The sequence below is a fragment of the Variovorax sp. 350MFTsu5.1 genome (assembly GCF_048302515.1).
GTDB classification, from domain to species: Bacteria; Pseudomonadota; Gammaproteobacteria; order Burkholderiales; family Burkholderiaceae_C; genus Variovorax; species Variovorax guangxiensis.
The window spans coordinates 2,378,358-2,433,925 of the sequence record NZ_CP157620.1; the positions used below are offsets into that span (position 1 = coordinate 2,378,358).

Here is a 55,568-nt window from a genome sequence, read left to right on the forward strand (position 1 = left end):
GGGTTCTTCCAAGACGGCGGGTTGAGCGCTGGCTATCTTCATCCGCTCTCAGGCAAAAGGATCAAAGGAGCCATCAGGATGAACGACGAAGAAAAGACGCCAGGCCGGCCGCTGAAGGACTGCGTGGCGGTGGTGACCGGCGCGAGCCGCGGCGCAGGGCGCGGCATCGCGATCGAACTGGGCGCTGCCGGCGCCACCGTGTACGTCACCGGCCGCAGCACGCGCGAGCGGCCCGCCGACACCTACGGCCAGTTGCTGGCCCTCTCCGACATGGCGACGGTGCCCGGCAGCATCGACGACACGGCGGACGAGGTCTCGCGCATGGGCGGGCGCGGCATCGCGGTGCGCTGCGACCACACGAAGGAAGAGGAGGTCTCCGCGCTCTTCGCCCGGGTCGAGCGCGAGGCCGGCCGAATCGACCTGCTGGTGAACAACGCCTGGGGCGGCCACGAGACCTTCACCGGCGTGTTCGAGGCGCCGTTCTGGGAACACCCGCTGTCGAACTGGGACTCGATGTTCGACCGCGGCGTGCGCAACCACCTGCTGGCCAGCCGCTGCGCCGCGCCGCTGATGGTGCGGGCGAAGAAGGGCCTGATCGTCACCACCACTTTCTGGGACCGAGGCCACTACATGCGCGGCAGCCTCTTCTACGACCTGGCCAAGGCATCGATGACGCGGCTGGCCTTCGGCATGGCGCAGGACCTGAAGCCGCACGGCGTGGCCTCGGTGGCGGTGTCGCCCGGCTGGATGCGCACCGAGTTCGTGCTGGCCGGCCACAAGACCGACGAGGCCCACTGGCAGCAGCGCCCCGAACTGTCGCGCACCGAGTCGCCGCGCTACGTGGGGCGGGCCATCGCGGCGCTGGCCGGCGACCCGATGGTGATGGACAGGAGCGGCGAGGTGCTGCGCGTGGGCGACCTGGCGCGCGAATACAGTTTCACCGACATCGATGGCAGGCAGGTTCCGCCTTTCGAGATGTAGCAGGCCAGGGACGGCGGCCGAAGCAGGCAAATGCTGACAGGTGCAGGCGGCCGCGCGGTGAGGAAATCTCGTTCATCGTTTGTTCTTCCGGAGGCGATCCATGGCGACCCAGACATCCCCGGCCCGGCCACAGCTCAAGCCCGCCATCGAACTGGCCAGGGCCAACCCGGTGCGCTTTCCCAACGAGAGCGCCGAATACCGCGAGGCCCGCACGGCGCTCCTGGCCGAGGAGATCGAACTGCGCCGCCACCTGGAGCGCGTGGCGCAGCAGCGGCGCGAGCTGCCGCCCGGCGGCGTGGTGCCGCAGGACTATCTCTTCGAAGGCAGGGAAGGGCCGGTGCGGCTTTCCGGGCTCTTCGGCGGGCACGGCACGCTCATCACCTACAACTGGATGTTCGGCCCGAAGCGCGAGCGCCCGTGCCCGATGTGCACGTCGCTGTTGAGCGCCTACGACGGCGAGATGCCCGACATCCTGCAGCGCGTGGCTTTCGCGGTGATCGCGACTTCGCCCATCGCCCGGATGACGGCCTTTGCCGCCGAGCGCGGCTGGCGCTACCTGCCGCTGTATTCGTCGGCGGGCAACACCTTCAACCGCGACTATGCGGGCGAGACGCCCGACAGCGGCGACAACCCTGCGTTCAACGTGTTCCGGCGCGAGAGCGACGGAACCATCCGTCATTTCTGGGCCGGCGAAATGGGCGCCGGAGCTTCAGACCCGGGGCAGGACCCCCGCGGCGCGCCCGATCCGATGCCGATCTGGAACCTGTTCGACATGACGCCCGAGGGCCGAGGGGCGGACTGGTATCCGAAGCTGGCCTACTGAGCGGCCGGGGCGAGCCCGCGTACATCGATGCGGAAGCGCAGCTCCGGCGTGCCGCCAAGCGCGGGCAGCTTGACGAATTCTTCCACCAGCACGCCGCCGTTGGCGCGGATCACCTGCTGCGAGGCGATGTTGGCGAGGTCGGTCGTGATTTCCACCTGGTCGAGGCCCCTGGCGCGCGCCTCGGGCAGCAGGGCGCGCAGCGCGGCCTTGGCGTAGCCCTTGCCGCTTTTCCACGGCACCACGGCGTAGCCGATGTGGCCGAGGCAGTAGGCGGGCAGGGAGTTGGTGCCCGGCTGCCAGCGCAGCTGGATGCTGCCGCAGAACTCGCCGTCCCACATCCAGCGCCGGAAGCCCGGCAGGCGCGGCACGGTGCCGCCATCGGGCAGCGAGACGGGCGGGCCCTTGGCTTCCGGGTCGACGAGGCTGGCCAGAAAGCGCGCGGGGTCGATGCGGATCTGGGCAAGCTCTTCCAGGCCGGCCTCGGGCCGGAGGTTGTTGGGCGACCAGCCGCGCTCCAGCGCCGCAATGTAGCTGGGGAGATGTTCCCGCGAGGGCCAGACGAGCTGCAAGGGCGAGGCGGAGAAATCGGAAAGGGCGGTCATGCCGCCGATGGTAGGCGAAGGCCCCGGTGTGGCAGAAAACGCAACGCAGTTGCATTGGATTCATATAATGCAATCCTGTTGCATATATGGAGCCAATCCCCATGGCCGACCGCCTCCCCGTTACCGTGCTCTCCGGCTTCCTCGGCGCCGGCAAGACCACGCTGCTGAACCACATCCTCCACAACCGCGAAGGCCGGCGCGTTGCGGTCATCGTCAACGACATGAGCGAGGTCAACATCGACGCGGCGCTGGTGCGCAATGGGGGTGCCGAGCTCTCGCGCACCGACGAGAAGCTGGTGGAAATGAGCAACGGCTGCATCTGCTGCACGTTGCGCGAGGACCTGCTCGTCGAGGTGCGGCGCCTGGCGAAGGAAAAGCGTTTCGACCAGCTGGTGATCGAGTCCACCGGCATTTCCGAACCCCTGCCGGTGGCCGAGACCTTCACCTTCGCCGGGGAGGACGGCAAGAGCCTGTCGGACGTGGCGCGGCTCGACACCATGGTGACGGTGGTCGACGCCTTCAACTTCCTGCGCGACTACGGCTCGCCCGACAGCCTGGGCCAGCGCGGGCAGTCGCTGGGCGACGAAGACACGCGCACGGTGGTCGACCTGCTGATCGAGCAGATCGAGTTCTGCGACGTGCTGGTGGTCAACAAGACCGACCTCGTCACGCCCGAGGAGCGCGAGCGGCTGATGGCGATATTGCGCAGCCTGAATCCGCGTGCGCGCATCGAGGTGTCGGAGTTCGGCCGCGTGGCGCTCGACCGCGTGCTCGACACCGGCCTCTTCGACTTCGAGCAGGCCGAGCGGGCGCCCGGCTGGCTGGCCGAGCTGCGCGGCGAGCATGTGCCCGAGAGCGAGGAATACGGCATCCGCAGCTTCGTCTACCGCTCGCGGCTGCCGTTTCACCCGATGCGCTTCTGGAAGCTGGTGCAGAGCGAGTGGGAGGGCGTGGTGCGCTCCAAGGGCTTCTTCTGGCTCGCCAGCCGCGCCACGCGCGCGGGTTCGTGGTCGCAGGCCGGCGGGGCCTGCCGCTACGGCGTGGCGGGCTTCTGGTGGGCGGCGGTGCCGCGCGAGCACTGGCCGACCGATCCGGATGCGCTGGAGCTCATCCGCAAGAACTGGGACCCTGCCACCGGCGATGCCCGCCAGGAGCTGGTGCTGATCGGCATCGGCATGGACGAAGAGGCGCTGCGCGCCCGGCTGGACGCCTGCCTGCTCACCGAAGACGAGATGCGCTTCGGCGCCTCGTGGTGGCAGAACTTCCCGGATCCGTTCCCGTCCTGGAACGTCTGAGGCGCGCTATCTGGCGCAGTCGCCGCAGGTGCCGTGGAGGGTCAATGCGGTGTGGCGCGTATCGATGCCCTGCTTGCGCAGCGCTCGCCCCAACCGGCCCATCACCTTCGGTAGCTCCGGGTCGGAAGGCAGCGCCAGCACCTTGTGGCACTGGTCGCATTCGAAGGTGTTGCCCGACTCGGCCTCCACGTGGCGCGAGAAGCGGTTGACGCGGTCGGCGCCCACGCGGCGGTCGCACAGGCCGGCCTCGACCAGCCGGTCGAGCACGCGGTAGACCGTCACCCGATCGGGCGCCTCGCCGGTGGCGGCGGTGTAGGCGGCTGCCACTTCCTCGTGCGTCAGGGGTTGCGAGCTGTGCTCCAGGAGCTCGAGCACGGTCTGGGCGGCGCGCGTCACGCGCAGGCCGTTCTTGCGCAGCAGCGTTTCGCTGTCGAACGGGGCGGCGCGCGGGGGCTTCGGGTGCGAGGTCGGGGTCTTCATGAGGTCTTCTTGCGAAACGCCATTGTGTTGCATCCCGGGGCGGCGTGGACAGCGGGCGGCCGAATCGCCCGCCTGGCATGCCAGATAATCGCCGCCATCGTCGAGACAGACAGACCACCGGGCGGCACGAACAGCATGGACACAGAGCGGGGCGGCGACGTACTCAGCCACGTGCTTGCGACATACAGGTCCGAAAGAGCCGTGACCGCGCGCTTCTCGCTGTCGGCCCCCTGGTCACTGCACTCCACCGGCGTGGCCGGCCCGCTGATCCGCATGTGCACCGGGGCGCCGTACTGGATCGCGGTGGACGGCGCAGAGCCGGTGCAGGTGGCGCCGCACGACATCGCGATGCTGCCGCAGGGCGGGGCGCATACCGTGTCGTCCGCGCCGGGGCTGGAGCCGGTGCCTTTCCGCTCGCTGATCGAGGCGCACTCGGTCGGCCGGCATGGCGACCACCCCATCGTCTTCTCGCACGGCGGAGGCGGCCCGGCCACCGAGCTCTTCTCGCTGCACCTGTGGATGCCCGCGCAGGGGCTGGGCTCCATCATCGGCAGCCTGCCGCCGCTGATCGTGCTGCGGCAGGCGCAGATTCCCACCACCGCCTCGCTCGCGCAGGCCATGGAAACGCTGGTGAACGAGACCATCACCCAGCGCCCGGGCTGGCAGCTGTCGGCGGCGCGCATGGCCGACCTGCTGCTGGTACACATCCTCTGTGAGCACCTCTATGCCCAGCCGCAGGCGCAGGAGCACGGCGAAAAGTTCGGCAGCCTGCGCGGACTGGACGACGAGAGCATCGCCCGCGCGATCTCGCTGATGCACGAGCGGCCCGGGCATCCGTGGTCGGTGGCCTCGCTGGCGCAGGCCAGCTACCTGTCGCGCACCGTCTTCAGCGAGCGCTTCCGCGCGCTGGTGGGCGTGACGCCCATGCACTACCTGGGCTCCTACCGCATGACGCTGGCCGCCGAGAAACTCAAGAACCGGCAGCTGAGCCTGCACCAGGTGGCCGAGGCGGTCGGCTATGCGTCGGAAAAGGCCTTCTCGCGCGCGTTCCAGCGCTGGACGGGCATGACGCCGAGCGCCTACGTGCGCCGGGCCGAAACGGACTGAACCCACTGCCCCGTACGCCCGGTGCCCAAATCCGGCCTGCCGGAGGTTGAAGCCGCCACCCGCCAGCCGAACAATCGGCGCATGGCCACCACCTCACGCAAGAGAGTCGTTCCCGAAGTCCGCAACCCCGCGCTCGAGCTGTCGCTGGTGAAGCCCATCGCCACCGGCGACAACGCCCAGCGCGCTGCCACCGCGCGCGACACCGACGGCGAGCCGCTCACCGCCTTCGAGGGCGCGAGCAACCCCTACCTGGAGCACCAGCGCAACGACCTGCTGCTGAGCCTGCAGCACATGCGCAGCGAAGGCCACGACGAGATGGTCTTCATGTGCATCACCCACTGCAAGGAGCTGAGCTTCAAGGCCATTCACTACGAGCTGGTCAACATGCAGGCGCGCATCCGGGCCGACGACGTGGCCGGCGCGCTGCAGCTGGTGCCGCGCGTGCGGGCGCTGCTCGAATTCCTCGGCAAGACCTGGGATGTGCTCTCGACCATCACGCCGCACGAGTTCAACCAGTTCCGCAACACGCTGGGTGTCGCCTCGGGCCAGCAGTCGTACATGTACCGGCACGTGGAATTCATCCTCGGCAACAAGTCGGTGCCGCTGGCACGCGCGCATGCCAACAACCCCGACGTGTGGCCCTACATGGAGCGCGCGCTGAATTCGCCGAGCCTGTACGACGACGTGCTGGCGCTGCTGCACCGCCGCGACATCGCCGTGCCGCCCGAGGCACTGTCGCGCGACTGGTCGGCGCCCTATGTGCCCAACCCGGGCGTGGAGGCCGCGTGGCTCTGGGTGTACGGCGACCCGACGCCCGAGAACGAGCTTTACCGCCTCGGCGAGGCGCTGATGGACATCGCCGACGTGTTCTCGCAATACCGCTGGCGGCACTTCGTGTCGGTCGAGCGCATCCTGGGCTTCAAGCCCGGCACGGGCGGCTCGGCCGGCGTGGGCTGGCTGCGCAGCGTGGTCGACCACCGGTTCTTTCCCGAGCTCTGGTCGGTGCGGACCCAGCTCTGAGCTTTTCTCGCTTCCTTTCTTCCTTCCCAGGAGTTTTCGTGTTCGACCAATTGCCGGCCTATGCCGACGACCCCATCCTCGGCCTCTTCGAGGTCTACAAGGCCGACCCGAGGCCGTTCAAGGTGAACCTCGGCATCGGCATCTACTGCGATGAAGCGGGGCAGGTGCCGGTGCTCGAATCGGTGCGGGCTGCGCGCGAGGCGGGCGTTGGGGCTCGCGGGCCCAGCGTCTATCTGCCGACCGAGGGTGGCGAGGCCTACCGCGATGCCGTGCGCGAACTGGTCTTCGGCAAGAACGCCGACGACATCGTGGTGGTGCAGACCGTCGCCGGCACCGGTGCGCTGAAGGTGGGCGCCGATTTCCTGAAGGGTGTGCTGCCCGATGCCGCGATCTGGATGCCCGACCCGACCTGGGCCAACCACGCCGCGATCTTTGCTGGCGCGGGCTTCCGTGTCGAAAGCTACCCGTACTATGCGAAGGAGACCGGTGGCTTCGACCTCGACGGCGCCGTCTCCGCCTTGCAGAAGCTGCAGGCCGGCAGCGTGGTGCTGCTGCATCCCTGCTGCCACAACCCGACCGGCGTTGATCCGACCCAGGCCGAGTGGCACGCGCTTCTCGACGTGATCGAGCAACGCGGCCTGCTGCCCTTCTTCGACGTGGCCTACCAGGGCTTCGCGCACGGCGTGGACGAGGACGCCTGGGCCGTGCGCGAATGCGTGCGACACGGCATCGCCTGCCTGGTGGCGAGTTCGTTCTCGAAGATCTTCTCGCTGTACGGCGAGCGCGTCGGCGCGCTGGGCGTGCATGCGCCCAAGGCCGACAAGGCGCGGCTGCTGGGGCAGCTCAAGCTGGCGATTCGCCGCAGCTATTCGTGCCCGCCTGCGCTGGGTGCGGCGCTGGTTGAGGCGGTGCTGTCCAGTCCGGCATCGAATGCGCAGTGGCGCGCCGAACTCGATGCGATGCGCGGCCGCATGCGCGAGGTGCGCACCAGCCTGCACCGCAAGCTGGGCGAGGCACTGCCGGGGCGCGACTTCGGCTTCCTCGTCGCGCAGAACGGCATGTTCAGCTACTCGGGGCTGTCGGCCGCGCAGATCGAGGCACTGCGCTCGCGCTTCGGGGTGTACGTGGTGTCGTCGGGACGCATCTGCGTCGCGGGGCTCAATGCTTCCAACATCTCCCATGTGTGCGAGGCACTGGCCGAGGTGTGTTCCGGCGGAGAAACCCGATGAAGCCGGTCTGCAGCATCCTGATCGTCGGCGCGGGCATCGCGGGCTGCTCGGCGGCCATCGCGCTGGCCCGCAAGGGCTTCGGCGTGACGCTGGTCGAGAAGCAGGCCGAATGGCGCTTCCAGAGCTCGGGCATCTTCATCTACGGCAACGGGCTGGAGGCGCTGCGCCGCGTCGGCGTGCTGCCGGAGATCCTGGGCGCGGGCTTCGCCATCGAGGACGGACGCAACGTCTACCTGGACCATCGCGGCGAGCCCATCGTCGACGTTTTCTATCCGTGTTCCAGCGGCGGCGAGGCGCCCATCGTGGGCATCAAGCGCTCGGAGATGCACCGCATCCTGGCCGCGCAGCTCGACCTGCTGGGCGTGGAGATCAGGCTGGCGACGACGGTGGCGAAGATCGACGCGCCGGCCGGCGGCGATCGTGCCGAGGTCGTGTTCTCCGACGGCAGGGCGCGGCGCTTCGACCTCGTCGTCGGCGCCGACGGCATCCGCTCGCAGGTGCGCGAGGCCGTGTCCGGCGCGCTCGCGCCGCGCTACTCGGGCTTCGGCGTGTGGCGCAGCGTGCACGAGCGGCCGCGCGAGCTGGACGCCAAGATCATGATGATGGGCATCGGCAAGCGGCTGGGCATCATGCCGATCAGCGACGACAGGCTCTATATCTTCGGCACGGTCGCCGAGCCCGCGGGGCGCTGGTATCCGAAGGAGAGCTGGTCCGGGCAGATGCGCGAGCGCTTCGCCGAGTTCGGCGGGCCGGCGCGGCAGTTCCTCGACCAGCTCGGCGCGGATTCCGAGGTGCTCTACACGGCCGTCGAGGAAGTGCAGGCGCCGCTGCCCTGGCATGCGGGTCGCGTGCTGCTGATCGGCGATGCGGCGCATGCCTCCACGCCCTTCATGGGGCAGGGCGGGGCGATGGCGGTGGAAGACGCGGTGGTGCTGGCCGACATGCTCGCGCGCCACGGCATCGCCGAAGCCACGCTGCAGGCCTTCGGCGAGCGCCGCCATCCGATGTGCCGCTTCGTGCAGGAGGCTTCGCGCAAGGTGGGCGAGGCCGGCGCCGTGGAAGACGCCGAAAGCTGCGCCCGGCGCAACGTGGCGATGCGCGAGGGCGCGCAGCAGCAGGTCGATGCCTTCTACCGCCAGCTGGCGGGGTTCGCGGTGCCGCATATGCCGGAACCGGCCTAAGCATCTGACAAATGGGTCGTTCGCTTGCGGGCGAGGGCGCGACAGAATCGCGCCCTTTGTCTTCTGCAATCGAAAGTTCGCCATGCGTGCCCATCTCTCCTTGTCGAAGCTGCTGAAACCCGCCTTTGTGCTGCTGGCGTGTGCTTCGCTGACCATGGCGGCGCAGGCGCAGGCGCAGCCGGCGGCTGGCGCCTATCCGTCGAAGCCCGTGCACATCACCGTGGCGAACACGCCCGGCAGCTCGCCCGACGTGCTGGCACGCTACCTGGGGCAGCGCCTTTCGGAGCAGTGGAAGCAGCCGGTGGTCGTGGACAACCGCGCGGGCGCGGCGGGCATCCTGGCGGCCGACGGGCTGGCCAAGGCGCAGCCGGACGGCTATTCGCTGCTGGTGGGCGCCGACGGGCCCATCACCATCCTCCCCAACATCCAGGCCGGGCTGCCCTACGACGCGCGGCGCGACCTGGTGCCGGTGGTGTCGCTGGGGCAGATCGACTTCGTGCTGGTTGCCAATCCGAAGACGGGTTTTCGCACGGTGGCCGACTTCGTGCGCGCGGCCAAGGCCCGGCCCGGTCACATCAACTACGCCTCCGCCGGCAACGGCAGTCCGCAGCAGCTGAGCATGGAGCTGCTCAAGCAGAAGGCGGGCATCTACGTCACCCACATCCCTTACCGCGGCGGCCCGCTGGGCATGCAGGACGTGATCGCGGGGCAGGTCGACGTGATGTTCATCGCCGTCGGCCCTGCGCTGCCGCACATCCGCAGCGGCCGGCTGGTGGCGCTGGGCACCAGCGGCGAGAAGCGCCATGCGCTGCTGCCCGAGGTGCCGACGGTGGCCGAGAGCTACAAGGGATATCGCTCGGGCACGTGGTTCGGCCTCTTCGCGCCGGCGCGCACGCCGCAGCCGGTGCTGGACGCCATCGCCTCGGAGGCCGGGCGCATCGTGCAGGCACCGGCCGCACGCGCCGAACTCGCGGCGCAGGGCATCGAGGCCACGGGGTATGCGCAGCGCCAGTTCCAGACGCAGGTGTCGGCCGAGTACGAGCGCTATGCGCAGATCGTGAAGGCCGTGGGCATCAAGGCCGAATAGCAGGAATCGCCCGAGTTCCGCCCGGGGAAGTAACGGCGGGGCTTTACATCGAAACCTCGTGCAAGTCGGTCTACCGGCCGTTTCCGCGGCTCCGGTGGCGCCGGGATGCGCTAAGGTCCGGGCATCCGCGTTCCTGAATACCTTCGCCCGACCATGTCCCGTCCACCCATCGAGATCGAAACCGCCCCCAACCCCACCGCCACGGTGATCGTGATGCACGGCCTCGGTGCCGACGGCAACGACTTCGTGCCCATTGCCGGCGAGCTCGACCTGTCGGCCGTGGGGCCGGTGCGCTTCGTGTTCCCCAACGCACCCGTGATGCCCGTGACCATCAACGGCGGCTACCGGATGCCGGCCTGGTACGACATCGTCGTGCCCGACCTCGAGGCACAGGAAGACGAAGCCGGCCTGCGCCGCTCGCAGGCGACCATCGAGGCCGTCATTGCCAACGAGAAGGCCCGGGGCATCGTGGCCGGGCGCATCGTGGTGGCGGGTTTCTCGCAAGGCTGCGCGATGGCGCTGATGACCGGCCTGCGCCACACCGAGCGGCTGGCCGGCGTCGTCGGCCTCTCGGGCTACCTGCCGATCGCCGCCACCACCGCGGCCGAGCGCCACGCGGCCAACCACGAGACGCCGGTGTTCCTCGCCCACGGCCGGCAAGACCCGGTGGTGCCCTACGCGGCGGCCGTGCGCACGCGCGAGGCGCTTTCCGCGCTGGGCTACGCCGTCGAATGGCACGAATACGACATGGCGCACTCGGTGTGCATGGAAGAAGTCGCCGACCTGAACCGCTTCCTGCTGCGGGTGCTCGGCTGAACCAGATCAATGCTCGCACGAAGGAGCCGCAACATGATCCTCGTCATCGGCCACGCACTGGCCAAGCCCGATACCCTGCAGGCGATGCTCGCCATCAGCACCGAGCACGTGCTGCGCTCGCGCTCCGAGCCCGGCTGCATCTCGCATGAAGTCTCGACCGACGCGCAGGAGCCGCTGCGCCTGACCTTCGTGGAGCGCTGGAGCGACATGGGCGCGCTGCAGGCCCACTTCCGCGTGGACGCCTCGCGCGCGTTCGCCAAGGCGCTTTCGGCGATGGCGGAGGGCACACCGGAGATCCACGTCTACCGCTCGGAAGAGATCGACCTCTCGGCAGGCCAGGCCAAGGCCTGAACCGCGTCCGGAACGCCGGCAGCTATCAAAAACATAGCGCACAACAGGGTAACCAGCCCCGGGATTCCCTGCACGAGCAGTGCCCGCTTGCCCGTGCTACCTTCCAGCCCCTCAGAAGATTGATGGGTCATAACAATATGAGCAACAGATTGCAGGAGAGGTTGGGTGCACTTTCAGCCGCACGACTGAAGGGCATGCGACGCGGTATCGAGAAGGAGAGCCTGCGCGCGCTGCCCGACGGCAAGCTTGCGCTGACGCCGCATCCGCTCGCACTGGGCTCCGCGCTCACGCATCCGCACATCACGACCGACTTCAGCGAATCGCAGCTCGAACTCATCACGGGCGTGCACGCGGACGTCGACTCGGCCGTCGAGGAACTCACGCGGGTGCACCAGTTCACCTACCGCGTGCTCGACGGACTGGGCGACGAGCGCCTCTGGGTGTCGAGCATGCCCTGCGGCCTGCCGACTGACGAGACCATTCCGATCGGCCGCTACGGCTCCTCGAACGTGGGCCGTGCCAAGAGCGTCTACCGCATGGGCCTGAGCCACCGCTACGGCCGGCGCATGCAGACGATTTCGGGCATCCACTACAACTGGTCGCTGCCCGAGGTGTCGAGCGAAGAGTATTTCGCGCTCATCCGCAACTTCCGCCGCCACGCCTTCCTGCTGCTGTACCTGTTCGGCGCCTCGCCTGCGCTGTGTTCGAGCTTCGTGGCGGGCCGCCCGCACGAGCTGCAGCCGCTGGGCGACGGCAGCATGTTCATGCCGCACGGCACCTCTCTGCGCATGGGCCGGCTGGGCTACCAGAGCGACGCGCAGGCCTCGCTGGCCGTGAGCTACAACAGCCTCGAAGGCTATGCCGCCTCGCTGCAGGACGCGCTCACCCGCCCGTGGCCGGCCTACGAGGCCATCGGCATCCGCAACCTGGGCGGCGACTACAACCAGCTCGGCACCAGCCTGCTGCAGATCGAGAACGAGTTCTACGGCACCATCCGCCCCAAGCGCGTGATCAACCCCGGCGAGCGGCCGCTGCACGCGCTGCGCGAGCGCGGCGTGGAGTACGTCGAAGTGCGCCTGATGGACCTCGACCCCTTCGAGACCGTCGGCATCAACGCGCAGACCATGCGCTTCATCGATGTGTTCCTGCTGCACTGCCTGCTGAGCGACAGCCCCGACGACACGCCGCAGGAAATCGCCGACCTCGCGCAGAACCAGCATCTCACCGCCGCGCGCGGCCGCGAGCCGGGCCTGAAGCTGCGGCGCAACGGCGCCGAGGTGACGCTAGCCGACTGGGGCCTGGAGCTGGTCGGGCAGTGCCTGCCCATCGCCGCCGCGCTCGACGCGGCGCAAGGCAGCGGCACGGCGCATGCCGACGCGGTGCGCGCCGCCGGCGCCGCGCTGCGCAACCCCGACAGCCTGCCCTCGGCCCGCGTGCTGGCGGCCATCGAGAAGGAACACGCCAACTCCTTCGTCGGTTTCGTGCGCGCCCGCTCCGAGCAGACCCGCGCCACGCTGCTGGACCTGCCGTTCTCGGCGGCCCAGCAGGCCGAGTTCGAGCGGATGACGGCCGAGTCCATCCAGGAGCAGAAGCGCATCGAGGCGGCAGACACCATGCCCTTCGAGATCTACCGCGAGCAGTACGTCTCGCCCGCGCGCCTGGGCATGCCACGCAGCCGCACTCCGGTCGCTGCCTGAGCGCCGCTGACACGCTGGCGACTGGGCTCGCCGCGCCGAAGCTGCCCCGCGGCCGCTTTCTGGGGTAAAACGCCACGCTGCCGCCCGGGCAAGGCAAGCCCGGCGCGGCAACGAACAACGGCAACTCCCATGGAAGGCGACAAAGAGACATGAGCAACGGCAGCAACCTCGATTTCAAGGGCCGCGTGGCCATCGTGACCGGCGCGGGCGGCGGCCTGGGCCGCCAGCATGCGCTGGCGCTGGCCGCGCGCGGCGCGAAGGTGGTGGTCAACGACCTGGGCGGCGCGCGCGACGGCTCCGGCGGCTCGGTGAGCGCCGCGCAGGCGGTGGTGGACGAGATCAAGGCGGCCGGTGGCGAGGCGATTGCCAACGGCGCGTCGGTGACCGACTTCGAGGCGGTGCAGGCCATGGTCAAGGAGGCGGTCGACGCCTGGGGCCGCGTCGACATCCTCGTGAACAACGCGGGCATCCTGCGCGACAAGAGCTTCGCCAAGATGGACCTGGCCGACTTCAGGCTGGTGGTCGACGTGCACCTGATGGGCGCCGTGAACTGCACCAAGGCCGTCTGGGCGCTGATGAACGAGCAGAAGTACGGCCGCATCGTGATGACCACTTCTTCGTCAGGCCTGTACGGCAACTTCGGCCAGAGCAACTACGGCGCGGCCAAGCTCGCGCTGGTGGGCCTGATGCAGACGCTGAGCATCGAGGGCGCGAAGAACGACATCCGCGTGAACTGCCTGGCGCCCACGGCCGCCACCCGCATGACCGAGGACCTGTTCCCCAAGGAAATGCTCGAAGCCTTCCGCCCCGAAGCGGTGGTGCCGGCGATGCTGGTGCTGGCCGGGCAGGACGCGCCCAACCGCACCGTCCTCTGCGCGGGCGCCGGCACCTTCGAGGCCGCGCACATCACGCTGACGCAGGGCGCCTGGCTGGGCATCGAGGCCGACACGCCGGAGCAGTTGGCGGCGCGCCTGTCGGAAGTGACCGACCGCGAAGGCGAGGTCGTGCCGCAAAGCGGCGCGGCCCAGGGTGCCAACGAAGTCGCCAAGGGCATGGCGAACGCGAAGCGGGGCTGACCACCGGTTCGGCCCGGCACCGTGTTCATGGCGCGCTTGACCTTGAGCGCACTCGAGCATTTCCAATGAATTCACCGGATGTCCGGTTCATTCATTCAAAGCAAGGAAATCGAGTCATGAACACGATCGACAACAAGGCCCTGATCCAGCACATCCACGACGAGCTGGACAAGGGCAACGGCCGGCCCTTCGTCGAGAGCCTCGCCGACGACGCGAGCTGGAAGCTCGAAGGCAGCACCGCCTGGTCGCGCACCTACCAAGGCAAGAAGGCGATCCGCGAGGAGCTGCTGGACCCGCTCTTCGCCCAGTTCGCCGCACCCTACAGGAGCAGGACCGAGCGCATCATTGCCGAGGGTGACCGGGTGGTGGTGCTCTTCAGCGGCGACGTGCCCACCAAGGCCGGCAAGCGCTACAACAACCGCTATTGCTACGTCTACCGACTCGAAGGAGGCAAGGTGAAAGAGCTGACCGAATACTTCGACACCGCGCTGGTGCAGGAGGCGCTGCAGCCTCCGGCCGTCGTCCATGCCGGCTGAGGAAGCCACCAAAAGGGGCTCTCCCTTCCACATCGGCGAACTGGCCAAGCGCACAGGCCGCACGGTGCACGCCATCCGCTGGTATGAGACGCAGGGGCTCGTGCCCGGCGTGGCGCGCGACGAGGGCGGCCGGCGCCTCTACGTCGAGCTGCATGTCGGCTGGCTCGACCTGATGGAGCGGCTGCGCCGCACCGGCATGTCGATCGCCGAGATGCGCGAATACACCGCGCTCGCGCTGCAGGGCAAGACCACGCTGCGCGAGCGGCGCGACATGCTCGCCGCTCACCGCGAGCGCGTGAACGAAACCATCGCCGAGTGGAAGAGGGCGCTGTCGCTTGTCGAGCGCAAGATCGACTTCTACGACGAGTGGATGGCCAGCGGGCATCGCCCGCCGCTCATTGCCGCGGAACCCTTGCCCGCGCCGGGGAAGCGCGGAAGCGGCGCTACTCGGCGATGAAGCCCGGGTCGGTGCGGATCGAACCCCTGTCCCGGTGGTTGTGAAGCCGTCCCAGCGTGTTCTCGATCAGGCGCTTGAGCTTGTCGGAGGCGCCCCGGAAAGCCTCGTCGAGGCTGGCCGCGTGCTGCGTCACCGCCAGCGGCTGGTGGTGCGCCAGGCGCGCTTCCATCACGCAGCACTTGTCGCTGCCCCCGGCCTTGTCGTGGTTCTCGTCGCTCAGGTGCACCTCGACGCGCGTCACGTCGTCGACGAAACGGCCCAGGTTCTGCTTGATCTCGGTGTCGGCCCAGCGCTCCAGCGCGTCCTTGTTGGTGATGCCGTTGCTCGTGTTGACCTGTATCTGCATGCAATATCCCCGCTGGATGGATGAACGAAGGTCCACTTTGCACCGTGCGGCGCCGGGTGGGCCGTAGGTCTGGTTCCTACCCGCGCGACGGGCAGGCCCCAATCAGCTTTGGATGTAGGTGGTCAGCTGCTCGATGGTGGCTTCCTGGTCCGAGATGATGTCGTCCATCAGGTCCTGGATGGAGATCATGCCGACCACCCTGTCGCCATCGACCACCGGCAGGTGGCGGAACTTGCGCTGGCTCATGAGCGCCATGCACTCGCGGGTGCGGGTGTGCGGCGTCACGGTCATCACGTCGGGCGTCATGATCTCGCGCACCTTCATTTCCTTGGAGTTCTTGCCCTGCAGCGCGACCTTGCGGGTGTAGTCGCGCTCGGAGAGAAAGCCCACCAGCCTTTCGCCGTCCATCACCATCAGCGCGCCGACCTCGAAGCGCGCCAGGATGGAGAGCGCGTCGAACACGCTGGTGTCGGGGGAGGTGCGCCATGCCGCGGAATCATGGCGCTTGAGCAGTTCGGAGACGGGTTTCATCGTGTGCAACTCCATGAAGGGGGTTTCGATTCGACCGACGCTCGGGCGCCGCACTCGCTCAAATCATAGGGGCGATGAATGACCGCGCGGCGCAAAAAACTCTAAGGGATTGCGCGTGTGTGCAAGACACGCGCAATGCGCGAGAACTTAAGGCTGCGCAGCCGCGGCCGCAGGGGTGGCGATGAACACGCGGTTCAGCGCCACTGCGTCGCCGACCACCGTCTTCACCAGACCCTTCTCGTCGAACTGCACCTGGAACTCCGACCAGCTGTCGCGCCAGTAGCGCCACACCGGGGCGTCGAGGCTCGGGTTCTCGCTGGCCACCGGGTAGGCGATGGCCATCAGCACCTGCTCGCGCGTCATGCCGGGCATCACCTTGCCGGCGAGGATGGCCTCGCGCACCGGCGCGGGGAAGGTCGCCAGCTTCTGCTTCGGGTCGGCAGTCACCACGTAGCGTTGCGCGAAGGCCGGCAACGGGATGTTGCGGCTGTAGTCGTTCTTGATGCGCTGCTGCTTGCCGGCGAGCTCGAGGCTGAACCAGCGGAAGTCGTAGGCCGTGATGCGCGCCGGGGTGCCGACGGCGACGATGCTCGTGCCCTGCTCGTCGTAGTTGATGTCGCTGATCGAATCGCCGTAGGTGCGCATGTTGCAGCACAGGTAGCCGCTGACGAGCGGGCCGGGCGGCGGGGAGGGCCGCTGGGCATGGGCGACGGTGATGGACGCGGGCACGACGGTGGCTGCCAGCAGGGCGGCAGCGGCAAGGCGCTTGAGCATTTGTGGATTTCCCTCGGAGTTGTTGGAATCGCTGCGGGATCGCTGTCCTCGGCAGCGAAGGGATTCTAGGAGCGAACAACCCCCAAGCGAAGGCAGAATGAGCGCCTGCAGCTATCGAAAGCGTAGCAACCAGCTTGCGTTCAGGTTCCCGGTTCACAATGCGCCCCGGCGGCCCTGCCGCCCACCCGAATTCACAGAGACAGCGCGAAAAGAAAGAAGAGCCCACCGATGGCGATCCAGTGGTTCCCCGGTCACATGTATTCGACCCAGAAGGCCATCACCGAACGGGTGAAGGACATCGACGTCGTCATCGAGCTGCTCGACGCCCGCCTGCCGGGCTCCAGCGCCAACCCGATGCTGGCCGAGCTCACGGCCGGCAGGCCCACGCTGAAGGTGCTCAACAAGCAGGACCTGGCCGACCCCGCGCGCACAGCCCTCTGGCTGGCGCACTACAACGCGCTGCCCGCCACCCGCGCCATTCCCCTCGACGCGAGCCAGATCACGCCCGCGCAGCAGATCGTGAAGGCCTGCCACGAACTCTCGCCCAACCGGGGCGGGCTGGCCAAGCCGATGCGGGTGCTGATCTGCGGCATTCCCAACGTGGGCAAGTCCACCCTCATCAATACCCTCACCGGTGGGCGCAAGGCCAAGACCGGCGACGAGGCCGGCATCACCAAGCTCGAGCAGCGCATCACGCTGGCCGACGACTTCTACCTGTGGGACACGCCCGGCATGCTGTGGCCGCGCATCATCGTGCCCAAGAGCGGCTACAACCTCGCGGCCAGCGGCGCGGTGGGGCGCAACGCCTTCGACGAGGAGGAAGTGGCGCTGGAACTGCTCGGCTACCTCAAGGCCAACTACGCCGCCGGCTTGGCCGCGCGATTCAAGCTCGTGGAGCTCGACGCCGAGACCATGGCCGGCATGAAGGACGAAGCCCTGCTCGACACCATCGGCCGCAAGCGCGGCGCCCTGCTGGGCAAGGGCCGCGTCAACCTGCAGAAGGCCGCCGAGATCGTGATGCACGAGTTCCGCGCCGGCAACCTCGGGCGCATCACCCTCGAAACGCCCGGGGAGTTCGCCGTGTGGCTGGCCGACGGCCAGCGCGCCGACGCCGAGCGCGCGGCGAAGAAGGCCGCGCGCAAGCAGAAGGGCAAGCCGAAGGCAGAGGCGGCGCCGGAAGGCTGAATCGGCCGCGGCTCAGTCCAGCGCGAACAGCGCGGCCGCCGCTTCGTCGAGCGCGGCGACCCTGCGCGAATCGGAACGCGGCCCTGCCGCCTGCAGCGCGCGCTGATACATCGCCACGCGCGTGGCCGACACCGGCCTGCACAGCGGCCGCCCGCGCGTCTGCGCGATGCCGCGTCCGGGCACCACGTAGCGCCCCGGGCTGAGCCGCGCGAAGCGGATGTAGGCCTGCAGCGTGGGGAGCACGTCGGCGTGCAGCGCGTTCATGCGCTTCTCGGCCTCCTTGCCGATCTGCGCGTAGCCCTTGGCGTCCTTGGTGATGGGCAGGCCGAGGATGTCGGCCATGTCGATCTCGAAGTGCGTGAAGTCGCCGTACGGGCGCTTGCAGTCGATGACGAAGCTGCTCCAGTTCGCGTGCTGCAGCAGGCGGATGTGCTCTTCGGTCACGTCGAAGGCCGCGCGCTTCTCGAAGGGCGGCTGGAAGGCATAGTGGCCGGCCACGAAGCTCGCGTGCAGGAAGAAGGCGGCCGCCACGTTCACGAATCGGTCGAAGACCGGCGAGCTGCCGCCATCGAGCACGTCGCCGAACTGCTCGAGCGTCATGTCGGGCGGCACGATGGCGGGCGCGCCGGATTCGCAGCCGACCCACTCGGCGTGGCTGCGGCGGAACCAGTCGATGTCGGCCTGCGTGATCTCGATGCTGCCCGGCTGGGGCGGCGCTGTCGGGGCGGATGCGGGCGCATCCTGCGACTGCCCGCAGCCCGAGGCGGCCAGCAGGGCGGTTGCGGCGCATGCGGCAGAAAGTACCAGCGCATCCCGCCGATGGAACCATCTCAATTTGTTCTCTCCAGGGAAAAGCTATCTGTCCGGCGCACGAGGATGCCATGCGGGCCTGACATCTGCCTGAGGACGGCCGGGGCATCGGGAGCGTCAGGGGCGCGGTGTAGGCTCGCCGCATCCACATCGCAAGGAGCGACATGACCGAAGCAGCGCAGGACCGAGGCAACGACGACGGTGGTGACGACGACCTCTCGCCCGGCTGGGACGCCATCACCGCCGCCATGGAGCGCCTCTACCCCGGCCAGGGGCCGAAGCACTACGGCACGGTGATCAAGTGGATGCTCGGCGGGCCCGATCCGCTGGACGGCGTGAGCGTGTGGAAGCGCATGGAGCCGGTGCCGCACTGGCACTACCTGAGCTACGGGCTCAGCGAGCTCTACACCAAGGAGTCGGACGTCGCCGAAACCAGCGGCTACGGCTTCGAACTCACTTTCCGCCTCGCCTGCGAGCCGGAGGACGAAGAGCCGCCCGCATGGGCCATCAACTTCCTGCAGAACCTCGCGCGCTACGTGTTCAAGAGCGGCAACGTGTTCGACGACGGCCACTGGATGACCGCCAACGGTCCCATCGCGCTGGAGCGCGAGACGCTGATCCGCTCGATGGGCTTCGTGTTCGATCCCGAGCTGCCGGCCATCGACACGCCCAACGGCCGCGTGAGCTTCATCCAGGTCGTGGGCCTGACGGAAGACGAGGAGCGCGCGGGCAAGCGCTGGGACACGCGCCGGCTGCTCGACGCGCTGCTGCCGGCAATGCCGCTGTGGGTGACCGACCTCGGGCGGCCTTCGCTGCTCGACGATGCCGAAGTGCGCGGGCGCGTGGAGGAGGGCGCGGCGCGCGAGGGCTCGTCCAGCGGTTTTCTCTTCACCGAAGTGCTGGGCTGGGAGACGAGCAAGCGGCTGCTGCGCGCGCCGGTCACCGAGATCACGCTGGGCGCGCGGCAGGTCGACGAGCTGGTCGCGCTGCTGCCGCTGCGGCTGCCTTTCGGGCGCGACTTCCACTTCGCGAGCCGCGAGCGGGCGCTGGTCTTCGCGCACGGCGAGACCGACAGCGTTTCCGAAGAAGACGGCAGACTCAAGCTGCGGCTTTCCGATGCCACGGTGCGCGAGCTGGCCCGCACGCTGAAGCCGGTCGCCGGCACCTACGAGGTGCAGGGTCTTGGCGCCGTGCGCTGGAAGGTGCAGAAGACGACAATCAGGGACCCGCAGGGGAACGTTGTCGGCACCGTAGGCTGACCGGTCATCCCCACGCCAGCCCACAGCCAGCCAATCGCCAGCAACCCGACTCCAGATGCAACGTCTCACGCGTCAACGCAACGCCGTCTTCTCCGCCTTCAGCGACGCAGGCCGCGTCCTCACCGCTCCGCAGATCCTGGCGCATGCGCGCGAGATCGTTCCCGAGATCAGCCTCTCGACCGTCTACCGCCAGGTCTCGCTGCTGCTGGCGGACGGCGAGATCGCCAAGGTCGAGCTGCCCGGCGAGCCCGCCCGCTACGAGGTGGCGTGCAAGCCCGAGGCGCATGGCAAGGCGGGCCGCGGCGCAAAGCACGCCGACCATCACCATCACTACTTCCATTGCTCCAGCTGCGGGCAGGTGTACATGCTGCATTCCTGCCCCGGGCCGATGGACGACCTGGTGCCCGAGGGCTTCAAGGTCAGCAGCCACGAGGTGACGCTGCACGGGGTGTGCGCGTCTTGCTCGGGAGCGGCCGACAAGGCGCACTGACCAGTCGGCTTTCATCCGGCTTTCAATTTATTGAGAATGAATTCTCAATAACGTATAGTCGCGGGTCCGAATCCTCTGGTTCCGATCCGATCATGCAAGTCCTGTCCTCGCTCAAAGAAGCAAAGAAGCGCCACCGCGACTGCCAGGTGGTGACGCGGCGCGGCCGCACCTACGTCATCTGCAAGTCCAATCCGCGCTTCAAGGCCAGACAGGGCGGCGCGAAGAACAGGCACAAGCGCTGAGGAGCGCATGCGCCGCTGACGGGCGCGGCGACTGAAGAGCCGGCGCCCGAATCTCCCCAACACCGAACAAACGAACGATCGACTGACCGCCTCGGCGCGCGTGCGCCGGTGCGTGCCTGCGCGCGTCCCGTTCGTCCTTCCATTCACCGGGTTTCCTCCATGCTCCGAGCCACCGGCCTCACCAAGCAATACGGCGCGCACACCGCGCTCGACAGCCTCGACCTCGACATCCGCGCGGGCGACATCTACTGCCTGCTGGGCGCGAACGGCGCGGGCAAGACCACCACCATCAACCTGTTCCTGAACTTCGTCGAGCCGACCTCCGGCGCGGTGGAGATCAACGGCATCGACGTCGTGCGCCACCCGGTGGCCACCAAGCAGCACGTGGCCTACATCCCCGAGCAGGTCACGCTGTACGGGCCGCTCTCGGGGCTGGAGAACCTGCGTTTCTTCGCCGGGCTCGCGCTGGGCCGCGAGCTGCCGCGCGAGCGGCTGCTGGAGCTGATGACCGAGGTGGGGCTGGACCATGCAGCGGCCGACAGGCGCGTGTCGGCCTACTCCAAGGGCATGCGACAGAAGGTGTGGATCGCGGTCGCGCTGGCCAAGCAGGCGAAGGCGCTGCTGCTCGACGAGCCCACCTCGGGGCTCGACCCGCAGGCCGCGAGCGAGTTCTCGGGCCTGCTGCGCCGCGCCGCCGATAACGGCGTAGCCGTGCTCACCACCACGCACGACCTGTTCCACGCGCAGCAGACCGCCACGCGCGTCGGGATCATGAAGCGCGGCCGCCTCGTCGAGAGCCTGGACGGCGAGGCGCAGATCGCGCGCACCGACCTGCAGTCCCTCTACCTGGCGCACATGAGGGCATGACATGCAGCTCGTGAACTGGATCGCACGCCGCGAATTCCTCGAACGCCTGCGCGACGGGCGCCTCCACTGGGCCGGTGGACTGGTGGCGGTGCTGCTGCTGACCGCGCTCGCCGTGGGCTGGGCGCACCAGCGCGACGCGCAGGCCGAGCAGCGCGCCGCGCAGGCCATGGACTACCGCGACTGGCTTCGGCAGGACCGCCGCCATCCGCACGACGCCGCGCACCAGGGCATGCACGCCTTCAAGCCCGAGGCGGTGCTGTCGATGATCGACCCGGGCATCAACCTCTTCATCGGCAGCACCGTGTGGCTGCAGGCGCATCGCCAGAGCGAGGTGAAGTTCAACGCGGCGCAGGACGCGACCGGCCTGCAGCGCTTCGGCAATCTCTCGGTCGGCTGGATATTGCAGGTGCTGGGCCCGCTGCTGGTGATCGTGCTGGGCTTCAACGCCTTCGCGGCCGAGCGCGAGCAAGGCATCCTGCGCCAGACGCTGAGCCTGGGCGTGTCGCCGCTGCGGCTGCTGGGCGGCAAGGCGCTGGCGCTGACGGCGTCGCTGGCCGTGCTGCTGGTGCCGGCAGGGCTTGTCGCGGCCATCGTCGTGGGGGCGGGCGCGGACGACGGCGAGCGGCTCGACGCGCTGCTCAGGCTGGGCGCATGGGCCGTCGGCTATGCCGTGTACCTGGGCATCTTCGTGTTCCTGGTGCTCGGCGTTTCCGCGGCCTGCTCGACCTCGCGCATGGCGATCACGCTGCTGCTGGCCATCTGGATCGCTCAGGCGGTGATGGCGCCGCGCGTGCTCTCGGAGCTGTCGCGCGCATGGTTCCCGAGCCCGACGCGGCTGGAGTTCAACCGCCAGCTCGGCGCGGAACTCAAGACCGTGTCCGACGAGGTGTGGCAGAAGAACTTCGGCTCCACCGAGCGCTGGGGGCGCGACGTGCCGCTGAGCAAGTGGGGCATCGCGCTGCGCCTGGACGACCAGGCCTCGTACCCCGTGTACGACCGCCACTACGGCCGCCTGTGGGACACCTGGGAGCGCCAGCAGGCGGTGCAGGAATGGAGCGGCCTGCTGGTGCCCGTTCTCGCGGTGCGCAGCTTCTCGATGGGCATGGCAGGCACCGACTTCGCGCACCACCGCAGCTTCACCACCGCCGCCGAGCTGCATCGCCGCCATATCCAGGACCTGATGAGCGAAGACCTGGTGGCGCACGCCGACCCGCTGGGCGACCAGCATTTCGCCTACCAGGCGACGCCCGAACTGTGGGCGACGGTGCCGCCCTTCGACTACCAGCCGCCGCGCGCGGCCTGGGCGCTGATGCACCAGATGCGCAGCTTCGCCGTGCTGTGCGCCGGCCTGCTGCTGGCCGCCGCCTTCGCGGCATTCACCGCCTCGCGGCAGCGCGCGCTCTGAGGCAAGCCGTACATGACGACGACCACTTCTTCCTCGGTTTCTTCCCCCGTTCCCGTTTCCATCGTCGATCCGCCGCAGGGCCGCCGGCTGCTGGCCGTGATGCGCCAGGAATGCCGCCTGATGCTCGCCGAGCGCACGCTGTGGGCCGTCGGCCTGCTGTTCCTGCTGCTGGTGGCCTATGCGCTCGGCAACGGGCTGCTGCAGACGGCGAGCCGCGACCGCGCGCAGGCGGCTGTCGCGCAGGCCGACCGCGACACGCGCGCGGCGCAGCGCGCGCTGCTCGAAAGCATCCTCGCCGGCACCGCGCAGCCCACGCCCTTCGAGAACCCGGCCGATCCTTCGCGCATGGCCAGCGGCTACGGCGGGCACCACGCGATCCTGCCGACCGCGCCGCTGGGCCCGGTCGCGCTGGGGCAGAGCGACCTGTACCCGAGCCAGTTCAAGGTCACGAACCAGAGCCGCGTGGTGTTCATGAACCCCAGCGACATCGAAAGCCCCTGGCACCTGCTGAGCGGGCACTTCGACCTGGCCTTCGTCATCGTCTACCTGCTGCCGCTGCTGATCTTCGCGCTGGGCTACAACCTGCTCTCGGCCGAGCGCGAGAACGGCACGCTGAGGCTGCTGCTGTCGCAGCCGCTGCGCCTGCGCACGCTGCTCGCCGGCAAGCTCACGGTGCGCGCGGCGGTGCTGCTGGGGCCCGCCGTGCTGCTGCCGGTGGCCGTGCTGCTGGTGGCGCGGCAGGCCGGGCTGGCCGGCTCGCCGGGTGCCGCCCTGTGGTGGTGGGCGCTGCTGGTGGGGGCCTACGTGCTCTTCTGGTTCGCGCTGGTGGTGGCGGTGAATGCCTTCGGCGCCTCGTCGGCGACCAACGCGATGGTGCTCGTCATCGCCTGGGTGCTGCTGGTGCTGGTGGCGCCGGTGCTGCTGAACCTTGCAGTGACGCAGGCCAGCCCCGCGCCTTCGCGCACCGAACTGGCCACGCGGCAGCGCATCGTCACCGCCGAGGCGATGAAGCGCCACGCCGACCTGATGAGCACCGACTACCGGCACGTGGGCCGCGGCGCGATCCTCGTGCCGCGCGACGGCAAGGTCGAGATCGCCGGCCGTGCGCTGGGCAACTACCTGATCGAGAAGGAAGTCGACGAGGCCATCAAGCCCGAGCTCGACCGATTCGACGCGCAGCAGGCCGGGCAGCAGGTGCTGCTCGCGCGCTTCAGCGCGGTGTCTCCGGCAGCGGTGGCCTACGAGGGCATGACGGCGCTGGCCGGCACCGGCACACGGCGCCAGGCGCGCTTCGAGGCCCAGACCATCGCCTATCACGAGGCCTGGAAGCGCTTCTTCTCCCCGCGCATCGACGCGCGCGACGCGCTGGTGCCCGCCGAGTTCGACCGCATTCCCGCATTCGCCTGGCAGGAAGAGCCCGCCGGCCTCGTGCGCGGGCAGGCGGCCATCGCCGTGATGCAGCTGCTGGTGCCGAGCCTGCTGCTGTTCGGCCTCGCGGCGTGGCGGCTGCGGCGCTTCTCGGTCGCGTAGCGGCCACCCGGTTTTTCTTTTCTCCCCGCAATTCCTTGCAATCAATCCAATGACAACCCTCATCCGCACGGCCATGGCGATGGCCGCAGCCACCGCATTCCAGGTTTCGTACGCGCAGCAGGCCGGCGGCGGCGAGCTCGGCACCATCACCGTCGAAGGCAGCCGCGACGCCAGCGGCCTGCACCTGGAGGAGTCGAGCGGCACGGCCTCGCGCCTCGGCCTCTCGGTGCGCGAGACGCCGGCCTCGGTCGAGATCCTGCAGCAGGACACCATGCAGCAGCGCGGCGCGCGCACCTTCAGCGAGGCGCTGCGCGGCATGGCGGGCCTGTCGGGCGGCGGGCCGCCGTCGTCGCCGACCACGCTGTCCACGCGCGGCTTCACCAGCCTCATGTACCTGTACGACGGCGTGCGCAGCTCCGGCGCGGGCGTGACCAACCGCGTGCAGGACATCTGGAACTACGAGCGCATCGAGGTGCTGAAGGGCCCGGCCTCGGTGCTCGACGGCGAGGGCGCCATTGGCGGCGTCGTCAACTTCGTGACCAAGCGGCCCGACCGCAGCAACCCGAACAAGGAGGCCCTGCTCTCGTACGGCAGCTACGGTTCCACGCGCGCTGCATTCGGCTTCGGCGGCGCGCTGGGCGATGCCAGCGCCTACCGGCTGGACTACAGCCGCAACGACACGAAGGTGGGCACCATCGCGCGCAACGGCGAGCGCATCGACCACTTCACCAGCGGGCTGATGGTCGACTTCGGCGGCTCGGTGAAGCTGGATCTTTCGTTCGACTACCTGCGCGACAACAACCAGGCCTACTGGGGTACGCCGCTGGTGCCGGCCAGCTTCGCCACGCAGCCGACCGACGTGGTCAGCACGCCCGACGGCCGCGTGATCGACCGGCGCCTTGCACGCAGCAACTACAACGTGCCCGACGACGAGAACTCGTCGGAAACCTACTGGCTGCGCGCGCGGCTCACGGGCCAGCTCGACGGCGGCTGGTCGTGGCGCAACGAGTTCTCGGCCAACAAGGCGAACCGCGTGTTCCGCAACTCCGAAAGCGCGGTCTTCGTGGCGCCCGCCAGCATCGCGCGCGACCAGACGCTGATCACCCACGACCAGGGCTTCTGGCTGAACCGCTTCGACGCCACGCACAAGGGCACGCTCGGCGGCATGGACAACCGCTTCGTCGCCGGCGGCGAATACAGCGAGACGCGCTTCGGCAGCCAGCGCCGCTTCTCCAACGGCAGCGCAGCCACCGCGAACCTGCTGCGCGTGCCGGTGTTCGACCCGTACATCGCGCCCTTCAACGACAGCCTCGCACTCACCACGGGCGCGGGCAACCGCACCAACACCACGTCGAACGTGAAGGTCACGTCGGCCTTCGTGGAAGACGCGATCAAGCCGGTGCGCGGCCTCACGCTGGTGGGCGGCCTGCGCCACGACCGCACCGAGGTCGACCGCGGCATCGCCGACCTGAACCTGGGCAGCTACACCCGCTTCGGCACCAGCTACCGCTCGACCTCGGGGCGCATCGGCGCGGTGTACGACATCACGCCGGATTCGAGCGTGTATGCGCAGTACACCAACGCGACGCTGCCGGTGAACTCGCTCTTCCTGCTGTCGGCGTCGAATGCGGCCTTTCCGATGTCGCGCGGCAAGCAGGCCGAGGTGGGCTTCAAGCAGAGCCTGCCCGAGGCGAAGCTGGAGTGGACGGCGGCCCTCTACAGGATCGAGCTCGACAACGTGCTCTCGCGCGACCCCAACGATGCGCGCAACACGGTGAACAACGGGCGGCAGTCTTCGCGGGGCGTGGAGCTCTCGGCCGTGTGGAAGCCGACGCGAGAGTGGACGCTGGCCGGCAACCTGGCGGCGCTCGACGCGCGCTACGACACGCTGATCGAGGCCGGCGGCGTCTCGCGCGTGGGCAAGACGCCGCCGAACGTGCCCGAGCGGGTGGCCAATCTCTTCGCGACCTACAGGCCCGAGGGATCGAAGTTCGAGTACTTCGCCTCGCTCAATCACACGGGCCACATGTACACCGACAACGCCAACGAGATCCGCATCAACGGCTTCACCACGCTCGACGCGGCGGTGAGCTACAGGATGCGCAACGCCTTGCTGACTTTCCGCGTGCGCAACCTGACCGACAAGCTCTACGCCACCTGGGTGGGCCGCGCGACCTCGCAGGTGCTGCTGGCGCCGCGGCGCACCTTCGAGCTGTCGGCCAAGTTCGACTTCTGACACTTTCCGCGTGCGCAACCTGACCGACAAGCTCTACGCCACCTGGGTGGGCCGCGCGACCTCGCAGGTGCTGCTGGCGCCGCGGCGCACCTTCGAGCTGTCGGCCAAGTTCGACTTCTGACGGAGCAGGCGGCTCAGCGCATCTGCAGCCGCGCGTCCTTCGGATAGCCGATGGTGTAGTCGGCCGTCACGCGTGCGGTCTGGCCGGCCGCGAGGTCGAGCTGCCACATGGCCAGGCCGGGCTGCTTGTTCCAGGCCAGTTCGGCGGGCTGCGGCGAGAACTCCGAGGCCACGCGCACCTTCTCGTCCACCGAGACCGGCGCGGCTTCGAGCACCTGCACGGTGATCGGCGTGCGGTGGCGGTTCTCGACCACGTAGGCGCGCTGCACCTTGCGCTCGGCGCGCGAGCCGGCGAAGCCGCCCGTGCCCTGGTTGTCGCGCTCGGGCTCGGCCTGCACGCGCACCAGCTCGTCGCGGCCGAAGGAAAGCGTCAGGCGCGCATCGGTGGGCGCGTTCCAGCGGCCGCTGCCGACGAAGGCGCCATCGCGGTAGAGCTGCATGGGGCCGGCGGGCCACACGCCGGCGGGCTGGTCGAGTTCGGCGACAAGGAAAGCGCTGGCGTCCACGCGCGGGCTGGTGCGCGCGGCGAGCTTGGCCGTGTCTTCGTGCTGGCCCAGCGCCATGGTCACGCGCTGGCCGTTGGAGGGCACGTCGATGGCCTGCGGCACCGAGAATTCGGTGGCGAAGCTGTTGTCGAACACGCTCACGTCGAACAGCGGCTCCGTCCGGCGCTCGCGGCTGTCCATGGACTTGCTGGCCATGATGGGCGAGGGCGCCATGGCCGCCGCCGGCGCGGCGGGGTAGGCCATCTCCGCCAGCGGGCGCGGCGGCGGCTCGATGCCGATGCGCCACGCCGTGGGCAGGCGGCCGGCGGTCTCGCGGCGCGGCTGGCCGGTGGAGAGCACCAGCTTCACGCCGCGCCAGTCCTCGCCCGTGGCCTGCGCCACCAGCGCCTGGCGCTCGATGCGCACCTTGCGCGTGGTGGTGTCGAGCAGCGCGCGGTAGGTGGGCGTCCAGCCGGGGCCGTTGACCTGGTAGCTGAGCTTCACGTCGGCATCGGCGCCGGCGGCCAGGGTCACCGTCACGGCCGTCACCTGGCCGCCGTTGCCCTGGGTGCGTGTGCGCTCGACCAATAGCGGGTTGAGCTGGCGGTCGATCTCTGCCTGCCTGCGCTGGATCTGGTGCTGCTTGAGCAGTGAATCCTGCCCGGTGCGGCGCATGGCCTCGGTCATGGCGGCGAGGTTGCGCGCGTCCATCGGCGCGCGCGCGCCGGGGGCGTCGCCGCTGCCGCCGGCCAGGCCCTTGAGGTAGCCGGTGACCATGCCCAGCGCGTCGGTCTCGGCCTGCAGGGCGGCCTTCTGGTCCTCGAGCTCGCGGATGCGGCCGTCGAGCGGGCTGGTCGAGCAGCGTGCCGAGAGCTCGCGCTGCTCGCTGAGCACCGAGGTCTCGCCGATGCGCACCGAAGCATCGGCCGACACCTGCAGGCTCTGCACGTCCAGCCCCGCGGGCAGGCAGGCGAAGGTGATCGAGCGCGCGCCGGCCGCGACGCGCGCCACGCGCTCCACGGTGGCGCTGCCGGGGTAGACCTTGACCTGGGTGATGCGCGAGTCGGTGGCTGCCGTGGCGGGTTGTGTAGTCGCCTGACCCTGGGCGCTCAGGCTCAGGACCAGCAGGACGGCGGCACCGGCGGTGGCGCGGAGGAGGGCGGAAGTCGATGCTTTCATGGGATGCCTCTGGAGCGAAGGTGATGAATGACCCAGGCTCATACGGGCGGCCCCGGCGATCGGGGTTAAGGCATCGTCAAAAAAACTTCATGCAGCCGGCGGCGCTGTCGCCAATGCAACCGGCACGGCGTTTCCGGTCGCGCGCGCGACGGCGGATGCGGTGCGTGCTTCATAGAGTGGTTGCATCGTCTTTCCACCCAACCCCGGACAAGGACACACCGCCATGCTCGACACCATCCAGGCCATCAACAAGACCGCCGCCTTCAACCGCTGGGCCGGCTTCGAAGTCACGAGCGCTGCCAACGGCGAAGCCGAGCTGCGCATGAACTGGCGCGAGGAGGACATGGGCCAGTACGCCGGCTTCCTGCACGCCGGAATGATCGGCGCGATGCTCGACACCGTGAGCGGCTACGCGGCCGCCACCGTGGCGGGCCGCGTGCTGGCGTCGCATTTCTCGGTGAACTGCGTCTCGCCCGCCATCGGGCGCGCCTTCGTGGCGCGCGGGCGGGTGGTGAAGGCCGGGCGCACGCAGGTGTTCGCGGCGGCCGAGCTCTATGCGCAGGGCGAGGGTGCCGATTCGCTCAAGCTCGTGGCGACGGGGAACGCAATCCTGATTCCGGTCGAAGATCCTGCTTCCGCGCTGCCGAAGAAGGCGCAGCCCGCGGCCTGAGCTTCAGCCCGAAGAGCGGCCGCAGCAGGTCGGTGCGGCGGATCAGCCCGTCCGTCAACAGCCAGCAGCCCAGCAGCGTCAGCGCCACCAGCAGCGCGGGTTCGACGACCGGACCGAGCGCGAGCGGGGCCAGCAAGGTCACGCCGGCGATGATCAGCGTCTGGTGCAGCACGTACCACGGGTACACCGACTCGTTGGCCCAGCGCAGCCAGGGCCAGGGGCGGTTCAGGTGGCGATGGCCGTGGCCGAGAATGGTCGCGACGGCCAGCCACAGGTAGAGCATGCGCAGCGTGTCCATCAGCAGGCCCGGGGGCGGGCTCTTCATGCCGGTGCGCAGCGCGATGAAGGCGGCGATCACCGCGACCGCCAGCGCCAGCGACACGCGGCGCAGCCGCTCCAGCTCCTTCCACACGCCGGTGTCCACGCCCATCCAGTAGCCGTAGAGGAACATCGTGAAGTAGAGGCTGTGCAGGTGGAAATCGCGCACCAGGTTGTGCGTGGCCGGAAAGCGCGAGGCCAGCAGCACCGTGAAGACCAGCAGCGGCACCACCGGCAACAGCAGCAGCTTCCAGCCGCGCAGGCCGTTGAAGGCTGCGCGCAGCCGCTGGCCGGCAGCGGATTTCCACAGCGGCAGCGTCAGCGCGACCAGCGCCGTGTAGGTGAACAGATAGGGCAGGTACCAGAGGTGGTTCCAGGTGATGCCGAACTCCGCGCCGTCGAAGGCCTGCTTCGGCCAGGGCTGGGCCATCGACAGGTAGCGCAGCAGGAAGGCGCCGAAGCCCGGCGCGACCAGCCCGTTGGCCACGCCCTGCGCGTAGGCCTGGTAGGGCACGATCACCGCCATGCCGAAGGCCAGCGGCAGCATCAGCCGCAGGCCCCGGCTGCGCAGCAGGCCCCAGGTGCCCCGGTCCCGGCTCAGGAAGCCGAGCGACACGCCCGAGATCAGGAAGACCAGGTCCATGCGCCACAGGTTCAGGATGCGCATCGGCCATTGCAGCCATTCGGCCGCGTGCGGGCTCTTGAGGTGCCAGGGCCAGTCGGCCACGTAGTACATGCCCACGTGGTAGAGGATGACGAAGAGGAAAGCCAGCGCGCGCAGGGCGTCGATGTCGTGGCGGCGGTGGTCGGGCGGAATTGCTGGAACGGGATCGGCGGTCATGGGCGGCTCCTCGAAGCGGGAAGGCCGCCATGCTCGGCCCGGCCGCCCCCGCGCGGCGCGGCCGGGGGACGGATCGCCCCCGCTTTGTGACGAGCGGTGGCCCGCGGGGACGAAATCCGGCCCCGAAAAGCCGTCCCGGGCCCCGTTTTCGGGAGAATCCCGGCCATGGGAGACCCCCGCAAGAACCTGTACGAACGCTACGCGCCGATCCGCCGCCCGCTGGAGGTGGCTTTCTGGATCGTGCTGATGACGCTGCAGGCCGCGTTCAGCACCATGGTGGCGATCATGGACGTGCGCACGCGCGCCGTGCCCCGGCCCAACTGGGAGGTCGCGACCTGGGAGGTGTCGAGCCACCTGGTGCTGTTGCTGCTGGTGCCGGCGCTGGCGGCGGTCGAGCGCCGGCTGTCGCCGCTGGCGCGTGCCCATCTGCTGCGCTTCCTGGCCTGGCACCTGGTGGCGAGCGTGGTGTTCAGCGTGGTGCACGTGGCAGGCATGTTCGGGCTGCGGTCGATGGTCTACGCCATGGCGGGCGAACGCTACGACTTCTGGAACTGGGCCGGCCAGTGGAGCTACGAGTACCTGAAGGACGTGCGGGTGTACGCGAGCATCGTGTTCGGCATCTGGGCGTACCGGCTGTTCCTGCTGCGTCTGCAGGGGGAGGCACGGGTGCTGGATGCGCCGGAGGAGGGCGTGACTGCGCCGGCTCCCGTCCCGATTCCGGCTTTGGCGGAACCGGAGGGATTCGAACCCTCCTTGCCCGACGCACCCCCGCCACCGCCAGCCCGCCCCGAACGCTTCCTGGTGCGCAAGCTGCGCCGCGAATTCCTCATCGCCGCCACAGACATCGACTGGCTCCAGGCAGAGGGCAACTACGTCGGCCTGCACGTCAACGGCCACGACTACCTGCTGCGCTCCACGCTGACCGACTTCCTGGCCCAGCTCGACCCGGCGCTCTTCGTGCGCGTGCACCGCAGCCATGCAGTGAACCTGGGGCGCATCAAGGAAATCGAGCCGCTGGACGGCGGCGACGCCCGGCTGCATATGCACGACGGCACCACCGTGCCCTGCAGCCGTCGCTATCGCGATGCCCTGCGCACGGGCATCGGCGCGGCCTGATCCGGTGCGCGGCGGGCCGTGACCGGCCCGTTATTGGTTCATTTCGCACCATCAGAGAGCTTTCAGGCACCATTTTTGCTTCATTGGCCGGCCGCGCCGGTTGATTCAGGTGCGACGCACCAATTCAAACCAAAATCCGCAAGAAGCTCCAATGGACGCACTCAAACAGGGCGCAGACGCGCTGTTCATCCTTCTCGGCGCCATCATGGTCCTGGCCATGCACGCCGGCTTTGCCTTTCTCGAACTGGGCACCGTGCGCAAGAAGAACCAGGTCAATGCACTGGTGAAGATCCTGGTCGACTTCTCGGTCTCGACCATCGTGTATTTCCTGGTGGGCTACGGCGTGGCCTACGGCACGCATTTCTTCGTGAGCGCCACCGAGCTGTCGGCGAAGAGCGGCTACGAGCTGGTGAAGTTCTTCTTCCTGCTGACCTTCGCCGCGGCCATACCGGCCATCATCTCGGGCGGTATCGCCGAGCGCGCCAAGTTCTGGCCGCAGCTCATCGCCACGGCGGTGATCGTCGGCTTCGTCTACCCGCTCTTCGAGGGCATCGCCTGGAACAAGCACTTCGGCATCCAGGAATGGATCGCCTCGCTGACGGGCCACGAGTTCCACGACTTCGCTGGCTCCGTCGTGGTGCATGCGGTGGGCGGCTGGCTGGCGCTGCCGGCGGTGCTGCTGCTGGGGGCGCGGCGCAACCGCTACCGCGGTGACGGCTCGCTGAGCGCGCATCCGCCGTCGAACATCCCGTTCCTGGCGCTGGGCGCGTGGGTGCTGTGCGTGGGCTGGTTCGGCTTCAACGTGATGAGCGCGCAGAGCATCGACAAGATCTCGGGCCTGGTGGCCGTGAACTCGCTGATGGCGATGGTCGGCGGCACGCTGGTGGCGCTGGCCATGGGCAAGAACGACCCGGGCTTCGTCTACAACGGTCCGCTCGCCGGCCTGGTGGCGGTGTGCGCCGGCTCCGACCTGATGCACCCGCTGGGCGCGCTGGTGGTGGGCGGCGTGGCCGGCGGCATCTTCGTCAAGCTGTTCACGCTCACGCAGAACAAGTGGAAGATCGACGACGTGCTCGGCGTGTGGCCGCTGCACGGCCTGTGCGGCACCTGGGGCGGCATCGCGGCGGGCATCTTCGGCACGCAGGCGCTGGGCGGCATCGGCGGCGTGAACGTGTGGGCGCAGCTCATCGGCACCGTGATGGGCGTGGCGTGGGCCGCGCTGGCGGGCGCGGCGGTGTACGGCGCGCTCAAGGCGGTGGCGGGGCTGCGGCTGTCGCAGGAGGAGGAATACGACGGCGCCGACCTGTCGATCCACCACATCTCGGCGACCCCGGAGCGCGAAGTCAACTGGTAAGCGGCAAGGTGCGGCGGCTTGGGCTATTCTCGGCGCCCCTTACAACCGCCGAGGAGTAGACCCATGACAACGACACCCGCTCGCTGGCTGCGCAAAGGCGTCGCCGCACTGGCCGGCAGCCTGCTGATGCTTTCGTTCTCTTCCGTGGCGCAGGCCGGCGCGCCGCAGGTCAAGACCCAGGCGCCGGGCTTCTACCGGATGATGCTCGGCGACTTCGAGGTGACGGCGCTGTTCGACGGCACCCTCGACCTCGAGCCCAAGAAGCTGCTCACCAACACCACCCAGGCTCAGGTCGGCAAGCTGCTCGACCGCGGCTTCGAGAAGGACGCCGTGCCCACATCGGTGAACGGCTACCTCATCAACACCGGCAGCAAGCTGGTGCTGGTCGACACCGGCGCCGGGGGGCTCTTCGGCCCGACGCTCGGCAACCTGCAGGCCAACCTCAAGGCCGCGGGCTACCAGCCCGACCAGGTCGACGACGTGCTCATCACCCACATGCACGGCGACCACGTCGGCGGCCTGGTGCAGGACGGCAAGCTGGTCTTTCCCAACGCCACCATCCACGCCGGGCAGGAAGACGCCGACTTCTGGCTGAACAAGGCCAATCTGGAGAAGGCCTCCGCCGAGATGAAGGGCTTCTTCCAGGGCGCGATGGCCTCGCTCAACCCCTACGTGGAAGCCGGCAAGTTCAAGGGCATGAAGGGCGGCACCGAACTGGCGCCCGGCATCAGGGCCGTGCCCGCCCACGGCCACACGCCCGGTCACAACATCTACGTCGTCGAGTCCAAGGGCCAGAAGCTGGTGCTGTGGGGCGACCTGATGCACGTGGCCGCCGTGCAGTTCGCGCAGCCGCAGATCACCATTTCGTTCGACGTCGACTCCAGGCCCGCAGCGGCCGAGCGCAAGAAGGCGTACGCCGACGCGGCCAAGGGCCGCTACCTGGTCGGCAGCGCGCACCTGCCGTTCCCGGGGCTCGGCCACGTGCGGGCTGAAGGCAAGGGCTACGCCTGGGTGCCGGTGGACTACCAGCAGGTGCGCTGAGCCAGCGATGAAGGTTGAGCGGCGCGGGCCGGTGTTGCGGCGCCCGCGCGCGCGAAGGCGCGCCCTGTAGCAAACTGGCCGGCTGCTTCGCTTTCATCATCCATCGCCCCATGACCCAAGCTCCCCCCGCCCTCGAAGTCCTCCCCCGCGACCTGTCCGCCTACCGCAAGGGCAACGTCGGCGTCGACTACGTGCACCGCTTCGAGTCCGGCAAGCCCGGCCCGCACGTGCTGATCAACGCGCTCACGCACGGCAACGAGATCTGCGGCATGACGGCGGCCACGCACCTGCTCGACAACGACGTGCGTCCCAAGATCGGCACGCTCACCGTGAGCTTCGCCAACGTGGCGGCGTATGAATCCTTCAACGAGTCGCTGCCCTTCGACAGCCGGCAGCTGGTGCACAACCTCAACCGCATCTGGTCGCCCGAATGGCTGGACGGCAAGGAGGACAGCCCCGAGCTGAGCCGCGCGCGCATCCTGCGCCCGGTGGTGGACGCGGCCGACCACATCCTCGACATCCACTCGACCAGCCAGCCCGTCGTGCCCTTCTGGGTGTACCCGGGCTTCGAGCGCAACGCCCGGGTCGCGCAGGCCATCGGCCGCCCCTCGGTGCACCTCGTGATGCCCGACGGCCTGGGCTCCGGCACGCCGCTCATCCAGTACGGCAGCCACGGCGGCCCCGACGGCAAGGGCGTGGCGATGGTGGTCGAATGCGGCCAGCACTTCCTGCGCTCCGCGTCTGATCTCGCCACCGCCGTCACCTACGACTTCCTCGCCTACTTCGGCCTCGTCGACAAGGACCCGGCCACCCCGCCACCCGAGCCGCAACGGCGCTTCCAGCTGCTGCAGACCTACGTCATCAAGTCGCCCGACTTCGCCTTCGTGCGCCCGCTCATCGGCTTCGAGACCTTCGCCAAGGGCGAACTGATCGCGACCAACGGCGACGAGGAGATCCGTGCGCTGTGCGACGACTGCACGATCTTCATGCCCGCCCAGCGTGCGATCGTGGGGCGCGAGGCGGTTTATCTGACCAAGCCGATCTGAGGCCGGTCGGTCGGTCAGCAGATCAGCAGGTGCCGCGGTTTGTCCGCGGTGCTGTAGTCCGCGTGCCAGTAGTGCGGGTCGTCGCAGGGGCTGAAGACGGCCTGGGCGCTGGCGTGGCGGGCGTCGAAGTGCTTGTCGAGCGTGACGTGCACCGAGCCGGGGTCGGGCCAGTCGGTGCCTGCGTCGCAGACCCGGTTGCCTGACGAAACCTCGGCCGCGACGATCGCCTTCAGGGCCGGGTGCAGGCGCTCGTTGAGCAGGGCGAGGATGTCGCGCCGACTGCCGGGGCGGATCGAGGTGGCGAGGCAGGCTTCGGCGAAGGCGGGATCGGCGGCCATCGTTGGAGCGGTTCCGTCTATGTCAGGCCGCAATGAACAACGCCGGGTCCACCATCGCCCGGTTCAGCATCACCGACCAATGCAGGTGCGGCCCCGTCACCCGCCCGGTGGCGCCCACGGCTGCAAGCTGTTCGCCGGTCTTCATCACGTCTCCGACCTTCACGTCGATGCGGCTCAGGTGGCAGTACATGGTCAGCAGGCCGCCGCCATGGTCGAGCCAGACGGTGCCGCCGTTGAAGAAATAGTCTCCCGTGTCGATCACCTTGCCGGGCAGGGGCGCGAGCACCGGCGTGCCGGTGCCGGCCGCGATGTCCATGCCGCTGTGCGGATTGCGCGACTGGCCGTTGAACACGCGGCGCAGGCCGAAGGAGCTGGAGCGGCGGCCGGGAACGGGCACGCGCATCTGCAGGGCGGAGTCGGGGCGCATGTCGGTGAGGGTGGCCATCACGCCGGTGAGGTGGTCGCGCTCCTTGACGTACCGCGCCTCGTCCTCGGGCGAGAGGTCGACGGTGCGCGGGGCCACGGTGAGGCGCTGCTCGCGGTACTGCTTCGGGGCCACGGTGTAGGCGATCAGGCGTTCGGGCTTGCCTTCGGCGCGCACGATGACACTTGCCTCGCCGGGTTCGGTCGCGAGCGGAATGCCGACGAGCGCGGTCCATTCGATGGCGTCGCCCACCACCAGCAGGGGGATGTCGCCCGCGAAGGCCTGCGGCCGCCTGGCCGACGGGCCCAGCGACAGGCGGGCGACGCCGCCGGGCACCTGCGATGCGCGTGGCCATACGCCGGGTGTTGCCGCGGGCTGTTTCTTTGCTGCTGTCGACTTGGTCGCGGCGCCGGCGTGCATCGCGGCGATCAGGCCGATGGTGCCGAGCACGGCGCTGCGGCGGTCGAGGGCGAGATGGGTGAGAGAAGAGGAGGGCGTTTGCTTCATTTGAAGAGAAGGTCGGGAAGTCGGTGGATGGAGGACGCTATCCGCTCCAGGTTCCGGGCGCGAGGCCTTCGAGCGTATGCGGCCCGATCGCGGCGCGGATCAGCCGCAGCGTCGGCAGCCCCACGGCCGCCGTCATGCGCCGCACCTGGCGGTTGCGGCCTTCGCGGATCGCGAGCTCGATCCACGCGGTGGGAATGCTCTTGCGCTCACGGATGGGCGGCTGCCGTTCCCACACCTCGGGCGGCGGGTCGAGCAGCCGGGCGCGCGCCGGGCGGGTGGGGCCGTCGTTGAGCTGCACGCCATTGCGCAGGGCGGCAAGCGCCGCTTCGGTCGGCTCGCCTTCGACCTGCACCCAGTAGATCTTTTCCATCTTGAAGCGCGGATCGGCGATGCGCGCCTGCAGCCTGCCGTCGTCGGTGAGCAGCAGCAGGCCCTCGCTGTCGGCGTCGAGCCGGCCGGCGACGTAGACGCCGGGGATGTCGATGAATTCCTTCAGCCCGCGCCAGCGGCCCTCGGGCGTGAACTGGCTGAGCACGCCATAAGGCTTGTTGAAGCGGATCAGGCGGGAGGAGGACGGCGCAGGCGAAGAACGAGGGGACGAAGGGCTCGGACGATTCATGTGCCGACAGGATAGCCCGGGTCTGTCCTGCAACCTCTGGCGGCCGGCTCGGCTCCAATCGGCCTGTTCATTCGAGACACAGGGAATCCGGTATGACGACGATGCAACGCTCCATCCAACTCGCCTGCGCGGCGATGGCCGGCCTGCTGCTGGCGGCGTGCAACAGCCCGGGCATCCGGGTGGGCGGCGCGCCCGAGGCCAGCGTGAAGAACTGCGTGGCAGCGGCGGCGCGCGAACTGAAGGTGCCGCCGGCCAGCATCGTCGCCGACAAGGGCACGACGCCGCGTGACGGGGTCTACACGATCAACCTGAGGGTCGGGCCGCAGGGGCGTTCGGCCGTCTGCACCACTGACGAGAACAGCGCGGTGATCGGGGTGGTCTACAAGCGGCCCGAGTAACTGCGGGCCTGCTTGCTTACTTGCCCCAGCTGTCCCGCATCCCGGCCGCGCGGTTGAACACCGGCTTGCCGGCGGCGGCGCTGGCCTTCGCGTCGAGCACGAAGTAGCCGTGCCGTTCGAACTGGATGCCGACGCCCGGCTCGGCCTTGGCGAGCGAGGGCTCGACGAAGGCGGAACACACTTCCAGGCTGTTCTTGTTCAGTTCTTCCAGCAGTTCGCCGCTGCCCGGATGTGCTTCGGCAAACAGGCGCTCGTAGAGCCGCACTTCGGCCTGCACCGCGTCGGCGGCGGCCACCCAGGTGATGTTGCCCTTCACCTTGATCGCGTCGGCGCCGGGGGTGCCGCTCTTGGTGTCGGGCACCAGCGTGGCCTGCACCTCGACGAGCTTGCCGCTGGCGTCCTTGGTGCCGCCGGTGCATTCGATGACGTGGCCGTACTTCAGCCGCACCTTGTTGCCGGGGAAGAGGCGGAAGAAGCCCTTGGGCTGCACTTCTTCATAGTCGGTGCGCTCGATCCAGACTTCGCGGCCGAGCTTGAACTCGCGCTGGCCCATCTCGGGGTGGTGCGGGTGCACCGGGGCCGAGCAGTTGTCGAGCGCATCGTCACCGCCCATCAGTTCGCCCCAGTTGGTGATGACCAGCTTGACCGGGTCGAGCACGGCCATGGCGCGCGGGGCGACGGGGTCGAGGGTGTCGCGCAGCGCGGCCTCGAGGCTGGCGTAGTCGATCCAGCCGCCCGACTTGGTGGTGCCGCTGCGTTCGCAGAACAGGCGCAGCGCCTCGGGCGTGTAGCCGCGGCGGCGCAGGCCGGCGATGGTGGGCATGCGCGGGTCGTCCCAGCCGTCGACGTACTTCTCCTCGACCAACTGGCGCAGCTTGCGCTTGCTGGTGAGCACGTGGGTCACGTTCAGGCGCGCGAATTCGTACTGGCGCGGGTGCGGGCTGGCGATGAGGCCGCCTTCGGCGAGGCGGTCGAGCAGCCAGTCGTAGAAGGGGCGCTGGTCTTCGAATTCCAGCGTGCAGATGCTGTGGGTGATCTGCTCGAGCGCGTCCTCGATGGGGTGCGCGTACGTGTACATCGGGTAGATGCACCACTTGTCGCCGGTGTTGTGGTGGTGGGCACGGCGCACGCGGTACAGCGCGGGGTCGCGCATGTTGATGTTGGTGCTGGCCATGTCGATCTTCGCGCGCAGGATGGCGGCGCCATCGGCCACCTGGCCGTCGCGCATGGCACGGAAGCGCGCGAGGTTCTCCTCGGGCGTACGGGTGCGGAAGGGGCTGTCGGTGCCGGGCGTGTTGAAGTCGCCGCGGTTCGCGCGCACTTCCTCTGCCGTTTGCTCGTCGACGTAAGCGAGGCCGGCGCCGATCAGGTATTCGGCGGCCTCGTACATGAAGTCGAAGTAGTCGCTCGCAAAGTACTCGTGCGGCTGCAGGGTGCCGGGGGCGCTGGGGCGGTCGGCCAGGTAGGTTTCGTAGCCCAGCCACTTCACCGCGTCGCGGATGGAATCGACGTATTCCTGGTCTTCCTTCTCGGGGTTGGTGTCGTCGAAGCGCAGGTGGCTCACGCCGCCGTATTCCTTGGCCAGCTCGAAGTTGAGCCAGATGCTCTTGGCGTGGCCGATGTGCAGGTAGCCGTTGGGCTCGGGCGGAAAACGCATGCGCACCTTGGCCGGATCGGCCATGCCCTGCGCATGATGGGCGGCGTTGCCGGGCGATCCGCCCCACTTGCGGCCAGAATAGGCACCCTGCGCGAGGTCGTTCTCAATCACATGGCGCAGGAAATTGCTTGGTGCAGCTGTCGTCTTGGTGCCGCTTTTGTCGGTCGGGGAGGTCATCGCGGCATTTTAGGGTGCACCCCCTATGGGTTACCTTTGGCAACGTTCTTCACATTGGCCGGTGCACCCCGTTTGCATTTGCCGCGTTCAATACACCACATGGGCGGTCCGGGTCCGGACTGTCCAGCCAAACAAGGAGAGCAGGATCATGAGCTTCACACGTTCAACCTTTTTCAAGTGGGCCGCCGCGGGCGTCGTGGCAGCCGGTGCATTGTTTGCCGCCACCTCGGCTAGCGCCCGCAGTGATGTGAGCTGGTCGATCGGCGTCGGCGTCCCCGGCGTGGCCGTGGGCGTTGGCAGCCCGGCCTACTACCCGGCCCCGGTCTACGTGCCGCCGGCCCCCGTCTACTATGCGCCGCCGCCCCCGGTTTACTACCGCCCGCCGCCGGTCTACTACCGTCCGGCCCCCGTTTACTACGGCCCGCCGGCCTATTACGGCCCGCGCTACTACGGTCGTGGCTACTACCGCGGACATGGCCACTGGCGCTAAAAAGCCACGGCAATCGTGACTGAATGAAAAAAGCCGGCCCCGAAAGGGCCGGCTTTTTCTTTGGGCGCTCGCCCGGCCGATTTCACATCGCGCGAAAAAGATGGGCGTAGAGCCGGCTGACCGGAATCTTCTCGGCCCGCCCGCGCAGCATCAGGTGCAGCTTGCCGGCCTCGTCGCGGTGCACCGACTCGATGGCCGAACTGCGCACCACCACCGCCCGGTGCACCTGCCAGAAGGTGTCGGCGTCGAGCTGGGGCAGCAACTGCTTCAGCGGCGTGCGGATCAGGTATTCGTGCGTGGCGGTCAGCACGCGCAGGTATTTGTCGGCCGCCTCGAAATAAAGCACTTCGTCGATGGGCACCATGCGCACGGTGCTGCCGCCGGCGTCGCTGGCGGCGATCATGCGCAGCGGGGCGGGCGTGGCCGTGGCGGCTCCTGCGCCGGCGGCGCCCAGCACCTGGCGCCATTGGGCGAGCGTCTGTTCCAGCGCCGCATCCGCCAGCGCGGCCGTGGCCGCCGGCTGCCTTGCGGCCAGCGCCTGTTGCAGGCGGCCCACGGTCTTGCGCAGGCGGTCGGGCTGCACCGGCTTGAGCACGTAGTCGATGGCCTGCGCCTCGAAGGCGCGGGCGGCGTATTCGTCGTAGGCCGTCACGAACACCAGCTGGGGCATGGGCGCTTCGTCGGCGGGCCAGCAGTCGGCCAGTTCGGCGGCGGCGCCCAGGCCATCGAGCCCGGGCATGCGGATGTCGAAGAAAAGCACCTGCGGCAGCAAGCGCAACGCCTCGCGCACGGCGCTGCGGCCGTCGCCCGCGGTGGCGACGATCTGCAGTTCGGGCCATGCCGCGGCCAGTTCGGCCTTGAGGGCCTGGGCCAGAAGGGGCTCGTCCTCGGCGATGAGGGCGGTGGGGGATGCAGTGGTCATCTTGTCGTTGTTTTCGTGTTGCATTCAGGCGGGTGCCGGAAAGCTCAGCGTGGCGAGGGTGCCGCCCGAAGGCGAGGGCGCCAGGTGCATGCCGCCGCGCTCGCCGTACACCGTGGCCAGCCGCTCGCGCACCTGCTCCAGGCCGAAGCCGCTGCCCTGCGACGGCGGTGCCGCGCCGAGGCCCACGCCGGTGTCGCTCACCTCGATCACCAGCAGGCCGCCTTCTTCTTGCCGGCGCGCACGCACGACGATCTCGCCGCCTTCCACCTTCGGCTCCAGCCCGTGGCGGATGCTGTTCTCCACCAGTGGCTGCAGCAGCAGCGGCGGCACCGGCGTATCGCGCAGATCCTGCGGCAGGTCGAGCGTGTAGCGCAGCCGGTCGCCCATGCGCACCGACATCAGCTCCAGGTAATCGCCCAGCCGCTCGAACTCGGCCGCCAGCGGATGCGAGAGCGCGCGCGAGCCGCTGAGCGTCATGCGCAGGTAGCTGTTGAGGCGGTCGAGCATGGCCACGGCGCGGGGCGGGTCGACGGTGATCAGCACGCGCAGGTTGGCCAGCGTGTTGAAGAGCATGTGCGGCTCCAGCTGCGTCTCCAGCAGCTTCAGCCGTGCCTCGGTGGCATTGCGCTGCGCCAGCTCGATCTGGCTCTGCATGTGCTTGCTCTTGCCGAGGCTGTAGAAGAAGAAGCACATGCCGACGGTCGCGATGATGGTGATCGTGACGCCGGTCGCCAGCTTGTGGCCCTTGAAGTCGAGGAAGTCGTACCGGGGCGCGCCGAACACGGCGTCGCCGATGAGATTGCCCATGAAGAAACCGACGGCCACGCCCAGCGCGATCAGCATGAAGCCCCAGGGCCAGTTCGGCCAGTGGGTTTCACTGGCCCCGCTGAGCAGGAGCCGCCCCGTGTCGATGAACAGCCAGCTGATCATCCCGATGGCCAGCGAATAGACCAGATGGCCGGCCCAGTTCTCGCCCCCCGTGATGGTCATCGCGATGGCGATGAGGCAGCAGAAGACGGCGGTGATCAGGCCATGCCGCAGCATGTCCCGGATGTTTTCCGCGCGGAAGCGGTGCAGCGGCGTCGTGGAACTCATCCGCGGTCCTGGCCCCCCAGCGCGCGGCGCTCGCGTTCGACCAGCCGGTCGTAGAAGCCGCCGCCCGGTGCGATGAACCAGACCACCGCCCCATGGATCAGGAGCCCCAGCCCCCAGCCCATGAGCGGATACATCGCCCAGCTGCGGCCGTTGGCGGCCGAGATGGTGACCAGCCCCAGGTTGACCAGCACATAGACGAAGGCGTGGATGTACCAGCCCATCTTGGCGCCGGCGCGGCGGCGGGCGAGGCGCTCGACGTCGCAGCGGGAGGAATCGGAGGACGATGCGTAGGAAGTCATGACAGCTCCTTGTATTGGACAGGAATGAAATCGGTGGTCGCCACGGCAGGCTGCGGCGCCGCCTGCAGGACCGCGCGCTGGCGCAGCTCCTCGGTGGTGTCGCCGGGGCCCTCGGGCTTCCAGCCGGGCGGCTTCACGAGGTAGCCGACGAAGGCGCGCACCGAGCGGGCCGAGGCGAGGTCGCGAAAGAGCGCGCGCCACTGGCCGAACTCGATCTCCAGGATGTTGTGCGTGGTGACCGGGTTGACGAGGCCGTAGCGGCAGGGCACGTCGGCGCGCTCCGGGATGTAGGTGCCGAACAGGCGGTCGAACACGATCAGCACGCCGCCGTAGTTGCCGTCCAGGTATTCCAGGTTCGAGGCATGGTGCACGCGGTGGGCCGAGGGGGTGTTGAGCACCCATTCGAGCGGGCCCAGGCGCGGGATCCAGGTCGCGTGGATCCAGAACTGGTACAGCAGGTTCAGCGTGAGCATCAGCAGGATCACCCGCGGCGGCATGCCCAGCAGCGGCGCCAGCATGAAGAAGGCCAGGGTGCCGGTAAGACGGCCGGTCCAGCCGAAGCGGTAGGCGGCCGACAGGTTCAGCTGGTTCGGCGAATGGTGGATGGCATGGGTGCACCAGAACCAGCGCACGCGGTGCGCGGCGCGGTGGTACCAGTAGTAGCAGAACTCCTGGCCGATGAAGCAGGCGGCCCAGCCGGTCCAGTGGTCCATCGGCAGGGTGAAGAGGCGGTGGGCGTAGAACCAGTCCATCGCGCCGGTCCAGAAGGCCAGGGGCAGCAGCCAGCGCAGGGGGTATTCGCGCACCAGGAAGTCGAACACCGAGACGCCGGCGGCCTTCCAGTCGTAGCTGCGCCAGCCGTTGCGCCACGAAAGCACCAGGGCCTCGGCGATGGAGGCGACGAGCACCACCGTGACGGAAACCTTGAGGATCAGCAGGAGCGCGTTCATGGCGGCGTTTCTTCTTCTGGAAGTGGTGGCCCGGGAATATTAGGCGGCGCGGGCGGCGGCGGCCATAGCGTCAGTGCGGATGGCCAGCTTCCACAGGCGCGCGGCGCGGGCCGCGAACACACCGGTGAACGCGCCGTACAGCACGGGAACCACGAGTGCGAGGGTGGGCTGGTGGCGCAGCTCGGGGTGCATGGCCAGGGCGGCGCCGACCACGTACTTGGTCAGGAAGATGCCCATCATGAGCATCAGCGGCACCGGGCTGCCGGCCACGTCGAACTGGCGGGTGGCCGCGTCGTAGCGGGTGGCGGCGTGCAGCGGGCGCTGCAGCACCAGGGCGGCCATCACGGCAGCGGCGGCGGCCCAGCCCAGCAGGGCGCCGAAGGAGTCGCCGAAGACCGAGGCCACGCCGTACAGCGACAGGCCGCCCATGGCGACGGGCATCAGCGTGACGCGGGTCAGGCTCACCTGGTTGGCCAGCAGTTGCCGGGCGCCGAGCCACAGCAGCAGGAAGAAGACGGCGAACACCCACTTGGGCGTGTGAAGGATGATCTGCATCAGCATGGCGGCACTCCGTTGAAGGTGAAAGGTGAAGAAAAGCTGAAAAGGCGGCACAAGGGAATCGATGGGGTGGACTGTGCCGGCGGCCCCCCATGCCCGCCATCGCCGTGCGACGGAATGCGCGCAGGCGGCGCCAATTGCAGCCGGGCGGCGCGAATTGCGGGGTTTCGCGGCAATTCGGGGAGGCTTCGAGGAGGCTCCGACGGGGCGCCAGCCAGCTTTACCGCCGCTTTACGGCCCAGCAAAGAGCCGGACTACCATCCGCGCTGTACTACGCTGGTCCGCACCTCTGCACCTTTCGCACGCACCGTCCATGGAACAAGAAAAACCAACCGAGCCTCTGCCTTCCACCGTGTCTCCCACGCATCCGACGGTACGCAGACGCCGTTGGATGGGCAGCCTGCTGGCCCTGCTGCTGCTGGCGGTGCTGGGCGGCGGCGCCTGGTATCTGGTCCAGCGCTCGAAGATGCCGGTTGCCGGCCCTGGTGCGGGCCCCGGCGCCGGGCGGCAGGGCGGGCCCGGAGGCCCGGGCGGGCCGGGGGGGCGTGGTGGCGGTGGCGGCGCGGCCTCCAGCACGGTCGGCATCGCGACCGCCCGGCAGGCCGACATCCCCGTGCAGCTCGAGGCGCTGGGCACCGTCACGCCGCTGGCCAACGTGATCGTCCAGCCGCAGGTGTCGGGCGTGCTCACGGCGGTGCTCTTCCAGGAAGGGCAGATGGTCAAGAAGGGCGACGTGCTCGCCACCATCGATCCGCAACCGTTCCAGAACACCCTGGCGCAGGCCACCGGCGCCCGCCAGCGCGACGAGGCGCAGCTCGCGGCGGCGCGCGTCACGCTGCAGCGCTACCAGACCCTGCTGGGCCAGGACTCGATCGCCCGGCAGGACGTGGACACCCAGGCCGCGCTGGTCAAGCAGCTCGAAGGCACGGTGGCCATCGACCGCGCCAACGAGAACACCGCCAAGCTCAATCTCGCCTGGAGCCGCATCACCGCGCCGGTGAGCGGGCGCATCGGCCTGCGGCCGGTGGACGCGGGCAACTACATCTCCACCGGCACCACCAACGGCGTCGCCACCATCACTCAGATCGCGCCGATCGACGTCGAATTCGCCATCCCGCAGGACCGCGTGCCCGAGGTGCAGGAGCGCCTGGCCCAGGGCGCCAAGCTCGACGCCACCGCCTTCGACCGCACCCGCACGCGCCGGCTGGCGAACGGCACTTTCTCCACGCTGGACAACCTGGTCGACACCGCCACCGGCACCGTCAAGGCCAAGGCCCGCTTCACCAACGCCGACAACGCGCTGTTCCCGAACCAGTTCGTCAACCTGCGGCTGCTGCTGCGCACCGTGAGCAGCGCCGTGGTGGTGCCCGTTACCGCGCTGCGCCACGGCCCCAACGGCGACTACGTGTACGTGCTGAACGAGGACAACACCGTGTCGCAGCGGCCGGTGACGCGCGGCGAATCCAGCGTGGACAACGTCGCGATCATGTCGGGCCTGAAGGCCGGCGAGCAGGTCGTGACCGAAGGCGGCGACCGCCTGAAGGACGGCGCGCGGGTGCAGACCCAGGCCGACCGTCCGGCCGGCGCGGCGTCGGCACCGGCAGGCGGTACGCATCGCGGCCGCCGCCAGGGTAGTGGCGCAGGTGCCGGCGGGCCCGGTGCGCCCAGGGGCGGTGAAACCGCTCCGGCTGCTGCTGCCCCCACAGCCCCTGCAGCCCCGGCCGCATCCCCGGCGCCCTCGGCCGAATCGGCCCCTGCTGCCCCTGCAACCCCCGCCAAGCTCCCTACCGCCGAGCAGCGCCAGCGCATGCTCGACTCCGCCAAGGACAACCCCGAGCAGCTGGAACGCCGCAAGCGTTTCCTCGAGGCGCTGGACCGCGGCGACCCGGCCGCGCTGGAACGCTGGCAGCGCATGTCCGAAGGCCGCGGCGGCGAAGGCGCGCAGGGCAGGCGCGGCAACCAATGACGAGCGGTCCTTGCAGTAGCAGTAGTAGCAGCAGCACGGAGGCCCCACGTTGAGCCCGTCACGTCCGTTCATCCTCCGGCCGGTGGCGACTTCGCTGCTGATGGTCGCCATCGTGCTGGCCGGCCTGGTGGCGTTCCGCTTCCTGCCGCTGTCGGCGCTGCCGCAGGTCGACTACCCGACCATCCAGGTCCAGACGCTCTACCCCGGGGCCAGCCCCGAGGTGATGAGCAACACCGTCACCGCGCCGCTGGAGCGCCAGTTCGGCCAGATGTCGGGGCTCGACCGCATGAGCTCGACCAGCGCCGCGGGCGTGTCGATCATCACGCTGCAGTTCTCGCTGGGCCAGACGCTGGACGTGGCCGAGCAGGAGGTGCAGGCCGCCATCAACGCCGGCGGCTCGCTGCTGCCGGCCGACCTGCCGGCGCCGCCGGTGTACGCCAAGGTCAACCCGGCCGACGCGCCGGTGCTCACGCTCTCAATCACCTCCGACACGCTGCCGCTCACCGACGTGCAGAACCTGGTCAACACCCGGCTCGCTCAGAAGATCAGCCAAGTCTCGGGCGTGGGGCTGGTGTCGCTCAGCGGCGGGCAGCGCCCTGCGATGCGCATCCAGGCCAACACCCAGGCCCTGGCGGCCAACGGCATCGGGCTGGACACGCTGCGCACGGCCATCTCGGCGGCCAACTCCAACGGCGCCAAGGGCAGCTTCGACGGACCGAAGCGCGCCTACACGATCAATTCGAACGACCAGCTGATGACGGTCGACGACTACAAGAACCTGATCGTCTCGTACAAGAACGGCGCGCCGATCCGCATGGTCGACGTGGCGCAGGTGGTCAGCAGCGCCGAGAACAACCAGCTCGCCGCCTGGGCCGGCAACAAGGCCGACGGCACCAACAAGCTGTCGCCCGCGATCATCATGAACGTGCAGCGCCAACCCGGCGCCAACGTGATCGCCACCGTCGACGCCATCAAGAAGCAGCTGCCCGAACTGCAGGCCGGCCTGCCCGCCGGGCTGAAGATCGAGGTGCTCAGCGACCGCACGGCCGGTATCCGCGCCTCGGTTCAGCACGTCGAGATGGAGCTGGTACTGGCCGTGGTGCTCGTGGTGCTGGTGATCTTCGCCTTCCTGGGCAGCCTGCGCGCCACCGTCATCGCCAGCATCGCGGTGCCGATCTCGCTGATCGGCACCTTCGGGCTGATGTACCTGCTGGGCTACAGCCTGAACAACCTGAGCCTGATGGCGCTGACCATCGCCACCGGCTTCGTGGTGGACGACGCGATCGTGATGATCGAGAACATCGCGCGCTACATCGAGGAAGGCGAGAAGCCCCTGCAGGCCGCGTTCAAGGGCGCCACGCAGATCGGTTTCACCATCATCTCGCTGACGGTGTCGCTCATTGCGGTGCTGATCCCGCTGCTCTTCATGGGCGACGTGGTCGGCCGCCTGTTCCGCGAGTTCGCGGTGACGCTGGCCATCACCATCCTGATCTCCGCGGTCGTCTCCCTCACGCTGGTGCCGATGATGTCGGCGCGCTGGCTCAAGCACGAGGAAAAGAAGCAGGTCTCCGACAAGGGCTTCGGCGCACGCGCCCAGCGCTTCTTCAGCGGCGTGATGGTGCGCTACGACCGCTCGCTGCACTGGGTGATCGAGCACCAGGCACTCACGCTGCTGGTGGCGCTGCTGACCATGGTGCTGACGGTGCTGCTCTACCTCACCATCCCCAAGGGCCTGTTTCCCACGCAGGACACCGGCCAGCTGCAGGCCCGCGTGCAGGCCGCGCAGGACGTCTCGTTCGATCGCATGTCGCAGCTTCAGCTGCAGGCGGCGCAGGCCATCCTCGAAGACCCGGCGGTCGAGAACCTCAGCTCCTTCGTCGGCGTCGATGCCGCCAACAACACCATGCTTCACACCGGCAGCATGCTCATCAACCTCGCGAAGGACCGCGACAGCCAGCAGGTCGTGATGGACCGCCTGCGCGAGCGCGTGCGGCAGGTGGCGGGCGTCACGCTGTACCTGCAGCCCACGCAGGACCTGACCATCGACGCCGAGACCGGCCCGACCGAATACCGCATGTCGCTCGAGGGCGTGGACAGCGCCGCCATCACCGAGTGGATGAAGAAGCTCGTTGCGAAGCTGCAGGAATCGGACAAGGTGCGCAACGTGAGCAGCGACGCCGGCGCCCAGGGTCTGGCGGCTTTCGTGAACGTGAACCGCGACACGGCTGCGCGGCTGTCGATCACCGCGAGCACCGTGGACGACGCGCTCTACAGCGCCTTCGGCCAGCGCATCGTCTCGACCATCTTCACCGAGACCAACCAGTACCGCGTGATCCTCGAGGCCCAGCCCGGCATGGTGAACACGCCGCAGACGCTGGGGCAGCTGAGCCTGATCGCCGGTTCAGGCACCGCGACGCCGCTGTCGGCCATTGCGCAGATCAGCGAGCAGCAGGCGCCGCTGCAGATCACTCACGTGGCGCAGTATCCGGCGAGCACGCTGAACTTCGACACCGCGCCCGGTGTTTCGCTCGGGGCTTCGGTCGATGCGATTCGCGCGGCGGCGAAGGAAATCGGGCTGCCGAGCAGCGTGACGATGACCTTCCTTGGGGCTTCAGGGGCTTACGAGAAATCGTTGTCTAACCAGCTGTGGCTGATTCTTGCCGCCGTGGTGTGCGTGTACATCGTGCTGGGGGTGCTGTACGAGAGTTACGTGCATCCGCTGACCATCCTGTCCACGCTGCCTTCGGCCGGGGTGGGCGCGCTGCTGGCGCTGATGATCACGGGCAACGACCTGGGGGTGATCGGGATCATCGGGATCATCCTGCTGATCGGCATCGTGAAGAAGAACGCGATCATGATGATCGACTTTGCGATCGATGCGGAGCGGACACAGGGGAAGTCTCCTCGGGAAGCGATTCACCAGGCTGCCTTGTTGCGGTTTCGGCCTATCTTGATGACTACGTTGGCGGCTTTGTTTGCTGCTGTGCCGTTGATGTTGAGTTTTGGGGATGGGGCTGAGTTGCGGCGGCCTCTTGGGTTGGCGATTTTTGGGGGGTTGATCGTCAGTCAGTTGCTTACTTTGTTCACTACGCCTGTTATTTATCTGGCGTTTGATCGACTGGGTGGGGGGAGTGCTCGGAGGGTTGAGATTGAGGAGGAGGCGGTTTGACTTTGCTTGCCTCTGGTTGTTTTGCTTCCCGAGGCCGGGTCTCGGCCCGGCGGCCGACCTACTTTTCTTTGCTTCGCCAAAGAAAAGTAGGCAAAAGAAAGGCGACCCTACTGTCTGCGTCCCTTCGCTTCGCTACGGGCAACCTGCGGTGCTCGGCGCAGGAGGGGGTCCGCAGAACTCGCTTCGCTCAAACAGCTGCGGCCCTGATCCCTCCTGCGCCTGCGCTCCTCGGCACAGCCAGAAGGGAGCGATCCGCGCCATCGCTTCGCTCGGCTTCTGAACAGACTCCTCGGGCCTTCGCTTTGCTCGGCGGTGCCTTTCGTTCCCATGGCCTGAGCAATCCCAACGGCCCATTCCAAGCCCAGCAGGCGCAAAGCGCCTGCTGGGCACCCGCAGCCGAGCGCAGCGATGGCCCGCGTGTCCCCAATCCCCTCTGGCTGCGCCGAGGAGCGCAGCGTTTCGCGGATCAGGGCTCGCCCTTGTCTGAGCGAAGCGAGTTTGGGCGAGACCCCGCGAAACGCGAGCACCGCAGGTTGCCCCGTAGCGCAGCGAAGGGGTCGCAGACAGTGGGGTCGCCTTTCTTTTGCCTACTTTTCTTTGGCGAAGCAAAGAAAAGTAGGTCGGCCGCCGGGCCGAGACCCGGCCTCCGCCCTCCGCAAGGAGAGCAGCGATGAACCTATCCCTACCGTTCGTCCGCCGCCCCATAGGCACAGTGCTTCTGACCATAGGCGTAGCCCTGGCCGGCATAGCAGCCTTCTTCGTCCTCCCAGTCTCCCCCCTCCCGCAGGTCGACTACCCCGTCATCTCGGTAAGAGCCTCGATCCCCGGAGCGAGCCCGGAGACGATGGCCACCAGCGTAGCCACCCCGCTGGAGCGCCACCTCGGAACAATCGCAGGCGTCAACGAAATGACGTCGACGAGCTCGGTCGGCTCGACCCGCGTCACGCTGCAGTTCGACCTCAGCCGCAACATCGACGGCGCGGCCCGCGAGGTGCAGGCCGCCATCAACGCGAGCCGCATCGACCTGCCCGCCACGCTGCGCAGCAACCCGACCTACCGCAAGGCCAACCCGGCGGCGTCTCCGGTGATCATCCTGGCGCTCACGTCGAAGACCAAGACGCCGGGCCAGATCTACGACGCGGTGTCGAACATCGTGAGCCAGCGTCTGTCGCAGGTCGATGGCGTCGGCGACGTGGAGATCGGCGGGGGCTCGCTGCCCGCGGTGCGCATCGAGCTGCTGCCGTTCGCGCTCAACCGCTACGGCATCAGCACCGAGGACGTGCGCGCCGCCATCCAGGCTTCCAACGCCAACCGGCCCAAGGGCATGGTGCAGGGCGAGGGGCGCAAGCTGCAGATCTACACGCAGACGCCGGCGCTGCGCGCGAGCGACTACGCGTCGATGGTGATCGCCTGGCGCAACGGCGCGGCGGTGCGGCTGCAGGACGTGGCGGAGGTGGTCGACGGTGTGGAGGACACGCGCACGCTGGGTCTCTTCAACGGCGAGCCGGCGATCATCGTGCTGATCACGCGGCAGCCCTCGGCCAACATCATCGAGACGGTCGACAGCGTGCGTGCGCTGTTGCCCGAACTGCAGGCGCAACTGCCACCCGACGTGACGCTGCAGGTGGCTTCGGACAGCACCAATTCCATCCGCGGCTCGCTGCGCGAGGTGGAGCTGACGCTGGTCATCTCGGTCATTCTGGTGGTGCTGGTGGTGAGCCTGTTCCTGCGCAGCGTGCGAGCGACGATCGTGCCAGCCGTGGCGACGGTGGCGGCGCTGCTGGGCACCTTCGGGGTGATGTACCTGCTGGGCTTCAGCCTCAACAACCTGAGCCTGATGGCGCTCACGGTGGCCACCGGCTTCGTGGTGGACGACGCCATCGTGGTGCTGGAGAACACGAGCCGGCACATCGAGTCGGGCATGACGCGCATGAAGGCGGCGTTGCTGGGCGCGAAGGAGGTGGGTTTCACCGTGCTGTCGATCAGCGTGTCGCTGGTGGCGGTGTTCATCCCGCTGCTGTTCATGGGCGGGCAGGTGGGGCGGCTGTTCCGCGAGTTCGCGGTGACGCTGTCGGCGGCGGTGCTGATCTCGCTGGTGATCTCGCTGACCACCACGCCGATGATGTGCGCCTGGATGCTCAAGCCCGGCGGCGAGCACGACAAAAACAAGCCGCAGGGCAGGCTGGGCCGCATCGCCGCGCGCAGCTACGACTGGATGCTCAAGCGCTACGAGAGCAGCCTCGACTGGGCTCTGGACAGCAAGGCGCTGGTGATGCTGATCCTGGTGGCGGTGGTCGGGCTGAACGTGTACCTGTTCAGCGCGGCGCCCAAGGGCTTCTTCCCGCAGCAGGACAGCGGCCAGCTCAACGGCGGCCTGCGGGCCGACCAGAGCATCTCTTCGCAGGCGCTCGGCGAGAAGCTGAGGCAGGTGGTCGACATCATCCGCAAGGACGAGGCGGTCGACACCGTGGTGGGCTTCACCGGCGCGGGCCGGGCAGGGGGCGGCTTCATGTTCGTCAACCTGAAGCCGGCGAACCAGCGCAAGGACAGCGGCCTCGCGGTCATCGCGCGGCTGCGCCCGCAGCTCAACCAGGTGACCGGCCTGCGCGTGTTCCTGGGCACGGTGCAGGACGTGCGCTCGGGCGGCCGGGCAAGCAACTCGACCTACCAGTACACGCTCAAGAGCGACAACGTCGCAGACCTGCGCACCTGGGCCGTGAAGCTGGCCGACGAGCTCAAGCTGCAGCCGGTGCTGACCGACATCGACACCGACCAGGACCAGAACGGCGTGGAAACGGTGGCCAAGGTCGACCCCGACAGCGCGCGCCGGCTGGGCCTGACATCCACGGCCATCGACAACGCGCTCTACAACGCCTTCGGCCAGCGGCAGGTGGCCACCATCTACACCGAGCTGAACCAGTACCACGTGGTGATGGAATGGGCGCAGCGCTACACGCGCAGCCCGAACTCGCTGAGCGACGTTTACGTGCCGGCCACCAGGACGTCGGTGGTGGGCGGGCAGACCGTGACCACGCAGGTGGCGGCGAGCAGCACGTCGACGGGGTCTTCGTCTTCTTCCTCGTCGAGTTCCTCGTCTTCCTCCTCGTCCTCGTCCGCCGCAGCCGCGGCCACCGTGCCGGTGTCGGCCAACGCGGCGCTGCGCAACGCATCGACGGGCAACGTGCTGAGCAACACGGCCACCGCGCTCGTGCCGCTGTCGGCGGTCGCGAAGTTCGAGGAGCAGTCGGTGGCCACCTCGGTGAGCCACGAAGACGGCGAGCTGGCCACGACCATCTCGTTCAACCTCGCCGAGGGCGCCAACCTGGGCGACGCGCGCGAGGCCATCGCCAAGGCCGAGGCCAACATCGCCATGCCAACCAACGTGCGCGGTGCGTTCGCGGGCACGGCGGCGAGCGCGCAGCAGTCGCAGGGCCAGCAGGCGATTCTGATCCTGGCGGCGCTGATCGTGATCTACATCGTGCTGGGCATCCTGTACGAGAGCCTGGTGCATCCGATCACGGTGCTGTCGACGCTGCCTTCGGCGGGCGTGGGCGCGGTGCTGGCGCTGCTGATGTTCCGCATGGAGTTTTCCATCATCGCGCTGATCGGCGTGTTCCTGCTGATCGGCATCGTGAAGAAGAACGCCATCCTGATCATCGACTTCGCGCTCGAGGCCGAGCGCTCGCGCGGGCTCACGCCGCTGGAGGCGGTGCGCGAGGCGTGCCTGCTGCGCTTCCGTCCGATCCTGATGACGACCATGGCGGCCGCGCTCGGCGCGCTGCCGCTGGCCATCGGCTTCGGGGAGGGCGCCGAGCTGCGCCGGCCGCTGGGCGTGGCCATCATCGGCGGGCTGATCGCGAGCCAGCTGCTGACCCTGCTGACGACGCCGGTGGTCTACCTGCTGCTCGACAAGCTGCGCCGCCGCAGCGCCAACGAACACGAGCTCAGCCGTGTGACGGCCGCCTGAGCGAGAAACGACAACGACATGAACGCACTGTTTACTTCCACTTCCCGCTTTTCGTTTTCGGCGCTCGCGCTGGCCGCCATGCTCGCGGGCTGCGCGGTCGGCCCGCGCTACGAGCAGCCGGCCACCGCCGCGTCGGCCAACTGGAAGGAGCAGAAGGCCGCCGAAGGCTGGCTGCCCGCGGCGCCGGCCGACGCGCTCGACCGCGGCGAATGGTGGAAGCTCTTCGGCGACGCCACGCTCGACGACCTGGCCGGCCGCGTGCAGGTGTCGAACCAGAACATCGCCGCCGCGGTGGCCAACTACACGCAGGCCCAGGCGCTGGTGCGCGGCGAGCGCGCGGCGCTGTTCCCGTCGGTGTCGCTCGACGGCAGCGGCAGGCGCTCGGGCACGGTGGGTGGCAGCAGCACATCGAGCCCGTCGAACAGCTTCTCGGCATCGTTGGGCGCGAGCTGGACGCCCGACGTCTGGGGCCGGCTGCGCGAGGCGGTGAGCAGCGCGCAGGCCAACGCGCAGGCCAGCGAGGCCGACCTGGCCGCGGCGCGGCTGTCGGCCATCGGCGACCTGGCGACCAACTATTTCTCGCTGCGCGAGGCCGATGCGGAGATCGTGCTGCTCGACGAGACCATCCAGGGCTACCAGCGCGCCTTCGACATCACCAGCAATCGCTATGCCGCCGGCATCGCCGCGCAGACCGACGTGCTGCAGGCGCAGACGCAGCTGGTGAATGCCAAGGCCGAGCGCGTGGGCCTGCAGCGCACGCGCGCCACCTACGAGCATGCCATCGCGGCGCTGATCGGCGTGGCGCCGGCCGACTTCAGCCTGCCCGCCGCGCAATGGACGCCCACGGTGCCCGGCGTGCCGCTGGGCGTGCCCTCGACGCTGCTGCAGCGCCGTCCCGACATCGCGGCGGCCGAACGCTCGGTGGCGGCGGCCAATGCGCAGATCGGCATTGCGCGCGCGGCGTACTTCCCGAACATCAGCCTCACGGCGTCGGTCGGCAGCAGCAACGTCAGCCGCGTGAAGGACCTGTTCAGCTCGTCCAACACGCTGTGGGGGCTGGGGCTGTCGGTTGCGCAGGTGGTGTTCGACGCAGGCGCGATCGCGGCCAATGTCGATTCGGCGAAGGCGGGCTACGAATCCAGCGTGGCGCGATATCGCCAGACCGTGCTCACGGCCTTCCAGGCGGTGGAAGACCAGCTCACCGCGAGTGCGACGCTCGCGCAGCAGGAGGGCCTGCGCCGCGAGGCCTCGGCGGCGGCGGACAAGACCGAGCAGCAGCTGCTCAACCGCTACCGCGCGGGGCAGGTCAGCTACACCGACGTGGTCACGGCACAGGCCGCCGCACTCAGCGCGCGACGCACGCTGGTGCAACTGCAGGTCAACCGCCAGACCACGGCCATCGCGTTGATCCAGGCGATGGGCGGTGGCTGGCAGGCCGGGTGGATGGACGGCGCCGCGCAGGCGCAGCCCGCCACATCGCCTGCCACGCGGTAAGCGCGGCGAGCGCCGGTACCTGACCGGCGCGGGCGGTCGTCAATGCGCCGGGCGGTCCATGGTGTGACCCAGGTAGTCCTTGTCGGTCACGAGAACCCACAGCGCCAGCACCAGGATCACCGCGGCCACTAGCACCGCGTTGACCATCGCCGTCTCGTTGCTGCGGAACCCGAGCAACCAGGGCGACACCGCGAGACAGGCTGCCAGCGCGACCTCGGTCCATTCTTCCCACTGTCGGGGCACTAAGGTCGCACCCAGCGCCACCGCGCCGAGCACGATGCCGATCGCCACCATCGTCCACATGGCGGCCGTCATGCCCGAAAAGCCCAGGACCCAGGGCGAGACGATCAGCCAGGCGCCGGCGGCGGCGTTGACGGGGTCTTGCCAATGCTTCACTTGCTTCATGGTCATTACCTCCTGTCGCGACAAGGCGCCGCGACAGTTTTTTGACCCATGGCGCGGGGAAGGGGTTCCTGCCGGCGAGGCGCCGCGCCTAGAGTGGCAACTCCAATGTTTCCCACTTGCGCGGCACGGTCACCTGGCGGCGGAGGTCGTCGGTCGTCGCCTGGGAGCCCCGGACGGGAATACGCCATGGTTGCCAGCATCCGGATCGCGTTTCTATAATTGAGCACGTACTCAATCAATAAAAGAATCCGACGCGAGCCATGGCCAGACCCAGAAGCGAAGACAAGCGCAACGCGATCCTCGATGCAGCCATTGCCGAGTTCGCCAGCCGGGGCGCGTGGAGCACGCCCACCTCGGCCATCTCGCGCGCGGCAGGCGTGGCCGAGGGCACGCTCTTCACCTACTTCGCGAACAAGGAAGTGCTGGTCAACGAGCTCTACCGCCAGCTGAAGACCGAGCTCGCCGAGGTCATGCTCGCCGACTGGCCCGAGGAGGCGGACCCCAAGACAAAGTACCGCCACATCTGGGACCGCTACGTGTACTGGGGCGTCGACAACCCGGAAAAATTCAAGGTGATGTCGCAGCTCAAGGTGTCGGACCAGGTGAGCGATGAAAGCAAGGCGGCGGGCATGGCGCCGTTCCTGCGGCTGGAGGTGCTGGCGACGGAGTGCATCCGCAACGGCCTGATACGCGACCAGCCGCTGCCCTTCCTCGGCGCGATGCTGGGCGCGATGGCCGAGACCACGATGGTCTTCGTCGCGCAGACCAAGAGCAGGAAAGGGCGCGCCGGCTACTGCGAAGCCGGCTTCGAGACCTTCTGGCGCGGCATCGTCGCCGGCGCCTGAGTCCTGTCCGCAGATCCCCACGAGAGAGAACCACACCATGCCCAAGCTCAAGCGTCGCCATTTCGTCCTCGGCACCGTGGGGGCCGTCGGCGCCCTCGTCGTCGGCTGGTCGGCAACGCCGGCCGCGTCGCGGCTCATGCCGGCCGAGCCCCTGCCGGCCGCCCCAGGGCAGGTCGCGCTCAACGGCTGGGTCAAGGTGGGCAGCGACAACACGGTCACGCTGATGATGTCGCAGTCGGAAATGGGGCAGGGCACGCACACCGGGCTGTCGATGCTTCTCGCCGAAGAAATGGGCGCCTCGCTCGAGCAGATCCGGCTGGAGACGGCCGGCCCCGACGCCATCTACAACAACCAGGCAGCGATCCTCGACGCGCTGCCTTTCCGGCCCGGCGATGAGGGCGCGGTGAAGCGCTCGACGCAGCACGTGGTCGGCAAGCTGCTGCGCTCGATTCCGGGGCTCTCGGGCACGGGCGGCTCATCGAGCATCACCGACCAGTGGATGCCGCTGCGCGAGGCCGGCGCATCGGCGCGCACCATGCTGCTGGGCGCCGCCGCCGCGCTGTGGCAGGTGCCCGTGGCCGAATGCCGCGCCGAAGCCGGGCGCGTTCTGCATGTCAGCGGCAAGAGCGCCACTTTCGGCGAACTGGCCCCGAAGGCCGCGCAGCAGCCGCTGCCGGCGCAGGTGGCTCTGAAGAAGCCTGCCGA

At 68.7% G+C, this 55,568-nt stretch carries 54 protein-coding genes (2 of these 54 cut by a window edge); 36 read left to right on the top strand and 18 right to left on the bottom strand.

Going from position 1 to position 55,568, the window contains the following annotated elements:
- The 3 genes from ABL843_RS10605 to ABL843_RS10615 form a co-directional block, all read left to right on the top strand.
- Positions 1-25: the 3' portion of a helix-turn-helix domain-containing protein gene (locus ABL843_RS10605; protein ID WP_418119825.1), read on the top strand. 845 nt of this gene lie to the left of the window's left edge; only the last 25 of its 870 coding nucleotides appear in the window; its start codon lies off the left edge, out of view; it ends in the stop codon at positions 23-25.
- 53 nt (positions 26-78) lie between these two features.
- Positions 79-981: an SDR family NAD(P)-dependent oxidoreductase gene (locus tag ABL843_RS10610; RefSeq protein ID WP_184636246.1), complete on the top strand. Its 903-nt coding sequence runs from the start codon at positions 79-81 to the stop codon at positions 979-981.
- Positions 982-1,081: 100 nt separating this feature from the next.
- Entirely contained in the window at positions 1,082-1,804 is a 723-nt protein-coding gene (locus ABL843_RS10615; protein WP_418119826.1) for a DUF899 family protein, read from the top strand.
- On the opposite strand, the gene ABL843_RS10620 is transcribed toward ABL843_RS10615, so the two are convergent.
- Positions 1,798-2,406 (bottom strand): GNAT family N-acetyltransferase, encoded by a 609-nt coding sequence (locus ABL843_RS10620; protein ID WP_418119827.1) that lies wholly within the window; start codon positions 2,404-2,406, stop codon positions 1,798-1,800. The genes ABL843_RS10615 and ABL843_RS10620 overlap by 7 nt on opposite strands.
- Positions 2,407-2,507: 101 nt before the next feature.
- Here ABL843_RS10620 and zigA point away from each other — a divergent pair, with 101 nt between their 5' ends.
- Positions 2,508-3,701: a zinc metallochaperone GTPase ZigA gene (gene zigA, locus ABL843_RS10625; RefSeq protein ID WP_418119828.1), complete on the top strand. Its 1,194-nt coding sequence runs from the start codon at positions 2,508-2,510 to the stop codon at positions 3,699-3,701.
- Positions 3,702-3,707: 6 nt separating this feature from the next.
- Here the strand turns inward: zigA and ABL843_RS10630 are convergent, their stop codons facing one another.
- A complete protein-coding gene (locus ABL843_RS10630) occupies positions 3,708-4,181 on the bottom strand; it encodes a Fur family transcriptional regulator (RefSeq protein WP_418119829.1) in 474 nt (157 codons plus the stop codon).
- Positions 4,182-4,382: 201 nt separating this feature from the next.
- Between ABL843_RS10630 and ABL843_RS10635 the strand changes: the two genes are divergently transcribed.
- The 11 genes from ABL843_RS10635 to ABL843_RS10685 all read left to right on the top strand — a co-directional run bounded on the left by ABL843_RS10635 (position 4,383) and on the right by ABL843_RS10685 (position 14,738).
- The gene (locus tag ABL843_RS10635; RefSeq protein WP_418119830.1) at positions 4,383-5,288 is read left to right on the top strand and encodes an AraC family transcriptional regulator; all 906 of its coding nucleotides are present in this window, start codon (positions 4,383-4,385) and stop codon (positions 5,286-5,288) included.
- An 81-nt stretch (positions 5,289-5,369) separates the two neighbouring features.
- Positions 5,370-6,308, top strand: a complete 939-nt coding sequence (locus tag ABL843_RS10640) for a tryptophan 2,3-dioxygenase (RefSeq protein ID WP_418119831.1) — start codon at positions 5,370-5,372, stop codon at positions 6,306-6,308.
- 38 nt (positions 6,309-6,346) lie between these two features.
- On the top strand, positions 6,347-7,537 hold the full coding sequence (locus tag ABL843_RS10645) for an aromatic amino acid transaminase (protein WP_418119832.1): 1,191 nt from the start codon (positions 6,347-6,349) through the stop codon (positions 7,535-7,537).
- A complete protein-coding gene (locus tag ABL843_RS10650) occupies positions 7,534-8,718 on the top strand; it encodes an FAD-dependent oxidoreductase (protein ID WP_418119833.1) in 1,185 nt (394 codons plus the stop codon). The genes ABL843_RS10645 and ABL843_RS10650 overlap by 4 nt, the downstream gene beginning before the upstream one ends.
- An 82-nt stretch (positions 8,719-8,800) precedes the next feature.
- Positions 8,801-9,805, top strand: coding sequence for a Bug family tripartite tricarboxylate transporter substrate binding protein (locus tag ABL843_RS10655; RefSeq protein ID WP_418119834.1), 1,005 nt, complete (start codon positions 8,801-8,803; stop codon positions 9,803-9,805).
- Between the two features lie 153 nt (positions 9,806-9,958).
- The gene (locus ABL843_RS10660; RefSeq protein WP_369658778.1) at positions 9,959-10,621 is read left to right on the top strand and encodes an alpha/beta hydrolase; all 663 of its coding nucleotides are present in this window, start codon (positions 9,959-9,961) and stop codon (positions 10,619-10,621) included.
- A gap of 33 nt (positions 10,622-10,654) precedes the next feature.
- Positions 10,655-10,972: a putative quinol monooxygenase gene (locus ABL843_RS10665; RefSeq protein WP_418119835.1), complete on the top strand. Its 318-nt coding sequence runs from the start codon at positions 10,655-10,657 to the stop codon at positions 10,970-10,972.
- Positions 10,973-11,109: 137 nt separating this feature from the next.
- On the top strand, positions 11,110-12,669 hold the full coding sequence (gshA, locus tag ABL843_RS10670; RefSeq protein ID WP_126024194.1) for a glutamate--cysteine ligase: 1,560 nt from the start codon (positions 11,110-11,112) through the stop codon (positions 12,667-12,669).
- Between the two features lie 149 nt (positions 12,670-12,818).
- Entirely contained in the window at positions 12,819-13,745 is a 927-nt protein-coding gene (locus tag ABL843_RS10675; protein ID WP_418119836.1) for an SDR family NAD(P)-dependent oxidoreductase, read from the top strand.
- 116 nt (positions 13,746-13,861) lie between these two features.
- The gene (locus ABL843_RS10680; RefSeq protein WP_418119837.1) at positions 13,862-14,281 is read left to right on the top strand and encodes a nuclear transport factor 2 family protein; all 420 of its coding nucleotides are present in this window, start codon (positions 13,862-13,864) and stop codon (positions 14,279-14,281) included.
- Complete coding sequence (locus tag ABL843_RS10685) at positions 14,271-14,738, top strand: MerR family transcriptional regulator (RefSeq protein ID WP_418119838.1); 468 nt, start codon at positions 14,271-14,273, stop codon at positions 14,736-14,738. Before ABL843_RS10680 ends, ABL843_RS10685 begins: the two co-directional genes overlap by 11 nt.
- On the opposite strand, the gene ABL843_RS10690 is transcribed toward ABL843_RS10685, so the two are convergent.
- The 3 genes from ABL843_RS10690 to ABL843_RS10700 all read right to left on the bottom strand — a co-directional run bounded on the left by ABL843_RS10690 (position 14,725) and on the right by ABL843_RS10700 (position 16,389).
- Complete coding sequence (locus ABL843_RS10690) at positions 14,725-15,084, bottom strand: HPF/RaiA family ribosome-associated protein (RefSeq protein ID WP_126024198.1); 360 nt, start codon at positions 15,082-15,084, stop codon at positions 14,725-14,727. The genes ABL843_RS10685 and ABL843_RS10690 overlap by 14 nt on opposite strands.
- A 102-nt stretch (positions 15,085-15,186) precedes the next feature.
- Positions 15,187-15,615: a CBS domain-containing protein gene (locus tag ABL843_RS10695; protein ID WP_126024199.1), complete on the bottom strand. Its 429-nt coding sequence runs from the start codon at positions 15,613-15,615 to the stop codon at positions 15,187-15,189.
- A gap of 147 nt (positions 15,616-15,762) precedes the next feature.
- On the bottom strand, positions 15,763-16,389 hold the full coding sequence (locus ABL843_RS10700; protein WP_369658773.1) for a cell envelope protein SmpA: 627 nt from the start codon (positions 16,387-16,389) through the stop codon (positions 15,763-15,765).
- A 228-nt stretch (positions 16,390-16,617) separates the two neighbouring features.
- Between ABL843_RS10700 and ylqF the strand changes: the two genes are divergently transcribed.
- Entirely contained in the window at positions 16,618-17,574 is a 957-nt protein-coding gene (gene ylqF, locus ABL843_RS10705) for a ribosome biogenesis GTPase YlqF (protein WP_418119839.1), read from the top strand.
- A gap of 12 nt (positions 17,575-17,586) precedes the next feature.
- Here the strand turns inward: ylqF and ABL843_RS10710 are convergent, their stop codons facing one another.
- Positions 17,587-18,408 carry a hypothetical protein gene (locus ABL843_RS10710; RefSeq protein WP_418119840.1) on the bottom strand — a complete coding sequence of 274 codons (822 nt, stop codon included), beginning with the start codon at positions 18,406-18,408 and terminating at the stop codon, positions 17,587-17,589.
- Positions 18,409-18,548: 140 nt separating this feature from the next.
- Between ABL843_RS10710 and ABL843_RS10715 the strand changes: the two genes are divergently transcribed.
- The 7 genes from ABL843_RS10715 to ABL843_RS10745 all read left to right on the top strand — a co-directional run bounded on the left by ABL843_RS10715 (position 18,549) and on the right by ABL843_RS10745 (position 26,413).
- Positions 18,549-19,643, top strand: coding sequence for a suppressor of fused domain protein (locus ABL843_RS10715; protein WP_418119841.1), 1,095 nt, complete (start codon positions 18,549-18,551; stop codon positions 19,641-19,643).
- Between the two features lie 55 nt (positions 19,644-19,698).
- Positions 19,699-20,133 carry a Fur family transcriptional regulator gene (locus ABL843_RS10720; protein WP_184636289.1) on the top strand — a complete coding sequence of 145 codons (435 nt, stop codon included), beginning with the start codon at positions 19,699-19,701 and terminating at the stop codon, positions 20,131-20,133.
- A 92-nt stretch (positions 20,134-20,225) separates the two neighbouring features.
- Complete coding sequence (gene ykgO, locus ABL843_RS10725) at positions 20,226-20,375, top strand: type B 50S ribosomal protein L36 (RefSeq protein ID WP_019654976.1); 150 nt, start codon at positions 20,226-20,228, stop codon at positions 20,373-20,375.
- A gap of 159 nt (positions 20,376-20,534) precedes the next feature.
- Positions 20,535-21,242, top strand: coding sequence for an ABC transporter ATP-binding protein (locus tag ABL843_RS10730; protein WP_418119842.1), 708 nt, complete (start codon positions 20,535-20,537; stop codon positions 21,240-21,242).
- 1 nt (position 21,243) lies between these two features.
- Positions 21,244-22,647 carry an ABC transporter permease subunit gene (locus tag ABL843_RS10735; protein WP_184636293.1) on the top strand — a complete coding sequence of 468 codons (1,404 nt, stop codon included), beginning with the start codon at positions 21,244-21,246 and terminating at the stop codon, positions 22,645-22,647.
- Between the two features lie 12 nt (positions 22,648-22,659).
- Positions 22,660-24,177, top strand: a complete 1,518-nt coding sequence (locus ABL843_RS10740; RefSeq protein WP_418119843.1) for an ABC transporter permease subunit — start codon at positions 22,660-22,662, stop codon at positions 24,175-24,177.
- 49 nt (positions 24,178-24,226) lie between these two features.
- Positions 24,227-26,413 carry a TonB-dependent receptor gene (locus ABL843_RS10745; RefSeq protein WP_418119844.1) on the top strand — a complete coding sequence of 729 codons (2,187 nt, stop codon included), beginning with the start codon at positions 24,227-24,229 and terminating at the stop codon, positions 26,411-26,413.
- A 134-nt stretch (positions 26,414-26,547) separates the two neighbouring features.
- Here the strand turns inward: ABL843_RS10745 and ABL843_RS10750 are convergent, their stop codons facing one another.
- Complete coding sequence (locus ABL843_RS10750) at positions 26,548-28,197, bottom strand: DUF4139 domain-containing protein (RefSeq protein WP_418119845.1); 1,650 nt, start codon at positions 28,195-28,197, stop codon at positions 26,548-26,550.
- Between the two features lie 223 nt (positions 28,198-28,420).
- On the opposite strand from ABL843_RS10750, the gene ABL843_RS10755 reads away from it, so the two are divergent.
- Positions 28,421-28,867, top strand: a complete 447-nt coding sequence (locus ABL843_RS10755) for a PaaI family thioesterase (protein ID WP_418119846.1) — start codon at positions 28,421-28,423, stop codon at positions 28,865-28,867.
- On the opposite strand, the gene ABL843_RS10760 is transcribed toward ABL843_RS10755, so the two are convergent.
- Positions 28,779-30,026: an acyltransferase family protein gene (locus tag ABL843_RS10760; RefSeq protein ID WP_418119847.1), complete on the bottom strand. Its 1,248-nt coding sequence runs from the start codon at positions 30,024-30,026 to the stop codon at positions 28,779-28,781. The genes ABL843_RS10755 and ABL843_RS10760 overlap by 89 nt on opposite strands.
- A 165-nt stretch (positions 30,027-30,191) precedes the next feature.
- Between ABL843_RS10760 and ABL843_RS10765 the strand changes: the two genes are divergently transcribed.
- The 4 genes from ABL843_RS10765 (at position 30,192) to ABL843_RS10780 (ending at position 34,583) form a co-directional block, all read left to right on the top strand.
- The gene (locus ABL843_RS10765; RefSeq protein ID WP_418119848.1) at positions 30,192-31,142 is read left to right on the top strand and encodes a LytTR family DNA-binding domain-containing protein; all 951 of its coding nucleotides are present in this window, start codon (positions 30,192-30,194) and stop codon (positions 31,140-31,142) included.
- Positions 31,143-31,293: 151 nt separating this feature from the next.
- Positions 31,294-32,496, top strand: a complete 1,203-nt coding sequence (locus ABL843_RS10770) for an ammonium transporter (protein ID WP_019654985.1) — start codon at positions 31,294-31,296, stop codon at positions 32,494-32,496.
- Positions 32,497-32,559: 63 nt separating this feature from the next.
- A complete protein-coding gene (locus tag ABL843_RS10775) occupies positions 32,560-33,537 on the top strand; it encodes an MBL fold metallo-hydrolase (RefSeq protein ID WP_126024207.1) in 978 nt (325 codons plus the stop codon).
- A 110-nt stretch (positions 33,538-33,647) separates the two neighbouring features.
- Positions 33,648-34,583 carry a succinylglutamate desuccinylase gene (locus ABL843_RS10780; protein WP_418119849.1) on the top strand — a complete coding sequence of 312 codons (936 nt, stop codon included), beginning with the start codon at positions 33,648-33,650 and terminating at the stop codon, positions 34,581-34,583.
- Between the two features lie 14 nt (positions 34,584-34,597).
- Here ABL843_RS10780 and ABL843_RS10785 read toward each other — a convergent pair whose 3' ends face one another.
- The 3 genes from ABL843_RS10785 to ABL843_RS10795 are packed head-to-tail and all read right to left on the bottom strand — an operon-like array spanning position 34,598 to position 36,471.
- Positions 34,598-34,921: a hypothetical protein gene (locus ABL843_RS10785; RefSeq protein WP_418119850.1), complete on the bottom strand. Its 324-nt coding sequence runs from the start codon at positions 34,919-34,921 to the stop codon at positions 34,598-34,600.
- A gap of 22 nt (positions 34,922-34,943) precedes the next feature.
- Complete coding sequence (locus ABL843_RS10790; RefSeq protein WP_418119851.1) at positions 34,944-35,852, bottom strand: peptidoglycan DD-metalloendopeptidase family protein; 909 nt, start codon at positions 35,850-35,852, stop codon at positions 34,944-34,946.
- A 37-nt stretch (positions 35,853-35,889) separates the two neighbouring features.
- The gene (locus tag ABL843_RS10795) at positions 35,890-36,471 is read right to left on the bottom strand and encodes a pseudouridine synthase (RefSeq protein WP_418119852.1); all 582 of its coding nucleotides are present in this window, start codon (positions 36,469-36,471) and stop codon (positions 35,890-35,892) included.
- Positions 36,472-36,563: 92 nt separating this feature from the next.
- On the opposite strand from ABL843_RS10795, the gene ABL843_RS10800 reads away from it, so the two are divergent.
- Entirely contained in the window at positions 36,564-36,869 is a 306-nt protein-coding gene (locus ABL843_RS10800) for a hypothetical protein (protein WP_418119853.1), read from the top strand.
- 16 nt (positions 36,870-36,885) lie between these two features.
- Here the strand turns inward: ABL843_RS10800 and ABL843_RS10805 are convergent, their stop codons facing one another.
- Entirely contained in the window at positions 36,886-38,703 is a 1,818-nt protein-coding gene (locus ABL843_RS10805) for a glutamine--tRNA ligase/YqeY domain fusion protein (RefSeq protein WP_418119854.1), read from the bottom strand.
- A 280-nt stretch (positions 38,704-38,983) separates the two neighbouring features.
- On the opposite strand from ABL843_RS10805, the gene ABL843_RS10810 reads away from it, so the two are divergent.
- Entirely contained in the window at positions 38,984-39,193 is a 210-nt protein-coding gene (locus tag ABL843_RS10810; protein WP_418119855.1) for a hypothetical protein, read from the top strand.
- Positions 39,194-39,275: 82 nt separating this feature from the next.
- Here ABL843_RS10810 and ABL843_RS10815 read toward each other — a convergent pair whose 3' ends face one another.
- From ABL843_RS10815 to ABL843_RS10835, 5 genes are read right to left on the bottom strand one after another with little or no spacing between them, the layout of a single operon-like run.
- Positions 39,276-40,115 carry a LytR/AlgR family response regulator transcription factor gene (locus ABL843_RS10815; protein ID WP_418119856.1) on the bottom strand — a complete coding sequence of 280 codons (840 nt, stop codon included), beginning with the start codon at positions 40,113-40,115 and terminating at the stop codon, positions 39,276-39,278.
- 24 nt (positions 40,116-40,139) lie between these two features.
- Positions 40,140-41,210: a sensor histidine kinase gene (locus tag ABL843_RS10820; RefSeq protein ID WP_418119857.1), complete on the bottom strand. Its 1,071-nt coding sequence runs from the start codon at positions 41,208-41,210 to the stop codon at positions 40,140-40,142.
- Positions 41,207-41,509 carry a 2TM domain-containing protein gene (locus ABL843_RS10825; protein WP_184636322.1) on the bottom strand — a complete coding sequence of 101 codons (303 nt, stop codon included), beginning with the start codon at positions 41,507-41,509 and terminating at the stop codon, positions 41,207-41,209. The genes ABL843_RS10820 and ABL843_RS10825 overlap by 4 nt, the downstream gene beginning before the upstream one ends.
- On the bottom strand, positions 41,506-42,459 hold the full coding sequence (locus ABL843_RS10830; RefSeq protein ID WP_418119858.1) for a sterol desaturase family protein: 954 nt from the start codon (positions 42,457-42,459) through the stop codon (positions 41,506-41,508). Before ABL843_RS10830 ends, ABL843_RS10825 begins: the two co-directional genes overlap by 4 nt.
- 39 nt (positions 42,460-42,498) lie before the next feature.
- On the bottom strand, positions 42,499-43,020 hold the full coding sequence (locus ABL843_RS10835; RefSeq protein WP_126024220.1) for a DUF6622 family protein: 522 nt from the start codon (positions 43,018-43,020) through the stop codon (positions 42,499-42,501).
- A gap of 310 nt (positions 43,021-43,330) precedes the next feature.
- Here ABL843_RS10835 and ABL843_RS10840 point away from each other — a divergent pair, with 310 nt between their 5' ends.
- The 4 genes from ABL843_RS10840 (at position 43,331) to ABL843_RS10855 (ending at position 53,613) form a co-directional block, all read left to right on the top strand.
- Positions 43,331-44,983 (top strand): efflux RND transporter periplasmic adaptor subunit, encoded by a 1,653-nt coding sequence (locus ABL843_RS10840; protein WP_418119859.1) that lies wholly within the window; start codon positions 43,331-43,333, stop codon positions 44,981-44,983.
- A 49-nt stretch (positions 44,984-45,032) separates the two neighbouring features.
- Positions 45,033-48,152, top strand: coding sequence for an efflux RND transporter permease subunit (locus ABL843_RS10845; RefSeq protein WP_418119860.1), 3,120 nt, complete (start codon positions 45,033-45,035; stop codon positions 48,150-48,152).
- A 670-nt stretch (positions 48,153-48,822) separates the two neighbouring features.
- The gene (locus ABL843_RS10850; protein WP_418119861.1) at positions 48,823-52,119 is read left to right on the top strand and encodes an efflux RND transporter permease subunit; all 3,297 of its coding nucleotides are present in this window, start codon (positions 48,823-48,825) and stop codon (positions 52,117-52,119) included.
- An 18-nt stretch (positions 52,120-52,137) separates the two neighbouring features.
- Positions 52,138-53,613, top strand: coding sequence for an efflux transporter outer membrane subunit (locus ABL843_RS10855; protein ID WP_418119862.1), 1,476 nt, complete (start codon positions 52,138-52,140; stop codon positions 53,611-53,613).
- Positions 53,614-53,652: 39 nt separating this feature from the next.
- Here ABL843_RS10855 and ABL843_RS10860 read toward each other — a convergent pair whose 3' ends face one another.
- Positions 53,653-54,018: an SPW repeat protein gene (locus ABL843_RS10860; RefSeq protein ID WP_418119863.1), complete on the bottom strand. Its 366-nt coding sequence runs from the start codon at positions 54,016-54,018 to the stop codon at positions 53,653-53,655.
- 260 nt (positions 54,019-54,278) lie between these two features.
- Here ABL843_RS10860 and ABL843_RS10865 point away from each other — a divergent pair, with 260 nt between their 5' ends.
- Entirely contained in the window at positions 54,279-54,863 is a 585-nt protein-coding gene (locus tag ABL843_RS10865; protein ID WP_184636334.1) for a TetR/AcrR family transcriptional regulator, read from the top strand.
- A gap of 37 nt (positions 54,864-54,900) precedes the next feature.
- Positions 54,901-55,568, top strand: the beginning of a protein-coding gene (locus ABL843_RS10870; protein WP_418119864.1) for a molybdopterin cofactor-binding domain-containing protein. Its footprint extends 1,600 nt past the window's final position; only the first 668 of its 2,268 coding nucleotides appear in the window; it begins with the start codon at positions 54,901-54,903; the stop codon falls past the right edge of the window.

Coding starts and splice junctions, on each gene's coding strand:
- ABL843_RS10620 (WP_418119827.1), bottom strand. CDS start 2,406: ATGACCGCCCTTTCCGATTTCTCCGCCTCGCCCTTGCAGCTCGTCTGG.
- ABL843_RS10805 (WP_418119854.1), bottom strand. CDS start 38,703: ATGACCTCCCCGACCGACAAAAGCGGCACCAAGACGACAGCTGCACCA.
- ABL843_RS10830 (WP_418119858.1), bottom strand. CDS start 42,459: ATGAACGCGCTCCTGCTGATCCTCAAGGTTTCCGTCACGGTGGTGCTC.
- ABL843_RS10655 (WP_418119834.1), top strand. CDS start 8,801: ATGCGTGCCCATCTCTCCTTGTCGAAGCTGCTGAAACCCGCCTTTGTG.
- ABL843_RS10815 (WP_418119856.1), bottom strand. CDS start 40,115: ATGACCACTGCATCCCCCACCGCCCTCATCGCCGAGGACGAGCCCCTT.
- ABL843_RS10760 (WP_418119847.1), bottom strand. CDS start 30,026: ATGACCGCCGATCCCGTTCCAGCAATTCCGCCCGACCACCGCCGCCAC.
- ylqF (WP_418119839.1), top strand. CDS start 16,618: ATGGCGATCCAGTGGTTCCCCGGTCACATGTATTCGACCCAGAAGGCC.
- gshA (WP_126024194.1), top strand. CDS start 11,110: ATGAGCAACAGATTGCAGGAGAGGTTGGGTGCACTTTCAGCCGCACGA.
- ABL843_RS10740 (WP_418119843.1), top strand. CDS start 22,660: ATGACGACGACCACTTCTTCCTCGGTTTCTTCCCCCGTTCCCGTTTCC.
- ABL843_RS10840 (WP_418119859.1), top strand. CDS start 43,331: ATGGAACAAGAAAAACCAACCGAGCCTCTGCCTTCCACCGTGTCTCCC.
- ABL843_RS10665 (WP_418119835.1), top strand. CDS start 10,655: ATGATCCTCGTCATCGGCCACGCACTGGCCAAGCCCGATACCCTGCAG.
- ABL843_RS10790 (WP_418119851.1), bottom strand. CDS start 35,852: ATGAAGCAAACGCCCTCCTCTTCTCTCACCCATCTCGCCCTCGACCGC.
- ABL843_RS10730 (WP_418119842.1), top strand. CDS start 20,535: ATGCTCCGAGCCACCGGCCTCACCAAGCAATACGGCGCGCACACCGCG.
- ABL843_RS10700 (WP_369658773.1), bottom strand. CDS start 16,389: ATGCTCAAGCGCCTTGCCGCTGCCGCCCTGCTGGCAGCCACCGTCGTG.
- ABL843_RS10855 (WP_418119862.1), top strand. CDS start 52,138: ATGAACGCACTGTTTACTTCCACTTCCCGCTTTTCGTTTTCGGCGCTC.
- ABL843_RS10630 (WP_418119829.1), bottom strand. CDS start 4,181: ATGAAGACCCCGACCTCGCACCCGAAGCCCCCGCGCGCCGCCCCGTTC.
- ABL843_RS10835 (WP_126024220.1), bottom strand. CDS start 43,020: ATGCTGATGCAGATCATCCTTCACACGCCCAAGTGGGTGTTCGCCGTC.
- ABL843_RS10850 (WP_418119861.1), top strand. CDS start 48,823: ATGAACCTATCCCTACCGTTCGTCCGCCGCCCCATAGGCACAGTGCTT.
- ABL843_RS10780 (WP_418119849.1), top strand. CDS start 33,648: ATGACCCAAGCTCCCCCCGCCCTCGAAGTCCTCCCCCGCGACCTGTCC.
- ABL843_RS10820 (WP_418119857.1), bottom strand. CDS start 41,210: ATGAGTTCCACGACGCCGCTGCACCGCTTCCGCGCGGAAAACATCCGG.
- ABL843_RS10720 (WP_184636289.1), top strand. CDS start 19,699: ATGCAACGTCTCACGCGTCAACGCAACGCCGTCTTCTCCGCCTTCAGC.
- ABL843_RS10690 (WP_126024198.1), bottom strand. CDS start 15,084: ATGCAGATACAGGTCAACACGAGCAACGGCATCACCAACAAGGACGCG.
- ABL843_RS10680 (WP_418119837.1), top strand. CDS start 13,862: ATGAACACGATCGACAACAAGGCCCTGATCCAGCACATCCACGACGAG.
- ABL843_RS10610 (WP_184636246.1), top strand. CDS start 79: ATGAACGACGAAGAAAAGACGCCAGGCCGGCCGCTGAAGGACTGCGTG.
- ABL843_RS10795 (WP_418119852.1), bottom strand. CDS start 36,471: ATGAATCGTCCGAGCCCTTCGTCCCCTCGTTCTTCGCCTGCGCCGTCC.
- ABL843_RS10685 (WP_418119838.1), top strand. CDS start 14,271: ATGCCGGCTGAGGAAGCCACCAAAAGGGGCTCTCCCTTCCACATCGGC.
- ABL843_RS10615 (WP_418119826.1), top strand. CDS start 1,082: ATGGCGACCCAGACATCCCCGGCCCGGCCACAGCTCAAGCCCGCCATC.
- ABL843_RS10770 (WP_019654985.1), top strand. CDS start 31,294: ATGGACGCACTCAAACAGGGCGCAGACGCGCTGTTCATCCTTCTCGGC.
- ABL843_RS10860 (WP_418119863.1), bottom strand. CDS start 54,018: ATGAAGCAAGTGAAGCATTGGCAAGACCCCGTCAACGCCGCCGCCGGC.
- ABL843_RS10640 (WP_418119831.1), top strand. CDS start 5,370: ATGGCCACCACCTCACGCAAGAGAGTCGTTCCCGAAGTCCGCAACCCC.
- ABL843_RS10695 (WP_126024199.1), bottom strand. CDS start 15,615: ATGAAACCCGTCTCCGAACTGCTCAAGCGCCATGATTCCGCGGCATGG.
- ABL843_RS10785 (WP_418119850.1), bottom strand. CDS start 34,921: ATGGCCGCCGATCCCGCCTTCGCCGAAGCCTGCCTCGCCACCTCGATC.
- ykgO (WP_019654976.1), top strand. CDS start 20,226: ATGCAAGTCCTGTCCTCGCTCAAAGAAGCAAAGAAGCGCCACCGCGAC.
- ABL843_RS10715 (WP_418119841.1), top strand. CDS start 18,549: ATGACCGAAGCAGCGCAGGACCGAGGCAACGACGACGGTGGTGACGAC.
- ABL843_RS10775 (WP_126024207.1), top strand. CDS start 32,560: ATGACAACGACACCCGCTCGCTGGCTGCGCAAAGGCGTCGCCGCACTG.
- ABL843_RS10745 (WP_418119844.1), top strand. CDS start 24,227: ATGACAACCCTCATCCGCACGGCCATGGCGATGGCCGCAGCCACCGCA.
- ABL843_RS10660 (WP_369658778.1), top strand. CDS start 9,959: ATGTCCCGTCCACCCATCGAGATCGAAACCGCCCCCAACCCCACCGCC.
- ABL843_RS10735 (WP_184636293.1), top strand. CDS start 21,244: ATGCAGCTCGTGAACTGGATCGCACGCCGCGAATTCCTCGAACGCCTG.
- ABL843_RS10755 (WP_418119846.1), top strand. CDS start 28,421: ATGCTCGACACCATCCAGGCCATCAACAAGACCGCCGCCTTCAACCGC.
- ABL843_RS10650 (WP_418119833.1), top strand. CDS start 7,534: ATGAAGCCGGTCTGCAGCATCCTGATCGTCGGCGCGGGCATCGCGGGC.
- ABL843_RS10825 (WP_184636322.1), bottom strand. CDS start 41,509: ATGACTTCCTACGCATCGTCCTCCGATTCCTCCCGCTGCGACGTCGAG.
- ABL843_RS10765 (WP_418119848.1), top strand. CDS start 30,192: ATGGGAGACCCCCGCAAGAACCTGTACGAACGCTACGCGCCGATCCGC.
- ABL843_RS10750 (WP_418119845.1), bottom strand. CDS start 28,197: ATGAAAGCATCGACTTCCGCCCTCCTCCGCGCCACCGCCGGTGCCGCC.
- zigA (WP_418119828.1), top strand. CDS start 2,508: ATGGCCGACCGCCTCCCCGTTACCGTGCTCTCCGGCTTCCTCGGCGCC.
- ABL843_RS10800 (WP_418119853.1), top strand. CDS start 36,564: ATGACGACGATGCAACGCTCCATCCAACTCGCCTGCGCGGCGATGGCC.
- ABL843_RS10865 (WP_184636334.1), top strand. CDS start 54,279: ATGGCCAGACCCAGAAGCGAAGACAAGCGCAACGCGATCCTCGATGCA.
- ABL843_RS10675 (WP_418119836.1), top strand. CDS start 12,819: ATGAGCAACGGCAGCAACCTCGATTTCAAGGGCCGCGTGGCCATCGTG.